54 protein-coding genes, 1 tRNA gene and 1 pseudogene (2 of these 56 running past the window's edge) are annotated in these 56065 nt (G+C 60.8%); 31 read left to right on the top strand and 25 right to left on the bottom strand.

Annotation, left to right across the window (positions count from 1 at the left end):
- Window positions 1-3: the start of a 4-oxalomesaconate tautomerase gene (locus B7Y89_RS14995; protein ID WP_292939305.1), read on the bottom strand. 1056 nt of this gene lie to the left of the window's left edge; only the first 3 of its 1059 coding nucleotides appear in the window; its start codon is at window positions 1-3; its stop codon lies beyond the left edge, outside the window.
- On the bottom strand, window positions 1-670 hold the 5' portion of the coding sequence (gene ligK / locus B7Y89_RS14990) for a 4-carboxy-4-hydroxy-2-oxoadipate aldolase/oxaloacetate decarboxylase (protein WP_292939304.1). It extends 5 nt beyond the left edge of the window; the window shows 670 of its 675 coding nt (coding positions 1-670); it begins with the start codon at window positions 668-670; its stop codon lies off the left edge, out of view. The genes B7Y89_RS14995 and ligK overlap by 8 nt, the downstream gene beginning before the upstream one ends.
- A 105-nt stretch (window positions 671-775) precedes the next feature.
- On the opposite strand from ligK, the gene B7Y89_RS14985 reads away from it, so the two are divergent.
- The 10 genes from B7Y89_RS14985 (at window position 776) to B7Y89_RS14940 (ending at window position 11367) form a co-directional block, all read left to right on the top strand.
- Window positions 776-1930, top strand: a complete 1155-nt coding sequence (locus tag B7Y89_RS14985) for a LysR family transcriptional regulator (RefSeq protein ID WP_292939303.1) — start codon at window positions 776-778, stop codon at window positions 1928-1930.
- Window positions 1931-2455: 525 nt separating this feature from the next.
- Window positions 2456-3367: an NAD(P)-dependent oxidoreductase gene (locus B7Y89_RS14980; RefSeq protein ID WP_292939302.1), complete on the top strand. Its 912-nt coding sequence runs from the start codon at window positions 2456-2458 to the stop codon at window positions 3365-3367.
- The gene (locus B7Y89_RS14975) at window positions 3364-4389 is read left to right on the top strand and encodes an amidohydrolase family protein (protein WP_292939301.1); all 1026 of its coding nucleotides are present in this window, start codon (window positions 3364-3366) and stop codon (window positions 4387-4389) included. Before B7Y89_RS14980 ends, B7Y89_RS14975 begins: the two co-directional genes overlap by 4 nt.
- Window positions 4386-4805, top strand: a complete 420-nt coding sequence (gene ligA / locus B7Y89_RS14970; RefSeq protein ID WP_292939300.1) for a protocatechuate 4,5-dioxygenase subunit alpha — start codon at window positions 4386-4388, stop codon at window positions 4803-4805. Before B7Y89_RS14975 ends, ligA begins: the two co-directional genes overlap by 4 nt.
- A gap of 1 nt (window position 4806) precedes the next feature.
- Window positions 4807-5649 carry a class III extradiol dioxygenase subunit beta gene (locus B7Y89_RS14965; RefSeq protein ID WP_292939299.1) on the top strand — a complete coding sequence of 281 codons (843 nt, stop codon included), beginning with the start codon at window positions 4807-4809 and terminating at the stop codon, window positions 5647-5649.
- 137 nt (window positions 5650-5786) lie between these two features.
- Entirely contained in the window at window positions 5787-6731 is a 945-nt protein-coding gene (locus B7Y89_RS14960) for a Gfo/Idh/MocA family oxidoreductase (protein WP_292939298.1), read from the top strand.
- Window positions 6732-6771: 40 nt separating this feature from the next.
- A complete protein-coding gene (locus tag B7Y89_RS14955; protein WP_292939297.1) occupies window positions 6772-7563 on the top strand; it encodes a CmcJ/NvfI family oxidoreductase in 792 nt (263 codons plus the stop codon).
- A 57-nt stretch (window positions 7564-7620) separates the two neighbouring features.
- Entirely contained in the window at window positions 7621-9099 is a 1479-nt protein-coding gene (locus B7Y89_RS14950) for a carotenoid oxygenase family protein (RefSeq protein ID WP_292939296.1), read from the top strand.
- 2 nt (window positions 9100-9101) lie between these two features.
- Entirely contained in the window at window positions 9102-10019 is a 918-nt protein-coding gene (locus B7Y89_RS14945) for an SDR family oxidoreductase (RefSeq protein WP_292939295.1), read from the top strand.
- Between the two features lie 937 nt (window positions 10020-10956).
- A complete protein-coding gene (locus B7Y89_RS14940) occupies window positions 10957-11367 on the top strand; it encodes a CZB domain-containing protein (RefSeq protein WP_292939294.1) in 411 nt (136 codons plus the stop codon).
- A gap of 481 nt (window positions 11368-11848) precedes the next feature.
- On the opposite strand, the gene B7Y89_RS14935 is transcribed toward B7Y89_RS14940, so the two are convergent.
- Both B7Y89_RS14935 and B7Y89_RS14930 read right to left on the bottom strand, forming a co-directional pair.
- Entirely contained in the window at window positions 11849-12733 is an 885-nt protein-coding gene (locus B7Y89_RS14935) for a dienelactone hydrolase family protein (RefSeq protein ID WP_292939293.1), read from the bottom strand.
- A gap of 82 nt (window positions 12734-12815) precedes the next feature.
- The gene (locus B7Y89_RS14930; RefSeq protein ID WP_292939292.1) at window positions 12816-13733 is read right to left on the bottom strand and encodes an SDR family oxidoreductase; all 918 of its coding nucleotides are present in this window, start codon (window positions 13731-13733) and stop codon (window positions 12816-12818) included.
- A gap of 72 nt (window positions 13734-13805) precedes the next feature.
- On the opposite strand from B7Y89_RS14930, the gene B7Y89_RS14925 reads away from it, so the two are divergent.
- Window positions 13806-14525, top strand: coding sequence for a nuclear transport factor 2 family protein (locus B7Y89_RS14925; RefSeq protein WP_292939291.1), 720 nt, complete (start codon window positions 13806-13808; stop codon window positions 14523-14525).
- A gap of 19 nt (window positions 14526-14544) precedes the next feature.
- Here the strand turns inward: B7Y89_RS14925 and B7Y89_RS14920 are convergent, their stop codons facing one another.
- On the bottom strand, window positions 14545-15051 hold the full coding sequence (locus B7Y89_RS14920) for a MarR family transcriptional regulator (RefSeq protein WP_292939290.1): 507 nt from the start codon (window positions 15049-15051) through the stop codon (window positions 14545-14547).
- Window positions 15052-15240: 189 nt separating this feature from the next.
- Here B7Y89_RS14920 and B7Y89_RS14915 point away from each other — a divergent pair, with 189 nt between their 5' ends.
- The 4 genes from B7Y89_RS14915 to B7Y89_RS14900 all read left to right on the top strand — a co-directional run bounded on the left by B7Y89_RS14915 (window position 15241) and on the right by B7Y89_RS14900 (window position 20499).
- Window positions 15241-17622: a TonB-dependent receptor gene (locus B7Y89_RS14915; RefSeq protein ID WP_292939289.1), complete on the top strand. Its 2382-nt coding sequence runs from the start codon at window positions 15241-15243 to the stop codon at window positions 17620-17622.
- 140 nt (window positions 17623-17762) lie between these two features.
- The gene (locus B7Y89_RS14910; protein WP_292939288.1) at window positions 17763-18164 is read left to right on the top strand and encodes a nuclear transport factor 2 family protein; all 402 of its coding nucleotides are present in this window, start codon (window positions 17763-17765) and stop codon (window positions 18162-18164) included.
- A 14-nt stretch (window positions 18165-18178) separates the two neighbouring features.
- Complete coding sequence (locus tag B7Y89_RS14905; protein WP_292939287.1) at window positions 18179-19648, top strand: aldehyde dehydrogenase; 1470 nt, start codon at window positions 18179-18181, stop codon at window positions 19646-19648.
- Window positions 19649-19662: 14 nt separating this feature from the next.
- A complete protein-coding gene (locus B7Y89_RS14900) occupies window positions 19663-20499 on the top strand; it encodes an SDR family NAD(P)-dependent oxidoreductase (RefSeq protein WP_292939286.1) in 837 nt (278 codons plus the stop codon).
- Window positions 20500-20523: 24 nt separating this feature from the next.
- On the opposite strand, the gene B7Y89_RS14895 is transcribed toward B7Y89_RS14900, so the two are convergent.
- The 5 genes from B7Y89_RS14895 to B7Y89_RS14875 form a co-directional block, all read right to left on the bottom strand.
- A complete protein-coding gene (locus B7Y89_RS14895) occupies window positions 20524-21681 on the bottom strand; it encodes an iron-containing alcohol dehydrogenase (RefSeq protein WP_292939285.1) in 1158 nt (385 codons plus the stop codon).
- A gap of 84 nt (window positions 21682-21765) precedes the next feature.
- Entirely contained in the window at window positions 21766-22938 is a 1173-nt protein-coding gene (locus B7Y89_RS14890; protein ID WP_292939284.1) for a mechanosensitive ion channel family protein, read from the bottom strand.
- A gap of 133 nt (window positions 22939-23071) precedes the next feature.
- A complete protein-coding gene (locus tag B7Y89_RS14885) occupies window positions 23072-23404 on the bottom strand; it encodes a 2Fe-2S iron-sulfur cluster-binding protein (RefSeq protein ID WP_292939283.1) in 333 nt (110 codons plus the stop codon).
- A 3-nt stretch (window positions 23405-23407) separates the two neighbouring features.
- Window positions 23408-24490: an aminotransferase class V-fold PLP-dependent enzyme gene (locus B7Y89_RS14880; RefSeq protein WP_292939282.1), complete on the bottom strand. Its 1083-nt coding sequence runs from the start codon at window positions 24488-24490 to the stop codon at window positions 23408-23410.
- Entirely contained in the window at window positions 24487-25539 is a 1053-nt protein-coding gene (locus tag B7Y89_RS14875; protein WP_292939326.1) for an aminotransferase class V-fold PLP-dependent enzyme, read from the bottom strand. Before B7Y89_RS14875 ends, B7Y89_RS14880 begins: the two co-directional genes overlap by 4 nt.
- A 110-nt stretch (window positions 25540-25649) precedes the next feature.
- On the opposite strand from B7Y89_RS14875, the gene B7Y89_RS14870 reads away from it, so the two are divergent.
- A complete protein-coding gene (locus tag B7Y89_RS14870) occupies window positions 25650-26306 on the top strand; it encodes an alpha/beta hydrolase (RefSeq protein WP_292939281.1) in 657 nt (218 codons plus the stop codon).
- A 114-nt stretch (window positions 26307-26420) separates the two neighbouring features.
- On the opposite strand, the gene B7Y89_RS14865 is transcribed toward B7Y89_RS14870, so the two are convergent.
- Window positions 26421-26945 carry a type 1 glutamine amidotransferase domain-containing protein gene (locus B7Y89_RS14865; RefSeq protein WP_292939280.1) on the bottom strand — a complete coding sequence of 175 codons (525 nt, stop codon included), beginning with the start codon at window positions 26943-26945 and terminating at the stop codon, window positions 26421-26423.
- A gap of 138 nt (window positions 26946-27083) precedes the next feature.
- Between B7Y89_RS14865 and parC the strand changes: the two genes are divergently transcribed.
- Window positions 27084-29372 carry a DNA topoisomerase IV subunit A gene (parC, locus tag B7Y89_RS14860; protein WP_292939279.1) on the top strand — a complete coding sequence of 763 codons (2289 nt, stop codon included), beginning with the start codon at window positions 27084-27086 and terminating at the stop codon, window positions 29370-29372.
- A 63-nt stretch (window positions 29373-29435) separates the two neighbouring features.
- Window positions 29436-30212, top strand: a complete 777-nt coding sequence (locus B7Y89_RS14855; RefSeq protein WP_366416288.1) for an SDR family NAD(P)-dependent oxidoreductase — start codon at window positions 29436-29438, stop codon at window positions 30210-30212.
- Window positions 30213-30502: 290 nt separating this feature from the next.
- Here B7Y89_RS14855 and B7Y89_RS14850 read toward each other — a convergent pair whose 3' ends face one another.
- Entirely contained in the window at window positions 30503-32536 is a 2034-nt protein-coding gene (locus B7Y89_RS14850; protein WP_292939278.1) for a protein-disulfide reductase DsbD domain-containing protein, read from the bottom strand.
- A gap of 140 nt (window positions 32537-32676) precedes the next feature.
- Between B7Y89_RS14850 and B7Y89_RS14845 the strand changes: the two genes are divergently transcribed.
- Together B7Y89_RS14845 and B7Y89_RS14840 are read left to right on the top strand one after the other, a co-directional pair.
- Window positions 32677-34347 carry an alkaline phosphatase family protein gene (locus B7Y89_RS14845; protein WP_292939324.1) on the top strand — a complete coding sequence of 557 codons (1671 nt, stop codon included), beginning with the start codon at window positions 32677-32679 and terminating at the stop codon, window positions 34345-34347.
- On the top strand, window positions 34344-35564 hold the full coding sequence (locus B7Y89_RS14840) for a UbiH/UbiF/VisC/COQ6 family ubiquinone biosynthesis hydroxylase (protein WP_292939277.1): 1221 nt from the start codon (window positions 34344-34346) through the stop codon (window positions 35562-35564). The genes B7Y89_RS14845 and B7Y89_RS14840 overlap by 4 nt, the downstream gene beginning before the upstream one ends.
- Before the next feature lie 339 nt (window positions 35565-35903).
- On the opposite strand, the gene B7Y89_RS14835 is transcribed toward B7Y89_RS14840, so the two are convergent.
- The 3 genes from B7Y89_RS14835 to hemC form a co-directional block, all read right to left on the bottom strand.
- Window positions 35904-36749: a hypothetical protein gene (locus tag B7Y89_RS14835; RefSeq protein ID WP_292939276.1), complete on the bottom strand. Its 846-nt coding sequence runs from the start codon at window positions 36747-36749 to the stop codon at window positions 35904-35906.
- 83 nt (window positions 36750-36832) lie between these two features.
- On the bottom strand, window positions 36833-37486 hold the full coding sequence (locus B7Y89_RS14830; RefSeq protein WP_366416306.1) for a uroporphyrinogen-III synthase: 654 nt from the start codon (window positions 37484-37486) through the stop codon (window positions 36833-36835).
- A gap of 17 nt (window positions 37487-37503) precedes the next feature.
- The gene (hemC, locus tag B7Y89_RS14825) at window positions 37504-38454 is read right to left on the bottom strand and encodes a hydroxymethylbilane synthase (RefSeq protein ID WP_292939275.1); all 951 of its coding nucleotides are present in this window, start codon (window positions 38452-38454) and stop codon (window positions 37504-37506) included.
- 45 nt (window positions 38455-38499) lie between these two features.
- On the opposite strand from hemC, the gene tsaD reads away from it, so the two are divergent.
- The 4 genes from tsaD to B7Y89_RS14805 are packed head-to-tail and all read left to right on the top strand — an operon-like array spanning window position 38500 to window position 42580.
- A complete protein-coding gene (tsaD, locus tag B7Y89_RS14820) occupies window positions 38500-39552 on the top strand; it encodes a tRNA (adenosine(37)-N6)-threonylcarbamoyltransferase complex transferase subunit TsaD (RefSeq protein ID WP_292939274.1) in 1053 nt (350 codons plus the stop codon).
- The gene (locus B7Y89_RS14815) at window positions 39549-40544 is read left to right on the top strand and encodes an NAD(P)H-dependent glycerol-3-phosphate dehydrogenase (protein ID WP_292939273.1); all 996 of its coding nucleotides are present in this window, start codon (window positions 39549-39551) and stop codon (window positions 40542-40544) included. Before tsaD ends, B7Y89_RS14815 begins: the two co-directional genes overlap by 4 nt.
- Window positions 40537-42021: a lipopolysaccharide biosynthesis protein gene (locus B7Y89_RS14810; protein WP_292939272.1), complete on the top strand. Its 1485-nt coding sequence runs from the start codon at window positions 40537-40539 to the stop codon at window positions 42019-42021. The genes B7Y89_RS14815 and B7Y89_RS14810 overlap by 8 nt, the downstream gene beginning before the upstream one ends.
- Before the next feature lie 19 nt (window positions 42022-42040).
- Window positions 42041-42580: a hypothetical protein gene (locus tag B7Y89_RS14805; RefSeq protein ID WP_292939271.1), complete on the top strand. Its 540-nt coding sequence runs from the start codon at window positions 42041-42043 to the stop codon at window positions 42578-42580.
- 45 nt (window positions 42581-42625) lie between these two features.
- On the opposite strand, the gene B7Y89_RS14800 is transcribed toward B7Y89_RS14805, so the two are convergent.
- From B7Y89_RS14800 to uvrB, 5 genes are all read right to left on the bottom strand, one after another.
- Window positions 42626-43189, bottom strand: a complete 564-nt coding sequence (locus tag B7Y89_RS14800; protein WP_292939270.1) for a hypothetical protein — start codon at window positions 43187-43189, stop codon at window positions 42626-42628.
- Window position 43190: 1 nt separating this feature from the next.
- Window positions 43191-43391: a hypothetical protein gene (locus B7Y89_RS14795; protein WP_292939269.1), complete on the bottom strand. Its 201-nt coding sequence runs from the start codon at window positions 43389-43391 to the stop codon at window positions 43191-43193.
- A gap of 44 nt (window positions 43392-43435) precedes the next feature.
- Window positions 43436-43660, bottom strand: a complete 225-nt coding sequence (locus tag B7Y89_RS14790) for a type II toxin-antitoxin system HicB family antitoxin (RefSeq protein WP_292939268.1) — start codon at window positions 43658-43660, stop codon at window positions 43436-43438.
- Window positions 43657-43911: a type II toxin-antitoxin system HicA family toxin gene (locus tag B7Y89_RS14785; RefSeq protein WP_292939267.1), complete on the bottom strand. Its 255-nt coding sequence runs from the start codon at window positions 43909-43911 to the stop codon at window positions 43657-43659. Before B7Y89_RS14785 ends, B7Y89_RS14790 begins: the two co-directional genes overlap by 4 nt.
- 150 nt (window positions 43912-44061) lie before the next feature.
- Window positions 44062-46263, bottom strand: a complete 2202-nt coding sequence (gene uvrB, locus B7Y89_RS14780; RefSeq protein WP_292939266.1) for an excinuclease ABC subunit UvrB — start codon at window positions 46261-46263, stop codon at window positions 44062-44064.
- A gap of 120 nt (window positions 46264-46383) precedes the next feature.
- Between uvrB and B7Y89_RS14775 the strand changes: the two genes are divergently transcribed.
- From B7Y89_RS14775 to B7Y89_RS14745, 7 genes are all read left to right on the top strand, one after another.
- Window positions 46384-46932 (top strand): DUF3617 domain-containing protein, encoded by a 549-nt coding sequence (locus B7Y89_RS14775; protein ID WP_292939265.1) that lies wholly within the window; start codon window positions 46384-46386, stop codon window positions 46930-46932.
- A gap of 264 nt (window positions 46933-47196) precedes the next feature.
- Entirely contained in the window at window positions 47197-47988 is a 792-nt protein-coding gene (locus B7Y89_RS14770) for an alpha/beta fold hydrolase (RefSeq protein WP_292939322.1), read from the top strand.
- A gap of 119 nt (window positions 47989-48107) precedes the next feature.
- Window positions 48108-49541, top strand: coding sequence for a circularly permuted type 2 ATP-grasp protein (locus B7Y89_RS14765; protein WP_292939264.1), 1434 nt, complete (start codon window positions 48108-48110; stop codon window positions 49539-49541).
- Window positions 49541-50488, top strand: coding sequence for an alpha-E domain-containing protein (locus tag B7Y89_RS14760; RefSeq protein ID WP_292939263.1), 948 nt, complete (start codon window positions 49541-49543; stop codon window positions 50486-50488). The genes B7Y89_RS14765 and B7Y89_RS14760 overlap by 1 nt, the downstream gene beginning before the upstream one ends.
- An 8-nt stretch (window positions 50489-50496) precedes the next feature.
- On the top strand, window positions 50497-51309 hold the full coding sequence (locus B7Y89_RS14755) for a transglutaminase family protein (RefSeq protein ID WP_292939262.1): 813 nt from the start codon (window positions 50497-50499) through the stop codon (window positions 51307-51309).
- Between the two features lie 79 nt (window positions 51310-51388).
- Window positions 51389-52153, top strand: a complete 765-nt coding sequence (locus tag B7Y89_RS14750; protein WP_292939261.1) for a proteasome-type protease — start codon at window positions 51389-51391, stop codon at window positions 52151-52153.
- Window positions 52154-52418: 265 nt separating this feature from the next.
- Window positions 52419-53039: a LuxR C-terminal-related transcriptional regulator gene (locus B7Y89_RS14745; protein WP_292939260.1), complete on the top strand. Its 621-nt coding sequence runs from the start codon at window positions 52419-52421 to the stop codon at window positions 53037-53039.
- A gap of 63 nt (window positions 53040-53102) precedes the next feature.
- Here the strand turns inward: B7Y89_RS14745 and B7Y89_RS14740 are convergent, their stop codons facing one another.
- The 5 genes and pseudogenes from B7Y89_RS14740 to B7Y89_RS14720 form a co-directional block, all read right to left on the bottom strand.
- Window positions 53103-53762: an extensin family protein gene (locus tag B7Y89_RS14740; protein WP_292939259.1), complete on the bottom strand. Its 660-nt coding sequence runs from the start codon at window positions 53760-53762 to the stop codon at window positions 53103-53105.
- Window positions 53763-53848: 86 nt separating this feature from the next.
- Window positions 53849-53924: transfer RNA gene (locus B7Y89_RS14735), tRNA-Val, on the bottom strand.
- Between the two features lie 279 nt (window positions 53925-54203).
- Window positions 54204-54986, bottom strand: a complete 783-nt coding sequence (locus B7Y89_RS14730; RefSeq protein ID WP_292939258.1) for a sulfite exporter TauE/SafE family protein — start codon at window positions 54984-54986, stop codon at window positions 54204-54206.
- A gap of 2 nt (window positions 54987-54988) precedes the next feature.
- On the bottom strand, window positions 54989-55741 hold the full coding sequence (locus B7Y89_RS14725) for a glutamine amidotransferase (protein WP_292939257.1): 753 nt from the start codon (window positions 55739-55741) through the stop codon (window positions 54989-54991).
- A 59-nt stretch (window positions 55742-55800) separates the two neighbouring features.
- A pseudogene (locus B7Y89_RS14720) lies at window positions 55801-56065 on the bottom strand (TonB-dependent receptor); the annotation flags it as partial.

Genomic DNA, 56065 nt, shown 5'->3' with positions numbered 1-56065 from the left:
CATACTTGAGGCCTTCCTTCTCAAGCCGTTCGCGCATCTTGTACATGTCGAGGCCCAATACGCCTGCGGCAAGTTTGGCGCGCTTTTCGCCTTCGTTGGCTTCGCGGGCCTGGGCGGCGGCGAGGACTTCGGCGGCCTTTTCACGCGGGACAACGCAGACGCCATCGTCATCGGCCACGATCACATCGCCGGGGTTTACCAGCGCATTGGCGCAGATGATGGGGACGTTGACGCTGCCGAGCGTGTTCTTGACGGTGCCTTGAGCGTAGACGGCCTTGGACCAGACGGGGAACTGCATTTCGGTAAGATCGCGGACATCGCGCACACCGGCGTCGATGACGAGGCCCCGGCATTCTCGGGCCTGGGCCGATGTGGCGAGCAGGTCGCCGAAGTAGCCGTCTTCGCATGGGGAGGTGGGGGCGAGGACGAGGATGTCGCTGGGCTTCAATTGTTCGATGGCGACGTGAACCATCCAGTTATCGCCCGGAGCCGCGCTGATTGTAACCGCGCTGCCGGCGATGCGGGCGCCGGTGTAGATCGGGCGCATGTAGCTGGCGAGGAGGCCGGTGCGGTTCTGCGCTTCGTGGACCGTGGCGACGCCGCAGGCGGCGAGGCCGTCGATCACGGCTTGATCGGCGCGTTCGATGTTTTGGACGACGATGCCTGACATGTTCGGTTCCTTGAGCTTTAGTTGATGAAACACATGCGGGGGGAGGTCTTTGCCAGCCAATGCAATGTTTGCACTTTCCCATAAGGAAATGCTAAGTCTTGGGCTATGGCTGAATCTGCGATCAACATCCGCCACATTGCCGCCTTTGCCGCGACGGTGCGCCACGGCAGCGTTACGCGGGCTTCGCGGGCGGTGAATCTGACGCAGCCTGCGCTGACGCAGGCGATTGCGCGGCTGGAGGCGGACCTTGGCTGTGCGCTGTTTGAGCGCGGGCCTGCGGGGATGACGCCGACCGAACCGGCGCTGCTGTTTGCACCGCGTGCCGAAGCTGCGATTGCGCAGGTGGGCAGCCCGCGTGTGACAGGCACGCAAGTGCGCGCGTTTCTGGCGCTGGCGCGGGCGGGATCTTATGCCGTTGCGGCAGAGGCGACGGGGCTTTCATCGGCATCATTGCACCGCGCGGTGGCGGATTTGTCAGTAGCGCTGGGGCAGCGGCTGGTGGACCGGCGAGGGCGATCGATCATGCTGACACCCGCCGGAGAGCGCCGCGCGCGCGGGTTTGGCCTGGCGATGGCCGAATTGCGCAGCGGTTTTGCCGAAGTGGCGGCGTGGCAGGGCAAGGCTGCGGGGCGGATTGTGGTGGGAGCAATGCCGCTGAGCCGCGCGCGCTGGCTGCCGGAGACAATCTTGCGCTTTGCAAAGGCGCATCCCGGTGTGGATGTGGCGGTGGTTGAGGGCAGCCATTCCGAACTGGCAGGGCCTTTGCGCGATGGCGAGATTGACCTGATGCTGGGCGCATTGCGCGAGGCGGCGGTGCTGGACGATTTGCAGCAGGAGGCGGTGTTCGAGGACCAGCCTGCCTTGGTGATGCGGGCGGGGCATCCGTTGCTGGAGGAGAGCGCGATCACGGGGGCGTTGCTGGCGCGGTATCCGTGGATTTTACCCGCGCGCGATACGCCGCTGCGGCAATATTGGGAGGACATGATGCGGGCGGCAGGGGCCGAGCCGCCGCATGTTTCGATTGAATGCGGATCGGTGCTGACCGTGCGGCAATTGCTGCTGGGGTCTGACGCTTTGACGCTGCTTTCGGCGGCGCAACTGGCGGTGGAGTTGCAGGCCGGGGTGCTGGCGGCGCGACCTACGCCTGTGCCGGTGAAGCGGACTATCGGCGTTACTTCGCGTGAGGGGTGGCGGCCTACGGGCCCGCAGGAGGCTTTTGTGGCATTGTTGCGGCAGGTCGCGGGGGAGGGGTTTGGTTGATTTTGCAGGCTTTGGATTAAGGAAGGGGTTTCGCGCAGAGGAGCGGAGAAGAAGTGCAGACGCGGAGGGAGTGTGTTTGGCGGTGGAGCCGCCTTTTGGTTCGGGTCGTTGCGGCTGGTGCGAGGTTGGATTTTTGGGAGGTCTTGCGGCCCGCGATACATCTCGGCGTCTCTCCTTCTTCTGCGCGCCTATGCGTGAAACCTGAAAGCGGTTGGCGTCTTTCCCGTTTGGATATGCTGTCCCAGTTCCGTCACCCCGGACTTGATCCGGGGTCTATCTCTCAACAAGCACTGTCGGTCTTGATGGCTAGATAGACCCCGGATCAAGTCCGGGGTGACGAGCTTAAGGATGTGCCTTGCCAAAGGGGATGGTTGCCAAACAAGTTCGAGGTGACGCAATCGGGGCAGCGGGTGCAAACAATAGAGATGAAAAGCTCGGCCCCCTTCCACCAAGCTTTGCAAAAAATTATGGCGTGGGCGGTGTTTGCATTTGCGGGGGCGGGGTTGGGGACGCAGGACGGGCTTTATGGAACGCACAATTGCCTTGATCGGGTTCGGTGAGGCCGGATCGACTTTTGCCAAAGCGGCGGGCTGGGAAGCGGCGGCTTTGGCGTTTGATATCAATCCTGCGCGGCGCTTGGGCATGGAAGAGGCAGGCGTGGTGGCTTGTGCCTCGGCGGAATGCGCGCTTTCCGATGCCGATCTGGTGCTGTGTCTGGTGACAGCTGATGCTGCCTTGCCCGCAGCGCAGGACTATGCCGAATTGCTGAAGCCGGGTGCGGTCTGGTGCGACATGAATTCGGTTGCGCCCGATACCAAGCGCGCGGCGGCGCGGGTGATTGCAGCGGCTGGCGGGCGCTATGTCGATGTGGCGGTGCTGGCGCCGGTCAATCCGGCGCGGATGAATGTGCCGCTGCTGGTTTCGGGCGAACATGCCGCTGTTGCCGAAGCGATGCTGCGCGCGGCGGGCTTTGCCAAAGTGCGTGTTGTTGGTGACGAGATTGGCCGCGCCAGTGCGATCAAGATGATCCGTTCGATCATGGTCAAAGGGGTAGAGGCGCTGACGGCGGAAATGATGCTGGCGGCGACGAAGGCCGGTGTGGTGGATGAGGTGCTGTCATCGCTGGATGCCAGCGAGAAGAACGATAGCTGGTTTGTGCGCGCCGAATATAATGTCGAGCGGATGACGACGCATGGGTTGCGGCGCGCGGCGGAGATGGAAGAATCGGTCAAGACATTGATCGGGCTTGGGATTGAGCCGGTGATGACCAGCGGGACTGTGCTGCGGCAGCGTGAGCAAGCGGGAAAAACCATTCCGTTCGGGGCGGGTAAAGTTGAGGTGGCGGCGCTTGGTGTCTCGACTTCGCTCGACACGAACGGCGGTGCGGCGGTTGGCGCGAACGGGATTCAGGTTGGGATTGGAGCTATGAGCGAATGACGATGATCATCGACTGCCACGGCCATTATACGGTGCTGCCAAAGGCGCATGATGAATGGCGCGAGAAGCAGAAGGCGGCGTTCAAGGCGGGGACCGAATGCCCGCCATATCCGGATATTTCGGACGACGAAATCCGCGAAACGATTGAGTCAAACCAGTTGCGGCTGTTGAAAGAGCGCGGCGCGGATATGACGATCTTTTCGCCACGCGCATCGGCGATGGCCCCGCATGTGGGCGACCAGACGGTTGCGGTAAAGTGGGCGCAAGTGTGCAATGATCTGATTGCGCGGGTTGTCGGGCTTTATCCTGATATTTTCGCAGGCGTTTGCATGCTGCCGCAATCGCCCGAAGCCGATATGGCAAGTTCCATCGTGGAGCTTGAGCGGTGCGTGAAGGAACTGGGCTTTATCGGGTGCAACCTGAACCCTGATCCGGGTGGCGGGCGTTTTACCCATCCGCCGCTGACGGACGAATACTGGTTCCCGTTCTATGAAAAGATGGTGGAACTCGACGTTCCGGCGATGATCCACGTTTCGGGATCGTGCAATCCGGCAATGCATGCGACCGGAGGCTATTATATTGCGGCCGATACGATTGCCTTCATGCAATTGCTGGAAGGCGATCTTTTCAGCAAGTTCCCGACACTGCGGTTCATCATTCCGCATGGCGGCGGCGCGGTGCCTTACCATTGGGGGCGTTATCGCGGCCTGGCCGATATGCTGAAAAAGCCCGATCTTTCAGGCCATTTGATGAACAACGTCTATTTCGATACGTGTGTTTATCATCAGCCGGGGATCAATTTGCTGGCCGATGTGATCGAGAACAAGAACATCCTGTTCGGCAGCGAAATGGTGGGTGCGGTGCGCGGGATCGATCCGACGACCGGCTTCTATTTCGATGATACCAAGCGGTATGTCGACGCGCTGGATATTTCTGACGCCGAACGCCACGCGATTTTCGAGGGCAATGCCCGCCGGGTGTTCCCGCGCCTTGATGCCAAGCTGAAGGAGAGGGGCCTGTGAGCGAAGCAACGCCAAAACAGAACATTCACGAATACCTTGCCGAACTGGACGATATTCCCGGAACGCGGATTTACACCGCTGCCCGCGCGCGCAAGGGATACTGGATCAACCAGTTTGCGATGAGCCTGATGAAGGCCGAGAACCGTGCGCGGTTCAAGGCTGATGAACGCGCTTATCTGGACGAGTGGAATATTTCCGAGGCGGCCAAGCAGGCCTTGATGGCGCGTGATTACAACACGCTGCTGGACCTTGGCGGGAATGTGTACTTCCTTTCAAAGCTGTTTTCATCCGACGGCATTCCCTTTGCCGAGGCGGTGAGCACGATGACCGACATGACATGGCCGGAATATCGGCAGATGATGCTGGATGGTGGCCGTACGCCCCAAGGCAATCGATCCATCAAAGGAGGCTATTGAGATGGCCAAGATTACCGCTGGCGTTGGTTCCAGCCACGTTCCGCTGCTGGGTGTTGCCGTGGATCAGGGCAAGAGCCGCGACGATTACTTCGGCCCGATCTTTGCAGGCTATGACTGGACCCGCGAATGGGAAAAGCAGCAGAAGCCCGATGTGGTGATTCTGGTCTATAACGACCATGCATCGGCATTTGATGCGAACATCATCCCGACTTTTGCGATCGGTTGTGGCGAGCGTTACAAATCTGCCGATGAAGGCTGGGGACCGCGCCCTGTGCCCGACGTGGAAGGCCATGCGGACCTTGCCTGGCACATCGCGCAGAGCCTGATCCTTGATGATTTCGACATGACGATCATCAACGAAATGGACGTGGACCACGGATTGACCGTGCCGCTTTCGATGATGTTCGGCCAGCCCGAAGCATGGCCGTGCAAGGTTGTGCCGCTGGCGGTTAACGTGGTGACTTATCCGGTGCCATCGGGCAACCGTTGCTGGGCGCTGGGCGAGGCGATTGCCCGCGCGGTGGAAAGCTTCCCCGAAGACCTGAACGTGCAGATCTGGGGTACTGGCGGCATGAGCCACCAGTTGCAGGGGCCGCGCGCCGGATTGCTGAACCGCGAGTGGGACAACAAGTTTTTGGATATGCTGGAATCCGATGACGATGCGGTGCGGTTTATCCCTCACATCGAATATCTGCGCGAAACCGGCAGTGAAGGCATCGAAATGGTGATGTGGCTGATCATGCGCGGGGCGCTGGGCCGCAAGGTGAAGCGGCTGAACCGGCATTACCATATTCCATGCAGCAACACCGCCATCGGGCACATTGTGCTGGAACCGGTGGATTGATTTTGTGAATTGCCCTTTCCCCTTGAGGGAAGAGGGTTGGGAGAGGGGAGCTCTCTTTATCGTTCCTCACGACATGGGCTGGTGCGAGACTCCCCCTCTCCCCGGCCCTCTCCCCTGAAGGGGAGAGGGAGTCACGTATGCGTATTGCTCTTGCCGGTGCTGGTGCCTTTGGCGAAAAGCATCTTGACGGTTTGAAGAACATCGACGGGGTCGAGATTACCTCGATCATCAGCCGCCGTGCGGAACAGGCCGCAGCCGTGGCCGAAAAATACGGCGCGAAGCATTCCGGCACAGAGCTGGAAGAGGCTTTGGCGCGCGATGATGTGGACGCGGTGATCCTGTGTACGCCAACGCAGATGCATGCAGCGCAAGCAATTGCCTGCATGAAGGCTGGCAAGCATGTGCAGGTGGAAATTCCGCTGGCCGATAGCTGGGCGGATTCAGAAGAAGTGCTGCGGGTGCAACAAGAGACCGGCAAGGTGTGCATGGTTGGCCACACGCGCCGCTTCAATCCTTCGCACCAATATGTGCACAACAAGATTACGGGCGGTGAGTTCAACATCCAGCAGATGGATGTGCAGACGTACTTTTTTCGCCGCAAGAACATGAACGCCAAGGGCGAGGCGCGGTCATGGACCGACCATCTGCTGTGGCACCATGCGGCGCATACGGTTGATCTGTTCGCCTATCAGGCGGGCAAGATCGTGAAGGCCAATGCGGTGGAAGGCCCGATTCATCCGGAACTGGGCATTGCGATGGACATGTCGATCCAGTTGAAGAGCGAGACGGGCGCGATTTGCACGCTGTCGCTTTCGTTCAACAACGACGGGCCGCTGGGCACGTTTTTCCGCTATATCGGCGATACGGCGACTTATATCGCGCGCTATGACGATCTGGTGAATGGCAAGGAAGAGCCGATCGACGTTTCCAAAGTGGACGTCAGCATGAATGGCATCGAATTGCAGGACCGCGAGTTCATCGCCGCGATCCGCGAAGGGCGTGAGCCGAACAGTTCGGTGGCGCAAGTGCTGGATTGCTATCGCGTGCTGGGCGAGCTGGAGAAGCAACTGGCGGCGGGGTGAATTTGCAGGACCTGCGCCAAGCAGGCCGCAACGGGAGAGGATGATGGAAGCCCTTATCGCCTATTCGGGCCGCATGTTTGCACGGCCCCGCTATTATGCCAATGCGCATGAGCGGGACGAGGTGGATATTGCGCCTGTTGCCATGCCGATGCACGATGCGCGTGCGGCAGGAGTGGAGATTGACCGCGAGGGCTTCCAGCTTGTCCGCCACACCAGCGCCGTTGCCGATTTTGCGGACCGCGAAGAGGTGGCGCGGGTGCATATGCGCGAGATCGAGGAACTGGTGCAGGCGGTGACGGGGGCGGATTTCGTCCATGTGGGTGCGCCGGGGCTGCTGCGCTTTTCCGAACGGTCGGGCAAGGCAGGGACGCTGAACAATTCGATGCCCGCACGGTTTGCGCATGTCGACATTTCGGACGGGACCGCTGCGCAGTTTTCGGGGCGCGGGGCGGGCGGGCGGGCCTATGCACGGTCGGCGCATTATAATGTGTGGCGCGCGATCTCTGCGCCTCCGCAGGATGTGCCGCTGGCGCTGTGCGATGCGCGTAGTGTGGTGGCCGATGATCTGATTGCCGCCGATGCGGTGTTTGACGAGGCGGGCAAGCCGGAGTGGTCGTTTGAAGGGCTGGTGGTGGCGCATAACCCTGCGCACCGCTGGCACTGGTTCCCCGACCTGGCGATTGACGAAGCGATCCTGTTCAAGACCAATGACAGCGATTTGGGCCGCGCGCACCATGTGCCGCATGTGGCATTTGACATGCCCGATTGCCCGGCCGACGCTCCGCCACGGGTGAGCATCGAAATGCGCGCGACGGCCTATTGGTGGGCTTGATCGCGGTTGGAAATGCGCTACAACAATCGTAACAATAGTTAGGGTGAGGGTTTGGTTATGGGCGCGTTTCCGCAGACGATCTATTTTCAGGGCCTGAACGAACCGGTCGGGCAAGAGGTGGAATTGCGCGGCTTGCGAGTCGAGGGTGATCTGCCCGCCGAGTTAAGCGGCAGTTTCTATCGCGCGGTGCCCGATCCCGCATTTGCACCGATGTTCGATAGCGATCATACGCTTTCGGGTGATGGGATGGTGAGCCGCCTTTCGTTCAACGCCGATGGCACCGCAGACTTTGCGCAGAAGTACGTCGAAACCGCGCGCTACAAGGCCGAGAAGGCTGCGGGCAAGGCGCTGTTCGGCAAGTACCGCAACCCGTTTACCGATGACGCCAGCGTGAGCGGTGTGGACCGCACCGTGGCGAATACGACGCCGGTTTGGCACGCGGGGCGGCTGTTGATGGCGAAGGAAGACGGGCGGCCTTATCAGGTGGACCCGATCACGCTGGAGACGATCGGATCGTATGACTTTGGCGGCGTGCTGAAGAGCGAGACGATGACGGCGCATGTGCGGATCGATGCCGCGACCGGAGAGCTGTTCTTCTATGGCTATGAGGCTGACGGGCAGGCTTCGGCCAAAGTGGCCTATTGCGTGGTGGCAGCCGATGGCACGCTGAAAAGCGAGCAGTGGTTCGATGCGCCCTATTGCGCGATGATGCACGACTTCACGATTAGCGAGAACTATGCGCTGTTCCCGATTTACCCGACGACGGCAGACCTTGACCGGCTGAAGGCCGGCGGGGAGCATTGGCACCATGAGCCGGAGCTGGATTCATGGCTGGGGGTAATGCCGCGCTATGGTGATGTGAGCGAGATCAAGTGGTTCAAGGGGCCGAAGGGCTGCCATTCGTACCACATGATGAATGCGTGGGAGGATGCAGAGGGCATGCTGCACTTCGATGCATGCCTGAACAACACCAACGCCTTTGCGTTCATCCGCGAACCTTCGGGCATCTTCATGGGGCCGCAGGACGTGGTGGGCGCGCTGACCCGCTGGACGGTGGACCCGCGCAGCGAGGGCGGCGAGGTGACCGAGACGATCATCGGCCCGCCCGGTGATTTTCCGGTTATTCCAGCCAAGTTTCAGGGCAGGCGTTATCCGTTCGGCTTCATGCTTTCGATGAACCCCGCGCTGCAAGGGCCGCCGCTGTTTGCAGGACCGGTAGGCGTGAGCTTCAACATGCTGCTGCGGCTGGACGGGATGGACACGCCCGGCCCCCAAGTGTCGGGCGCGTTGGCGCTGCCGCCGATGGCGGGGTATAACGAGCCGGTCCATGTGCCCGCTGCCGATCCTGCAAAAGACGGCTGGCTGGTGTTCATTGTGGATCAGCAGGTTGGCGATAACCAGTTTGTCCATGAGGCATGGGTGGTGGACGCGGGCAACATTGGCGCAGGGGCCGTGGCCAAAGTCCATATTCCCGCGCGGTTGCGCCCGCAAGTGCACGGTTGGTGGGTGCCGCAAGCGCAGCTTGACGCCCTTTGACCATGGGCAAGATCGTCATCACCGGCGCTTCGGGCAATTATGGTCGTGGCGTGACCGATGCGTTGATTGCGCAAGGACGTGCGGCTGACCTGATCCTGATCACGCGCAAGCCGGAAAAGCTGGCCGAGCGCGCGGCCCAAGGCTGCGATGTGCGCTATGGCGATTTCGACAAGCCCGAAACGCTGGCCGCGGCGGTGCAGGGCGCGGACAAAATGCTGCTGATTTCGGGCACTCGCGTGGGCGCGCGCGTGGTGCAGCATAAGGCGGCGATTGATGCTGCGGCAAGCGCGGGCGTGCAGCACATCGTCTATACCAGCTTTATCGGTATTGATGATCCGGCCAACCCTGCCGAAGTGCGCCACGACCACATTGAAACCGAAGCGCTGATGAAGGCCAGCGGCTGTGCGTGGACGATGCTGCGCGATGCGCACTATGCCGATGCGATGATCCTGATGGCGGGCATTGGCGTGATGCAGACCGGCAAGTGGTTTTCCAACGCGGGCGAGGGCCGCGAGGCGATGGTCTGGCGCGATGACTGCATTGCCAGCGCGGTCGCGGTGCTTTCAGGCGAGGGCCATGAGAACCGGACGTACAATATTACCGGCCCGCAATTGCAGACGTTCCGCGAGGTGACCGCGCTGATGGCGGAAATTACCGGAAAGCCGCTCGAATATGTCTCGCTGGATGATGATGGCCAATATGCGATGTTTGACGCAATGGGCATCCCGCGCCGTCCGGTGGATGATGCCGAGGTGAACGGCATTCCGTGGAACAGCGATGATATGGTGACGTTCGGTCAGGCGATCCGCGAGGGCTTTCTGGAGCTTTGCACCGATGATGTGGAGCGCCTGACAGGACGCACGGCGCGGTCTGTGCGGCAGATGATTGAAGAAAATGTCGAGATGCTGCGGGGGGCGTGACGCGTTCGTTTGCTTCTCAGCGGGAATTATAGCGTTTGAATGCACGACAGGTTTGCAAACCCTTCACGCTGCGACTGAAATCCCCTGACACAAAGTGGCAGGTATCCCATTTGCATAAGGTTTTTGCACTTTCGTCATGCTGAACTGGTTTGGCGAGTATCCCGTCCACATACGTTACCCCTGCTTCGTCACCCCGGACTTGATCCGGGGGCCATCCATCCAGTCACACGGCGGTTTGTGGGGAGAAATGGATGCTGAAACAAGTTCAGCATGACGGAATTTGGACTTTACGGTGCCGATGGGGGCGATGACCAAAGAGGCTCAGGGTCAAAAGTTTTGCTCTAAGGGGGGGCTTTCGGGTTCACGCAGAGACGCGGAGGCTTTTTGTTTTTGGGCGGCCTGGCGTGTTTATAGCGCCCTGCGAAGCAAAGCCTGACCCCGGGTCATGCCCGGGGCGACGAGAGGCGGGGTGGCTGGTTTAGGGATTTTCGCACTTGTCACTGTAATTGCTTTAGATTGTGATGATTTCACACTGATCCAAAACAAGTCCCGTTCGTGTCGAGCGAAGTCGAGACACCGCGCAAAGTGTCTCGACTTCGCTCGACACGAACGGAGATCTGAGTGAGTTTTACGTCATCCCGCTTTAACGCCCTCCGCGTCTCTGCTTCTTATCTGCGCCTCTGCGTGAAAACTTTGAACCTTTGAGATGCACACTGTGTGGCCGTGCGGGAGCAAGTTTTTGCAGGCCATCGTTCTTGAACTCCACCACCCCCAACCCCCTCTTCTGAAGAGTAGGGGGCTTTTTGTTGTGTAACGACACGCCTTATCCGCATTAGTTCGTATGGGGATTTTCGCATTTGCAAAGCATGATTGATGCGAATTTCAAAATCTGTGTTGGCTACTGGGGGCGCAGAAGAGAACGGTAAGGACCAGGCGGATGCGCACCCAGAACATGATCAAAGAAATCAACGATGCCATCGGTGCGCATGGAATGTGGAAAATGCGGCTGCGCACGGCCATCAGTTCGGGCGCTGGCGACGTCCATTCAAGCACCGCGCGCTGCGATGACAAGTGTGCGTTCGGCAAGTGGCTTTATGGCCAGACGATTGATGCAGATACGCGCCCCGGAAAGCCGTATCAGGTCATCCGCCGTCTTCATGCAGAGTTCCACCAGCTTGCAGGCGATGTTCTGGCAAATGTGGAAAAGGGCAATCAGCCCGGTGCCGAGCAGATCTTTACCGGCCCTTATGTCGAGAAATCGGAACGGCTGGTTATGGGTCTGACCAAGTGGAAGGGCGAGTTGTTGCGCGGCTCCGCTTTGGGCACGGGCACACCGCTAGCCGGGTGATTCCTGGCTAGTGCAATGTTGCAAAGAAGCGGGCCCCCGGGTCAAGCCCGGGGCGACGATAGGTCTGGCGGCTGGTTTAGGCGTTTTCGCACCGATCACTGTAATTTCATTAACGTCCCCCAGCGTCTCTGCTTCTTCTCTGCGTCTCTGCGTGAAATCTTTGACTGAGGGGATTTCACGCAGAGACGCGGGGAAGAGAGGGGAGGCGCGGGGGCTTTGTGTTTTGTGCGGGCTGGTGTTTTTATAATGCCCTGCAAAGCAAAGTGGGACCCCGGGTCAAGCCCGGGGAGACGCAATAGTGTCGTGATTTTCAGGCGCGGGAACTAGGGTCAGGACCTATTAATCCCGCCTTCGAGGTTTGAGGCAAAGTGCTTGGAAAGGCAACCAGCCTTCCCGGCGCACCTGTCCGTCCGATATGTTCGCCATTCCGGCGCCTCGAAGGCGGGATTAATAGGTCCTGACCCTAGATCTGCGGCAATTCTCACAAATTCGCCGCGAAGAGCGCCAGCATCCGGCCCCAGGCCTTTTCGGCCTGTTCGCGGTCGTAGACCGGGGCGTCTACGGTGCACCAGCCGTGCTGGGCGGGGTAGACTTCGATTTCGGCGGGGCGGCCTGCGGCATCGGCGGCGGCGCGAAGGGCGGTCTTTTCATCCGGCGCGCGTTCATCATCGTTTTTGGCGATGGCGATGAGGTAGGCGGCCTTGGTCTTTGCCATCAGCTTGCTGGGGGCGTCGGGGCTATCGCCTGCAAGGCCTGCGCCGTGGAACGATGCTGCGGCACCCACGCGGGCCGGATTGGCAAAAGCGGTGCGCACGGTGAACGGGCCACCCATGCAATAGCCGCATGAGCCGATGCGCTTTTTGGTATCGACTTCCTTTTGGCCATCGAGCCAGGCCACGAAAGCGCCAGCATCGGCGATGGTACCTGCAGGCGAGATTTTGGCGATCATCGGTTGCAGCTTTTCGCGGCCTTCGGGTGTGCGCCATTCCATGAGCGAACCCATGATCGGTGCAGGGCTTGACCGGTAATACTGGTTGACCACCAGCACGGCAAAGCCCGCTGTCGCCAGCCGCGTGCCCATGCGGATATAGGCATCACGCAAGCCAGCGATGTCGGGCCACATGATCACGGCGGGATGTTTGCCCTTTGAGGGATAGACGAAGAAGGCATCGGCTTTGCCATCGGGCGTGTCGATCGTCACCGTGCGGCTCATCGTGACAGGGCCGCTGGCCTCGCTGGCGGTGGTGCAGCCCGGAAGCATGGACAAGGCCGCTGCACTTGCGCCCATGGTGGCGAAATCCCGGCGGTTCAGGCCCTTGTTACGCGCCCACGCGGCATTTTCGGCTTCGGTCATCTCATCGCACATGGGCTTGGCGTTCCTTTGGTATCCGTCCGGCGCTCACGATAGCGGAGCAGCCAAAGCCTGCAAGCGCCTTGGTGCGTGCCTTTCAGGTCAGGTCGTCGAGCCGGACGATTTGCCCGGCCTCGGCAGCCTTCATCGCTTCGCGGCGGAGGCGTTCGATGTGCAAACGCGCAGGCGGTGCCTCTTCCTGCGGCAGCGCGGCGAGCGATGTTTCGTAGATTTCACGGAAGTCGTCGGCAAATTCGGGGTGTGTGAAGATCAGGCCATCGTTGCGGGCCATGCCGCGGAAAACCTTCTGGCCGACTTCATATGGGTCCATACCTGCTTCGAATGCGGTGCCGAATTGTTCCAGTTCAGTCCGGTCAGCAGGGGCGAAACCGCTATCGCCAAACGCGGCAGGCCGCTTGAGCGCTGAATCCCAGGCATTGGTGCGGGTGAGCGCCGGGCAGCAAAGGGAGCAGCCGATGCCATGCGGGGCAAGGTTGTAACGCAGTGATTCCGTCAACCCGCGCACGGCAAACTTGCTGGCGGTGTAAATGCCTGCTTGCGGTCCCGGCAGGAACGCCGCCATCGAGGCGACATTGACGACATGGCGCAGCCCGCTTGCCGCCTTGATCCGGGGCAGGAAGCTGACGAGGCCATTGACCACGCCGCCAAAGTTGACGCCCATGATCCAGTCATAATCGGCGTAGCTGGCCTCATCGCTGGGGCCGAACACGCTGACGCCGGCGTTGTTGACCAGTACGTGGACCGCACCGAAGCGGGATTCCACTTGCGCGGCAGCATCGGCAAATGCGGCGCGGTCAGTCACGTCAAGATTGACAAACAGCGGGGCTTCGCGCCCGTTTGCGGCGAACCATTCGGCCGTTTGCGCGCGGTGGTCTTCGTTGCGATAGCTGAGCGCGAGCCGCAGCCCGGCATCGCTTAACGCCTGCGCGATCCCAAGCCCGATGCCGGTTACGCCTCCGGTGACGAACGCCACTTGTCCCGTCCAGTTGCCCATGCTTTTTTCCTCTCGCAATCGCTCTCCAGATTGTTAGTATTACATACAAATAATGCGATTGGGAGAGTCGAAATGTCCGATACCGAAAGCCGCTTTGCCGCGCTTGAAGCGCGTGTGACAGAGCTGGAAGACCTTAACGCAATCCGGCGGTTGCAGTGGGCCTATGGCTATTACATCGATTACAACCGACCCGAGGAAGTGGCTGGTTTGTTTGCCAAAGATGGCGCGGTGGTTTTCCTCTCGGGCGAATATCGCGGTTATGCAGGGGTGATGCGGCTTTACGGGACGTGGTTCCAGAACCTGTTCACCGATGGGCGCAGAGGCCCGGTGCACGGATTGTTGCTGGATCACTTTCAATTGCAGGACGTCATCACGATTTCGCCTGACGGACAAAGCGCGCAAGGGCGGTTCCGGGGCATCCTGGCCGGTGGCTGGCACGACGACATTGTGAGCGCCAAGCCTGAAGGCGTGCCCCAGCAGTTTTGGGAATCCGGCATTTATGAAAACGACTACGTCAAGGAAGACGGCGTCTGGAAGATCAAGCGACTCGATTACATGATGCAGTGGCAGGCCGATTATGAAACGGGCTGGGCCAAGACCATTGCACATTTGCAGCCTGCGGCGGTTTGCTTCCCCGAAAATCCCATTGGCCCCGATGTGCTCCTACCGGAAAAGGAACTGCGCCAGACATGGCCGCACCGGCAAGAAGTGCCGATGAGCTTTGCGCACCCGGTTCTTGCCAAAGCTTTTGCCATTGGCGACTTTACCAGCCTGCAAAAGAAGTGGCCTTGAAGGTCAGGCGGACAGGCAGTCAGGGGGTGAGGCGCCCGATCCGGCCCAGCACCGTGGCTGCTGTCCGCCGGAAGGCTTCGCGATCACGCACAGGGACGCCCTTGAACAGGTCGGCGCTGACTTTGGCCATGATGGGCAGCGTGCGGGAAAAAAGCGCTTGCCCTTCATCGCTCAGGCGCACGGGTTTGCGGCGGCGGTTTGTCTGGTCAAGCCCCGGCTCAACCAGTCCGCGCTGGATGAGGCTGGTTACCGCACGGCTGACGTTCATGGGGGCCACGCCCATGATATCGGACAATTCGTGGCCGGCCAATTCGCCTTCGCCGCCCAATGCCAGCACAATGCGCAAGTCTGTGGGTGTGATACCCATAGGATCGGCCACGCCTTCGCGCATTGGCCCGCCGATGAATGTGCCAAGCTTCAGCAAATCGATCAGCAAAGCGACTTCGCTGTCGATTGCAAGATCGGCATGCGCGGGGCGGGGTATGGCTGGGTTGGGTGTCGCAAGGGATGGCGCGGTATTGGTCATGGCCAATTATCGCCTTGTTCACCGCTGTGGGCAAGAGGGCTGCTTGTGGCGCTGCGCTGTGTGGACTTTTTGCATCACCGACAGGCTTGCGTGAGCTTAGCAAATGTTAGGCTTGCAAAGCGTAAATTAGTATGCCTTACTAACAATCATTCAAGACAGTCTCGTAGAAGACTTTAAGGGAGAGGGGATATGGCAATAGCCACACGTACCGCATCGATTGTGCGCCTGTTTGGTGCAGCAAGCACCGCAGCATTGGCACTTGGTGCCACCACATCTGCGTTTGCGCAAGAAGCGCAGGCGGATCAGGCGCCGACTACCAACGAAATCGTCGTGACCGCGCAGTTCCGCGAGCAGCGTCTGCAAGATACTCCGCTTTCCATCACGGCGGTTGATGCAGCATTGCTGGCTTCGCGCAATCAGACCGATATCTCGCAGATTGCTGCGCAAGCGCCGAACGTGCAATTGACGCAAATGGGCGGCGCATTCGGTTCGTCGATGGCGGCCTATATCCGTGGCATCGGGCAGTACGATTTCAACCCCGCATATGAACCCGGCGTCGGCATCTACATTGATGACGTTTACTTCGCCACGCTCACTGGCAGCGTGATGGATCTGCTCGACCTTGACCGCGTCGAAGTGCTGCGCGGCCCTCAGGGTACGCTCACCGGACGTAACTCGATCGGTGGCGCCATCAAGCTGTTCTCGGCGAAACCATCTGCTGGCAACAGCGGTACGGTTGAGGCCACTTACGGTTCGCGCAACCGCGTTGACATGCGCGCTACGGCCAACTTTGAACTGACCGAAAACCTCTTCGCCCGCATTTCCGGCGTTTACAAGCGTCAGGAAGGCTATGTCGATCAGGTCGATTTCGGCTGTGCCAATCCGGGCAATCCACTGGGCATTGGCGGCATTGCTTCGACTGGCGCGGATTGTGTCGTCGATAAGCTGGGCGAAAAGAACTACTCCGGTATTCGCGGTTCGCTGCGTTACAATCCAAACGACAATGTCGACTGGATCGTGACTGGTGACTACACGTATGAAAACCGCACCAACGCCGCTGGCGTTATAGGCGCGACCAATCCTGCACTGACTGGCGGCGTTGATTTTTCGTGCGGCCGGTTCTGCACTTATGCCAGCTTCTACATGCCTGCTGGCGGCCAGGCGACGCAGGCGTATTATGCCCCGAACACCACGAAGTTCGAAGGCTGGGGCGTATCGAGCAACCTGACGGTTGGTCTTGGCGACAATCTGAACGTTCAGGCGATCACCGCGTACCGCAAATACAATCAGGTGTTCGGCACTGACGACGATTACACGCCCTACAGCCTGATTGCCGGCGCTGGCATCAATGATCTGGACTTCAAGTTCTTCAGTCAGGAACTGCGCCTGAATGGCCAGATCGGTGACACCATCGATTGGACCGTTGGCGGGTTCTATAACAGCCAGACGTCGGTCTACTTCACCCGTCAGGACATCCGTTATATTGTCCCAATTGGCGTGCCGTCGCTGTTCCTGCAATTCCAGGGCAACGATCCGGTCCGCGCGAACAGCAAGGCGGCATTCGGTACGGTGATTTTCCACCCGACCGAAGCGATGACCGTGACCGGCGGCATCCGCTATACCAAGGAGCACAAGGACTACACGTTCGTGCGCACGCAGTGGGATGGCGGCACTCTGAACGACATCTTCGGCGTTGGCGCGCTGAATGGCACCGTGGCCAATTACGATGGCGACAAAGTCGATTGGCGTCTTTCGGTTGACTACCGCTTCAGCCCAGAAGTGCTGGCTTATGCAACGGTCAGCACCGGCTTCAAGGGCGGTGGTGTTACGGCGCGTCCGTTCACCAAAACCCAGGCGGTAAACGGCACGTTTGATCCCGAAACGCTGCGTGCATATGAAGTGGGCTTGAAGACCGACTTGTTTGATCGCAAAGTTCGCCTGAACCTTTCGGCGTTCTACAACGATTACAAGAATATCCAGCTGCCGATTGGCGATTGTTCGGTGCTTGACGGATTTGCTCCGGGCACGGGTCCGTTCCCTTGCGCTGCCATCCAGAATGCTGGCGATGGCGAAATGTACGGACTTGAAGCCGAATTTGCGGCCTCGCCGATTACCGGCTTGGACATCGATGCTTCGCTGAGCTGGATCGATGGCAAGTGGAAGCGCATCGATGCTGCTGCACAAGGCGCGCTGCGTATTGAGGATCCGATCACGACGCCAGCATGGCGCGCCAGCTTCGGCATCCAGTACAAGGCCGATCTTGGCTCATCGGGTTCGATTACCCCGCGCTTCGATCTGTCTTACACAGGCAAGCAAACAATCGGCCGGTTGATCACTGCAGGCGTGTTTAGCCCGCTGCAATACAACCCTTCGATCACGCTGGGCAATGCGCGGGTAACGTGGCGGAATGCGGATGAAGATCTTGCGGTTTCGTTGGAAGTGCAGAACGTGTTCAACAAATACTACTTCCTGCCGCTGCGCTTCCAGGCTGTATATTCGTTCGTAGGCACGTCCTATTCGAACGTGGGCCGTCCGCGCGAATGGGGTGTCACCGTTCGCAAGACGTTCTGATGTTTAAACCGATGGGTTAAGGAAAAGGGGCGGTCGGCAACGGCTGCCCCTTTTTCGGTTCAGTTTGCGACTGGACATAATTTTAACAAATGTTAGCGTAATGGTGGCGAGCCGAAACCGGCCGTTGATGGGAGAGCCCGATGCTGACGCGCGCTGGCTATGATCGCTACGTCGCCGCCTTCAATGCGAAGGACTATGACGCGGTCGCCGACTTTTATGTTGATCCGCCGTTGATGAGCTTCTTTGGAGTCGAAATTCGCTCGCGGCAGGCGCTGAAGAACTTCTATGCGTTTCTCCATGACCATGTTCTGGAAAGCGTTCGCGTCCTGAACTTCGCCGCTTCCGAAACGCTCACTGCCATCGATGGCGTAATCCGGGTTGAAGGCATCAAAGACCTCACTCGCGAAGCATTGGATGCACAAGGGCTCTTTGGCTTCTTCCCCATCGCCAAGGGTGAAGTGCAGGAAATGCGGCAATTCATATTCTACACAATTGAAAACGGACGTATTGCCCGCGTCGAATGCGCGCTGGCACAGGCCTGAGAGGACACACCGACATGACCCCTGAAGGCGTCAACGTAGCCCACCCTGACAAGCTGTTCATTGGCGGGCGCTGGGTTCCGGCCCATTCTGGCCGGATGATTGAACTGGTCTGTCCCAATAGCGAACAGGCTGTGGGCCGTGTGGCCGAAGCGGATGAGGCAGATATGGATGCTGCCGTGGCCGCTGCGCGTGACGCGTTTGACAACGGGCCGTGGCCGACCACACCGCCAGCCGACCGCGTCGAAGCATTTCGCGCGATGGTGGCGCAGCTTGAAAGACGCGTGCCGGAACTGGCGAAGGCGTGGACTGCGCAGATGGGCGGGTTGGCATCATTTGCGGAGCCGATGCATGGCGGCGCGGTGATGGCGCTGGGCCAGATTGCAGGCTTTGCCGAGCAGTTCGAATTTGTGCAGACGCGGCCAAGCCAGGCTGCTGCCGCCGCGCTCATTGCCTATGAACCGGTGGGCGTTGTCGCGGCGATAGCGCCGTGGAACGGGCCGTTCGGGATTATGGCGAACAAGGTGGCCTATGCGCTGCTGACGGGCTGCACGGTGATTATGAAGCCATCGCCCGAAACGCCGCTGGAGGCCTATATCATTGCCGAGGCGGCAGAGGCGGCGGGCATTCCGGCTGGCGTCGTCAATCTGGTGACGGGCCACCGCGAGGCGAGCGATCATCTGGTGTGCAATGAGGGCGTGGACAAGGTTTCGTTCACCGGATCAACCGTTGCGGGCAAGCGCATCGCGTCTGTCTGTGGCGGGCGGATGGCGCGCTGCACGCTGGAACTGGGCGGAAAATCAGCCGCGATCATCCGCGACGATTTCCCGATAGAGGCCGCGGCCAAGATGCTGGCGGGCACGATCACGCTGATGAGTGGGCAAGTGTGCGCGATGTTGAGCCGAGTGATTGTGCCGCGTCACCGGCATGATGAATTGGCGCAGGCCATCGCCGCTGAACTGCGCCAGATCCGCATCGGTTATTCCGATGATCCGGCAACGCAGCTTGGCCCGGTGGCGATGAAGCGCCAGTTGGAACGCATTGAAATGTATATTGAAGAAGGCAAGCAGACGGCTGATCTGGTGACTGGTGGCAATCGCCCGGCGCATCTTGATCGCGGTTATTTCATTGAACCGACGCTGTTTGCCAACGTCAGCAATGACAGCCGCATTTCGCAAGAGGAAATCTTTGGTCCGGTGCTGAGCCTGATCCCGGTCGAGGACGAAGAGGACGCGATCCGCACGGCCAATGCCAGCGCTTACGGCTTGAACGGATCAGTGCTGACGACAGACGCCGATGCGGCCTATCGTATTGCGCGGCGCGTGCGCACCGGCGGCTTTGGCCAGAACGGGTTGCGGATGGATTTCGGCCTGCCATTTGGTGGTTTCAAGCAATCGGGCATCGGGCGTGAAGGTGGGCCTGAGGGCCTGCTGCCTTATCTTGAACTGAAGACGATCTTGATCGATTCAATGCCGTCGGCGCTATGATTTCAGGAGAGGGTATGACCAACCACGTTGCGGGAAAGTCCATCGTCATAACGGGTGCGGGCGGCGGTTTTGGCAGTCTTGTTTCGCGCAAAGCGGCGGCCATGGGCGCGTTTGTGACTTGCGGCGACATCGATTTGGCTGCTGCACAAGGCGTGGTGGACGCTATTGTTGCAGCAGGCGGCAAGGCGCAGGCGGTTGAGGTTGATGTGACCAGCCTTGCGGCGACCAAAGCGCTGGTGGCCCGCGCGGTTGCGGCGTTTGGCGCAGTTGATGTGATGATCAACAACGCCGGGATCATGCCGCTGGATTTCTTCGCCGATCACGAAGCGGCCTATGCTGCGTGGGAGCGTTGCATCGATATCAACATCAAGGGCGTGCTGAACGGCATGGTCGCAGCCTATGATCCGATGATGGCGGCAGGGCGCGGGCAGATGATCAACCTGTCATCGATTTACGGCAATTTTCCGGTGATCGGCGCGGCGGTTTATGGCGCTTCGAAAGCGGCGGTGAATTTCCTGTCAGAATCGCTCCGTGTGGAAAGCCGGGGGAAGATCAAGGTCACCACGGTCAAGCCAACCGGCGTGCCGACGACCGGCCTTTCGGGCACGGTGGTGAACCAGGCGGCGGGGATCGGGATCGTTGCGCATAATATGCCCGAATTCATGGAGATGGTGGGGCAAATGGGCGAGGGTACTTTTCCGGCAGAACGGCTGGACCCGGCATCGATGGACTATGCCAGCCTTGCGCCTGAACACATTGCCGATGCGATTATCCACGCCATCAACCAGCCATGGGGCGTTTCCATTGCCGACGTGACGGTGCGCGCGGCAGGCGATCATTTTGTGTTGTGATGCAGAGCTTTCGAGTGGCCGGGATCAGCCGAACACCGCGTGATAGAGCGCTTCAATTTCGGCCAGTTCTGCCACACGCGGATTGTTTGCAGGCGATCCTGAGGCCACTGCCTGCCGCGCCATTTCGGGCACCAGTCCGGTCCACTGTGTTTCGGAAATCCCGTGTGAGCGTGGTGTTGGCACGTTCAAATCCGCATTGAGCGCGGTCAATTCCGCAATCAACCGCGCGACCGCTGCCTGATCGCCCTCATCCTCACGCGCGACGCCCATTGCACGGGCACATGCGGCATAGCGGCCCAGCGCAGATGGCGCGGAAAAGGCGGTTATCGCAGGCAAGAGCATCGCATTGGAAAGCCCGTGCGGGACATGGAAAAACGCGCCGATGGGCCGGCTCATCCCATGCACCAGCGCCACGCTGGCATTGGAGAATGCAACCCCGGCATGGTGCGCGCCGACCATCATCGCCTCACGCGCTGTGCGATTTTCAGGCTGTGCGCAAGCGGTGCGGATATTGGGCGCAATCAGCCGCATCGCCGATAGCGCCATCGCATCGGAGAACGCATTGGCGCGGCGCGAGACATAGGCCTCTATCGCATGGGTCAGCGAATCAATCCCCGTATCTGCGGTCAGCCGCGCGGGTTTGCCCATGGTCAGTTCAAAATCGACAATGGCGATGGTCGGCAAAAACGCGAGGCCCGCGCAGAGCATTTTCTCCTGGCTTGCCTCGTCGGTCAGGATCGTAAAGCGCGTTGCTTCAGACCCGGTTCCCGCCGTGGTTGGCACCGCGATGATCGGCAGGCCCGGCACGTCGGTTGTTGCAGGGGCTTTCATCGTCGGGATCGGGCGCGGATCAAGCGCCAGCGCGGCAATCGCTTTGGCCGTGTCAATCGGGCTGCCGCCGCCAAAGCCGATCACGCAATCACAACCGCTCCAGCGCAAGCTATCCAGCGCCTGTTCTACTACTGCCACGGTGGGATCAGGCACTGTTTCGGCAAAGACTTGCGCCGTCATCCCCGCAGCTTCGAGCACGGCCACCATTCGGGCGACCATCCCCGATTGTACCAGAAACGCATCGGTCACCACGAAGGGACGGCCAAGCCCGCATTGGGCCATCGCTTCCGGCAGTTCTGCCAAAGTCCCGCCGCCAACGCGGATGATACGCGGTAAATTGATCGCAGCCATGTGAAGCCTTTCTGGTCCTGCAGCCATCCGACCGCAATTTGTGCGATGCTGCAAGGGGTGAAAAGCGGGGGGCGGGGCGAAGACCTAGTCTTTCGTGTCTTTTTGCCCGGCAAGCTTGCCTGAAAGTCTGGTCACATCGGGGTAGGGCATGATCAACGTGCCATCTGGCGCGGCGGTGTAGGACGTTTGCGTGGGATAGGCGAGGCTGATGCCCTCGGCGGCAAAGCGCTGCACAATGGTTACCAGCAAGCGGTCCCGCACCGGATGGGCAATCGCCCAATCAGCGCCGGGCACGTCAACAATGAACGCAAAATCAAGCGAACTGGCTGAAAATGCTTCAAAGCCCGCGCGCGCCACGGTGGAATTCTCGGCCTCGCCCATTTCGCGCAGCATGGCGGGGATGCGTGCCAGGGTGTCGGGATCAGTTTCGTATGTCACGCCCAGTGTGAACGAAAGGCGGATGTGGTGGCGGGCAGAGACGTTGCGGATTTCCTTGTCGAGCAGGTTCTTGTTTGAAACGATCAGCATTTCGCCCGAAACCAGACGGATGCGGGTGGTGCGCATGCCGATTTGCACCACCGTGCCCAGATGTTCGCCAAAGCCGATTGTCTGCCCCACTTTAAAGGGCCGGTCGAACAGGATGGAAATCCCTGCGAACAGATCCGAAAAGATGCCCTGCGCGGCAAGGCCGATGGCAATGCCGCCCACGCCCAGCCCGGCAACAAGGCCCGCGACATTAACCCCCAGATTGCCAAGGATCAGCACAATCGCAATGGCGAAGACCAGAAACGTCACCATCACGCGGATGATGCCCATGGCAGACACCAGCGCGCCGTGGTCTTGATCAGTGCCGCCCGCGCGATGTTCAACAAAGCCCAGCACCAGTTCACGCACCCAGATTGCTGCCTGAACGGTCATGCCGATGGTGAAGAAAAAGCCGATGGTCTGATCAAGGAACTGCGGCGTCTGGGCATAGCCGCTGACGATCCGCGCGGCCAGGATCACCAGAAACCAGAACCGCGTCCGCGCCGCCATTCTTCCGACAATCGTGCGCCAGCCAACCAGCGCCTGTTCATCGTGGCATAACCGCTGCGCCAGTTTCTGCACTGCCAGCAACAGAACCACGATCGCTGCTGCAAACCCTGCGGCGATGGCGATTTTCAGCCAGTTGTCGGAAATCCAGCCAGAGGTTTCAGCGATGAACATCTGTATTTGGGCGGGCACATCAGGCGCGGGATTGCTGCGGGGAATTGGCATGAAGCGGCGCTGGTCCTTCGCGGGCTGTTGCTCACAGGGGTTGGGCAGAGGGGCAAAGACCCGGGCGCGAAGCGTTCACGGCCACCCGTACGTGCCTATTTCAAATCACCAATGTCCAGACGGTTCCCGAAAATTACCGGCCCTGCATATCGCGCGCTTCTGCCGGAATGTGTACCACCAAGCCGTCGAGCGCCTCGGTCAGTTCAATCTGGCAGGACAGGCGGCTGGTGCGCGTGACGCCGGCGGCAAGATCGAGCATGTCCTCTTCATCGTCGATGGCGGCGGGCAGTTTGTCGAACCATTCGGCGTCGATCACCACGTGACAGGTCGAGCAGGCCATCTGCCCTTCACACGTGCCTTCCAATGGCATGCCTTTGGCCTGGCCCAGTTCCAGCAGGCGCGTTCCGGCCTCACCTTGCGCGGCGATCTTTTCGCCCTGCGGCGTTACGAAGGTGACGCAAACCATGGCTTATAAGACTCCCTGCAGCTTCGCCGCGGCATGGATTGCCGCTGCGGCCTCAACCAGATCATCTTCCCGAGTATAGCGTCCGAACCCTAGCCGGATCGCGGTTTTGCTAATCCTGTCCGAAAGTTGCAGCGCGCGCAAGACATGGCTTGGCCTGCCGGACCCGCTGGAACATGCTGATCCTGCAGAAAATGCCACAGTGCGGCATTCTGACAACAGCCGCGCCACATCCAGCCCGTCGAGCCGCAGGTTCAGATTGCCGTGCCACCGCTGTGTCGCGCTGCCGTTCAGCGTCCAACCGGCGAACAGGGATTGGGCCAGCGTCCACAGCTTTTCCACATGGTTTCCATCGCTTTCCCGCAAGGTTGCACACAGCGCCGCCGCTGCACCGAACCCGGCACACAGCGCGGGGCTAAGCGTGCCGGACCGCAAGCCGCCTTCCTGCCCGCCGCCGTGGATCAAGGGCGCAAGGGCGACGCCATCACGCACCCACAAGGCGCCGATCCCTTTGGGGCCGTATAGTTTGTGCGAGGATACGGCGATCATGTCTGCCCCGTCAGGCGCGGCCAGTTTTCCGGCGCCTTGCACGGCATCGCACACAAATAGCGCGCCTATCGCGCGCGCGCGCGCTGCCAGTGCATCGACCGGCTGCACCGTGCCGATTTCATTGTTCACCTGCATCACCGCGACCAAGCCGGTGCCATCGGGGATGGGGACATCAGGGGCGACAAGGCCCGCCGCATCCACGGGCAGAACCGCCACATCGGGATCAACAAACCGCGCGGTATCCAGCACCGCTGCGTGTTCAATGGCCGATACCGCCAGCTGCTTTCGGCCCGATCCGATAATTGCCAGATTCAATGCCTCGGTCGCGCCCGAGGTGAAGATCACCCGCCCGCCAGCGGGAAACAGCGACGCCACTTGCGCGCGCGCGACCTCGACCGCCGCCGCTGCTGCGCGCCCGTATTTGTGGGGGCTGTGCGGGTTGGCAAAGCCCGGCGCTTCCGGCCCTGCCAGCCAAGGCATCATCGCCGCGCGCGCTTCGGGGGCAAGCGGCGTTGTCGCCTGATAGTCGAGGTAAATCATCCCCGGATTTCCCGCCACACCGCCACAAAACGCGCGATGTCATCCGCCGTCGTCTCACGACCGATCGACACGCGGATCACCTCGCTCAACCCCTCAACGCCCATTGCGGTCAGCACATGGCTGGCCTTCAATGACCCAGACGAGCAGGCGCTGCCCGCCGAAACGGCGATGCCTGCGCCATCAAACCGGATCAATTGGGCCGCGCTGGATTTGCCGGGCATGCGATAAGCGCCGATGGTCGGGCTGCGCGGCGCGTTTGCCGCGATCACCACTGCGCCCATTTCAAGCAACTGCTTCTCCAGCGATTCGCGTAAGGTCGCAGCGGACGCAAGCCAATCATGCCCCGCCTCAAGCGCGGCTGCCATGGCCAGGACTTGCGGCAAGGGTTCGGTCCCTGCGCGATAGCCGCGTTCCTGGCCGCCGGTGGGGACAAGCAGGCCATATTCGCGCACGAGCAATGCGCCAATGCCCACCGGCCCGCCAAACTTGTGCGCCGATAACGCGATCATGTCAGCTTCTGGAAGCGCAAGCTTCCCGGCGCTTTGTGCCGCGTCCACCAGTAGCCTTGCGTTGCGGGATCGGACCAGTTCCGCAATGGCCGCCAAATCCTGCACAACACCGGTTTCGCTGTTGACGTGCTGGATTGCCACCAGCGCTGGCTCTGATCCCATAAGGGCTTGTTCTAATTTGGAAAAGTTGACCTTCCCATCGGGCGAGACGCCAATCCGCACGGCATCGGGCGTCAACCGCAGCACGGCTTCATGTTCAACCGCGCTGGTGATGGTGCGCAAAGTCTTGGCCCGCGAAGCTTTGCTGATCCCGATGTCCAGCGCCTCGCTTGCGCCGCTGGTGAAGATCACTTCACCAGTCCAGCCGAGCGCTGCCTTGATCCGCGCGCGCGCATCTTCCAATGCCGCCCGCGCCGCACGGCCCGCTTTGTGCGGGCTGGAAGGGTTGGCCCAGATGCGAAAACCCTCCTCCATCGCGGCCAAAGCGGCTGGCAGGAGCGGGGTTGTTGCAGCGTGGTCAAGATAGATCGGCAAAGGAATATCCGGAAAAGTTGCTTTTAGGACGTTGCTTTCTATATAGCCAGCAACACATTTCCCAGCCCCGGCAGCTTCTGCCGTCGCGGCCAGAACACAGGCAACCAAAACAGGCAATGCCCTCAGTCATTTTTCCCGGTCCAGAAGGCCGCCTCGAAGGCCGTTTCCAACCCGCTTCGCGTCCACGCGCGCCCGTGGCGATGATCCTGCATCCGCACCCGCAAGCGGGCGGCACGATGAATGATCGCATCACGCAGGCCATGTACAAGACATTCGTCGCGCGCGGATTTGCCACATTGCGGTTCAATTTCCGCGGCGTTGGCCGCAGCCAGGGTTCGTTCGACAATGGCATCGGTGAATTGTCCGATGCGGCATCGGCGCTGGATTGGGTGCAGTCCATCCACCCCGAAGCCAGCACGACATGGATTGCGGGCTATTCGTTCGGCGCGCTGATCGGCATGCAATTGCTGATGCGCCGTCCGGAAATCCGTGGCTTCATCTCGGTCGCGCCGCCTGCGAACATGTATGATTTCAGCTTTCTGGCACCGTGCCCCGCTTCGGGCATCATCGTGCAGGGTACTGCCGATACGGTGGTGACGCCCAACGCGGTGCAAAAGCTGGTCGACAAACTGCGCACGCAAAAGCACATCACCATCCACCACGATGAAATCCCGCGGGCCAACCATTTCTTCGAAAACGAAATGGATGACATGATGCGCGCCGTCGACAATTACCTCGACTTCCGCCTCTCACCAGAATGCCCCATCCGCTAAACCGGTTCTCCCGGCTTTAGCCATTCATCCGGCAAAGGGGGTGCAGACCGGTAAAGGTGCAGAACGATTGTTCGCCTTTTGCCCGGTCTGTACCCTCTTTGTTGTCATCTGACCTTAGTCCGCGAGGGCTCCGATCAGTGCGGCTGAGAAGGCAGGGATATCGTCTGGCATGCGGCTGGTGATGAAGTTGCCGTCGATGGCGACTTCCTGATCCACCACATTGGCGCCTGCATTGGCAAGATCGGTGTGGATCGATTGCCAGCCGGTGATGGTGCGGCCATCAACAATGTCGGCCTCAACCAGCAACCACGGGCCGTGGCAGATTGCGGCGATGGGTTTGCCCGCATCGTCAAAATCAATCACGAGATCGACCGCGTCTTCGTTCATGCGCAGAATATCGGGGTTCATCTGGCCACCGGGCAGCAGCAGGGCGTCAAAATCCGCTGCAGAAACCTGATCAAGCGTGGCGTCAACGCGGACGCTATCGCCCCAGTTCTTGTCTTTCCAGCCCTTGATCGAACCGGGATTCGGGCTGACGACGACGGTTTCAAATCCAGCGTCTTCAAGCGCTTTTTTGGGCCCCAACAGTTCGGATTGTTCAAAACCATCGGTCGCGAGGATCAGGACGCGTTTGCTCATGGGTGTTCTCCGGGGAAAAGGGTGGCCGCCAAACAGGGACGGGCCGTGCCTCTACAATTGACGGGCGATGGGGTTGTTCCCCAGCTTTCCTTCAGCGCCCTTTTGTTTAGGGGGCCAGCTTGCTAAGCCCCGCAGGCCATGGCGATCACCACAGACAACGAACCCGATCCGTTTGACGCTATTGTCGACGCGCCTTTCGATTCCGCGCTTTCGCAGCGGTATCTGGTCTATGCGATGTCGACCATTACCGCGCGATCCTTGCCGGATTTGCGCGATGGGCTGAAGCCGGTCCACCGCCGCCTGTTGTGGGCGATGCGCCAGTTGAAGCTGGACGCGACCGGCGCATACAAAAAGTCGGCGCGCGTGGTGGGCGATGTGATCGGCAAATATCACCCGCACGGCGATGCCAGCGTTTATGATGCGATGGTGCGTTTGGCGCAGGATTTTGCGCTGCGCTATCCGCTGGTCGAAGGCCAGGGCAACTTCGGCAATATCGATGGCGATAACGCGGCAGCATACCGCTATACTGAAGCGCGCCTGACCAAGACCGCGATGCGGCTGATGGCGGGGCTGGAAGACGGCACGGTTGATTTCCAGCCGACGTATAATGGCGAAGAGGAAGAGCCGGAGATTTTTCCGGGCTTGTTCCCGAACCTTCTGGCCAACGGTTCCAGCGGCATTGCCGTGGGCATGGCGACCAATATCCCGAGCCACAATGTGGCCGAAATTGTCGATGCGACGCTGCTGCTGATTGATAATCCGGCGGTAGAACACGAACAATTGATGCAGGTGTTCCACGGGCCTGATTTGCCGACTGGCGGCATCGTGGTGGACAGTCCCGCGACGATTTCAGCGGCCTATGCCAGCGGGCGCGGGGCGATCCGCGTGCGCGGGCGCTTTTCCACAGGGCGCGACGAGGCGGGCAATTGGGAAGAAACGGGGATTGAGAAGCTGGGCAGTGGCCAGTGGCAACTGGTCATTTCCGAAATTCCCTATCAGGTGCAGAAGAGCAAGCTGATCGAGCAGATTGCGCAGCTTATCGCCGATAAAAAGCTGCCGATCCTTGAAGACGTGCGCGATGAATCTGACGAGCAGATCCGGCTGGTGCTGGTGCCCAAAAGCCGCAACATCGATCCTGAACTGCTCAAGGAATCGCTGTTCCGGCTGACCGATCTGGAAAACCGGTTCGGGTTGAACCTCAACGTGCTGGATGCGCGGCGCACGCCCGGCGTGATGGGCCTGAAGCTGCTGTTGCAGGAATGGGTGATTTCCCAGATCGACATTCTGCTGCGCCGTTCGCGGCACCGGCTGGACAAGATCGCCAGCAGGCTGGAACTGGTCGGCGGCTATATCATTGCTTACCTCAACCTTGACCGGATCATCGAGATTATCCGCACCGAGGATGAGCCAAAGCCGATCATGATGGCCGAGTTTGACCTGACCGACCGGCAGGCCGAAGCCATCCTGAATATGCGGCTACGGTCTTTGCGCAAGCTTGAGGAAATGGAGCTACGCAAGGAGCAGGCCGATCTGCTGGCCGAGCAGGAAGAACTGCTCACACTGCTGGACAGCCCTGCGTTGCAGAAAAAGCGGTTGAAGGCCGATCTGAAGGCACTGCGCAAGGAATACGGGCCGGAAACGCTACTGGGCCGCCGCCGCACGACGATTGCCGAAGCTGCGCCGACGCGCGAATTCAGCATGGACGCGATGATCGAGAAGGAGCCGGTGACGGTGATCCTTTCGGCCAAAGGCTGGATCAGGGCGGCCAAGGGGCATTTGCCTTTGGACGGCGATTTCAAGTTCAAGGAAGGCGATGGCCCTGCCTTTGCGTTCCACTGCCAGACGACGGACAAGCTGCTGGTGGCGGTGGACAACGGGCGGTTCTATACGCTGGGCGCGGACAAACTGCCCGGCGCGCGCGGCTTTGGCGAGCCGATCCGCACGATGGTGGACATCGATCCCGAAGCGCACATCGTGGATGTGGTGATTTACAAGCCCAAGGGGCAGTTGCTGCTGGCGGCCAACACCGGGCGCGGCTTTGCGGCTGAAATGGACGAACTGCTGGCCGAAACGCGCAAAGGGCGGGGCGTGGTTTCAACCAAGCCCGGCGTGAAACTGGTGGCCGTGCGCGAAATTGCGGCAGAGCACGATCATGTTGCGGTGATCGGCGACAACCGCAAGCTGGTGGTGTTCGGCCTTTCTGAAGTGCCGATCCTCGCCAAGGGCCAAGGCGTGACGCTGCAGCGCTATAAGGACGGCGGCATGGCCGATGTGATCACGCTGAAGCTGGAAGACGGCCTGTCGTGGGCAATGGGCGGCGATTCTGGCCGCACGCGGATGGAGAAGGACTTGCTGCCGTGGAAGGTTGCGCGGGGTGCAGCGGGGCGCTTGCCGCCGAACGGTTTCCCGAGGGACAACAAGTTCTGAAGGGGTGTTCGAGCTTGGATGAGAGCGCGGCCTCGGTAGACGGTCGCTCTTCAAAAGGAGAGCATGATGGAACGCCCACGTTATTCGCTTGAGGGCCGCATTGCTTTGATTACCGGCGCATCTTCCGGCCTTGGGGCGCATTTTGCGCGGCTCTATGCGGCGGCAGGGGCAGCAGTTGTGGTCGGCGCGCGGCGGGTGGAGCGCGTGAACGCGCTGGTGGACGAGATCAACGGCGCCGGCGGCAAGGCGCTGGCTGTGGTGCTGGACGTGACGGATGAGGCATCGATCATCGCGGCGTTTGATGCAGCAGAAGCGGCGATTGGTGTGCCCGATGTGGTTCTGGCCAATGCAGGGGTCGTGGGGGCCGGACGGGCTATTGACGTAGAGGCAGTTACGGTGCGCCGCGTAGTCGATACCAATTTCAACGGGGTCTATCTAACGGCGCGTGAAGGCGCGCGGCGGATGATTGCGGCGGGATCAAAGCAGAGCGAGCGGGGGCGGATCATCCTGACCGGATCCATTACTGCGCAGATGACCGGCATTGGTGATGCTGCCTATGCCGCGACCAAGCTGGCCGTGCAGCATCTGGGCCGCCAGTTTGCGCGTGAATGGGCGCGGTTGGGGATCAACGTGAACGTGATCCAGCCCGGCTATATCCTGACGGAAATTGATGACGGATGGTTCGAAACCGAGGGCGGCAAGGCGCAGATTGCTTCATGGCCGCGCAAGCGCCTTACCGATATTTCGGCGCTGGATGATATGGTGCTGTTCTTCGGATCGGATGCTTCGCGGCAGGTGACGGGGACGTTCATATCGCTGGATGACGGGCAATCATTGTAGGGGTTTTAAGGAGTTTAAGGGGTTTCGCGCAGAGGCGCAGAGGAAAAAGAGGGCACGGGGGTTAAGTGATAGTCCCTTTTGTACGCAACCTTTGACGTCGCTCCCCCAACTTCGTCATTGCGAGCCCCGCGCAGCGGGGAGAAGCAATCCAGGGCTGTGCGCAAGACGCTCTGGATTGCTGCGCTGCGCTCGCAAAGACGATAGTGAGTTATAGTCGAAAAAGGGTTACGCGGATTGGCGCAGAAAACTTCCAGCGGTCTCTTTTTCCTCTGCGCTTCTGCGCGAAACACTTACTGCTTGGGCAATCCCGCCAACATGTCGGGCGTTAAAACTTGCGGCAATTGGCGCGCATTTCCGCCCGCGGGATACCACAAGTAGAGCGGGACGCCTGCTGCGCCCTGGGTGGTGAGGAATTTGGTTATGGCGGGGTCGCGGCGCGTCCAATCGCCCACCAGCACCACGACGCCTGCTTTTTCAAAGGCTTCACGGGTGGATTCGCGTTCGATCGAGGTGCCTTCGTTGACTTTGCACGAGAGGCACCAGTCGGCGGTGAAATAGGCGAAGACGGGCTTTCCGCTTTGGCGGGCCTGTGCCAGCGCGGCCTCGGTGAACGGCTTGGCGGCGAGGAGGCCGCCGGTTTCGCCCGCGCCAGCAGTGGCGAGGCGGGGCGCTGCGGCGAAGGCCACGGCGGCAAGCGCGAGGGTTGCTGGCGCGACCCAGCGGGCGACCGCGCGGCCTTGGCGTTGGCCCTTTCCGGCAAAGGCCAGCACGACGATGAAGGCGGCGGACAGCGCGATGGCGGCGGCGGCGAAAGTTTCACCGCCCAAACGCCATGCCAGCCAGCCGAGCGCCAGCGCGGTGAGCGCCATGGGCACGGCCATGATCCGGCGGAAGCGGTCCATCCATGCGCCGGGTTTGGGCAGCAGGCCGCGCAGTTTCGGGATATATCCCAAAAGCAGGAACGGCAAAGCAAGGCCGAGGCCGAGCGCGGCAAAGACGCCAAGCGCAGCCCACCACGGCAGGACCAGCGCCGCGCCCATGGCGGCGGCCATGAACGGGCCAGTGCAGGGCGTGGCGACGAAGGCGGCAAGCAGGCCGGTGGCAAATGCGCCCGATGATCCCGCGCCGCGTTCAATCGAAAGGCCGGGAAGTTCGAACAGGCCTGCAAAGTTGGCGGTGATGGCGACGGCGAGCAGCAGGAGCACTGCGACAACGCCGGGTTCCTGCAACTGGAATGCCCAGCCCACTTGCTCTCCGCCAGCGCGCAGGGCTAGCATGATGCCGCCCAGCGCAAGGCAGGCGAGGATCACGCCGCCGGTATAGGCAAGGCCTTCAGCCTTGGCGTTGTGCGAATTGCCGCGCGCAAGGGCCAAAGCTTTAAGGCTGAGGATCGGGAACACGCAGGGCATGACGTTGAGGACCAACCCGCCGAGGAACGCGCCGATCAGCGCAAGGCCAAGGGCATAGGCAGAAAAGGCAGTGCCGCCCACTTCATCGCCGCCGGTGGGCACGGTGCCAGGGTCGGCAGCGAAAGCTATGCCGCCTGCGTCCTTGCCCATGGACAGGACGCCTTCGACTTTGGCCGGGGTGGCAGAGCCTTGGCCCAAGGGCACTTCGACCACCAGCACATCACCATTGCGGAAGAAGCGCTGCGGGGCGGCGTAATCGGCCAGACGTTCGGTCGAAAGGAACAGGTGCGGGGCATCGAGCGGTGCGCTGGCCGGGAAGGGCAAGGCCACACGCACGGATTTGGGGCCGAGCGCGAAAGTGCCAGCGCGGTCCAGCGGAGCGGGCAGGGCCGCGCGCCAGCCTTCGAAACGCCCGTCCTTTGCGCCAGTGCCGATGGTTATCGTGCCAGACAAATCGGCGCGTTCAGGCACACAGATAGTATCGGTGCAGACCAGCCATTGCGCCTTGACCTTTATCGGCAGCAGCGTGCCGGGGCGGGCCGTGGCGGGGATTTTGAGGGGGACGAGCACCGCATAATCGTGTTCGTAAATGTGGTTCATCAGCCCCTGAATCAGCAGGGTTTGCGGCACGGGGAACTGCATGGGCCCGGCGGTGGTGCCTGCGGGCAGGGTCCAATCGAGGGTGAGGCCATAGCCCGCATCGCCGGGGTTGGACCAATAGCCGTGCCAACCCGCTTCGGGTTGCATCAGCAGCGCCAGCGTGACGGTTTCACCCGGAGCAACCGGGCCTTCTGCCAGAAGCGAGGCGCGCATGTGATTGGGCGCGGCGCGGGCGGGTGCAATTGCCAAGCCGAGCGAAAGCCACAAGGCCGTCACAAACATCGCTATAGTGCGCAGTGTCAGCGTGATGGTCATAGTGTTTCAAACAGCCTTTGGGCCACGAAATCCCCTTGAACCAGAACGCCCCCGGGGCCATGCGTAACGCTCTTGGGGCGTCCTACGATTGGCCTTGGCCCAAGTCCAGTCTGCGTGCCCAATGGAGTATGTTCTGCGTGATGACCTTTGCCCGCAAAGCCGCCGTGTTGCTTGCCGCTATGGCCCTGCCAATCGTGCCTGTGATGGCGCAGGACGTTGTTCCTGCTGTGTCACAAAAGGTGCCTGCCAATGCACCCAGGCTTGTGGTTGCCATCGCCATCGACCAGCTTTCGTCTGATATCTTTGCGCAATACCGTCAGCGGTTTACCGGCGGCTTTGCGCGATTGACGAGCGGGGCGGTATTTCCGGCGGGCTATCAAAGCCATGCGGCGACAGAAACCTGCCCCGGCCATTCCACCATCCTGACCGGCAACCGTCCGGCGCACACCGGAATCATCGCCAATTCATGGATCGACCAATCGGTCATGGTCGGGCCGAAGCTGGTATATTGTGCCGAGGACGTTTCAAAGCGCAAGGCGGGGTCGTCTGAATATGTGGCATCGGTCAACCATATGCTGGTGCCGACGCTGGGCGATTTGCTGAAGCAGATCAATCCGGCGGCGCGCAATATTGCGGTTTCGGGCAAGGATCGCGGCGCTTTGATGATGGGCGGGCGTGATCTTGATCAGGTCTATTGGTGGAAGGGCAAGGCCTTTGCCACGCTTGAAGGCCGGGCGTTGGGCACATCGGCTGTGGCGCAAAATGCCGAGACTTCCACAGTTTTGGCCAAGGGTGCGCCGGCATTTGCGTTACCGGCATGGTGCGGGCGCAATGATCGTGCGGTGCAGGCCGGTGCGTCGACGGTGGGCACGGACCGGTTCGCGCTGAAGGCCGGGAACGCCGATGCTTTCCGCGTTTCGCCACGGCTGGACCGCGCCACGCTTGATCTGGCGGTAAAGCTGGTGGACGAGGAGAAGCTGGGCAAAGATGCTGTGCCCGACGTGCTTTCGATTAGCCTTTCGGCCACGGACTATGTTGGCCACGCCACCGGCACTGAAGGCACGGAAATGTGCATCCAGTTGACGCAGTTGGATATTGCGCTGGGCGATTTCTTTGCGAGCCTTGATAAACGCGGGATCGATTATGCGGTGGTGCTGACCGCCGATCACGGCGGGTTTGATTTGCCCGAGCGTTTGCAGGAGCAGGCGCTGGAAGCATCGGCGCGGGTTTCAACCGAGGTTTCGTCCGAAGCGCTATCGGCCACTTTGGGCAAGCGTTACGGGGTTGAAGCCAAGGGCCTGATCCTGTCGGATGGTCCATCGGGCGATTATTGGGTGCGCACCGATGTGGCCCCCGGCCTTAAAGGCAAGATCGTGGATGATGCCAAGACGATCCTTGAAGCCCAGCCCCAAGTTGAAGTGGTGCTGACCGCTGCCGAGATTGCTGCCACGCCCATGCCAACGCGTTCGCCCGAAGCGTGGACATTGGCGCAGCGCGCGCGCGCTTCGTATAACCCGCTGCATTCGGGCGATTTTGTGGTGTTTTTGAAGCGCGGCGTGGTGCCGATTCCGGCCCCGCGTGCGGGCTATGTGGCGACGCATGGCAGCCCGTGGGATTATGACCGCCGTGTGCCGATGCTGTTCTGGCGCAAGGGGATGACCGGGTTTGAACAGCCCAGCGCGGTTGAAACAGTGGACATTGCGCCCACCCTTGCCGCATTGGTGGGGTTGAAAGTGCCCGAAGGTTCGTTTGACGGACGATGCCTTGATCTGGATGGTGGCACGGGCAATACGTGTGGAGCCGCAAAATGAATGAAGCGCATGCCGATGTCGTAATCCTTGGCGGTGGCCTCGTCGGCATGACTTTGGCGATTGGTCTGGCAAAAGCCGGGATCACGTCGCATGTGGTGGATAATTCGGACCCTGCGGTGCAGACCGCCGAAGGCTTTGATGGCCGCGCTTCGGCAATTTCAACCGCAAGCTGGAACCTGTACCAGCATCTTGGCATGGCCGAGGCACTGGCTCCGCTGGGCTGCCCGATTGCGTCGATTGCGGTGACCGACGGGATGAAGCCGGGGCGGATCGATTTCCAGCCGGGTGAAAGTGACGGGTCGCTTGGGCGGATGTATGCCAATCGCGATTTGCGCGTTGCGATGTATGATGCGGCCGCGCGTGAAGAGGCGATTACCTTTCACCCCAATGCGCATGTGATTACGCGCGAACGCGGTGAGCATGGCGTGAGCGTGACGCTGGCCGATGGTCGCGTGTTGAAGGGGCGGTTGCTGGTGGGGGCCGAGGGCCGCAAATCACCCACGCGCGATGAAGCAGGGTTCACGCCCGCGCGCTGGGATTATGGCCACCGCGCGATCATAGCCGGACTGACGCACGAAAAGCCGCACGGTAATGTGGCGTGGGAAGTGTTCTATCCGGCAGGGCCGTTCGCTTTGCTGCCATTGCTGGATGGCGCGGATGGAGTGCACCGGTCTGCGCTGGTGTGGACGGTGGCGGAAAAGGATGCCGCCGCCGTGCTGGCCATGCCCGATGCGATGTTCCTTGGCGAAGTGGCCACGCGGATGCACAGCATTTTCGGCAAGATCGAACTGGCGAGCCCGCGCACATCATATCCGCTGAATTTCCACCATACCGTGCGGGTCGTGGATGAACGGCTGGCGTTGGTGGGTGATGCGGCGCATGGCATGCACCCGATTGCGGGGCAGGGCCTGAACCTGGGTCTTCGCGATGTGGCGGCGCTGGTCGAAGTGCTGGCAGACGGCGCGCGGCTGGGGCTGGACGTGGGCGATGCGCAGTTGCTGGCGCGTTATGAACGCTGGCGCGCGGCAGATACGTTCATGGTGGCGACGGCAACCGATGTGCTGACGCGTCTGTTTGGCCTGCCGGGACGCGTACCATCGGCCATTCGCCGCTTCGGCATGGCTGGCGTGCAGCGCATGGGGCCGCTGAAGCGCTGGTTCATGGATGAGGCGCGCGGGATGAGCGGCGATTTGCCGAAGTTGCTGAGGGCGGCTTGAGGGGGTCTTGGCCCTCGCCCCTTTAGGGGAGAGGGTTGGGAGAGGGGCCTTTTCACCACACCTTCGCCACGGCATTTCATCCGGGGCGCGCGCTTCTTTTCTTTTTCGCGCAGAGACCGCCAAGAGCGCAGAGATGGGGAGGAGTCTGAAGCCTGCCACCGATCAGCGATCCCCTGTGCCTCCCAACGAAATGTCTCTGCGGCCTTTGCGCTCTGTGCGCGAACCGTTTTTCTTGCCGTCCGCCGCGGAAACAAGCCTAACCCCGGATCAGGTCCGGGGCGATGATAATGGGGATGGCAGCTTTTAATCGCCAACGCAGAATAGCGGACAACCCGACCCTCAAAACGCCCCGTCAGATGCTTCCGGCATCGGGGTAACCTCACCCGTCGGCACGGCACTTGGCGCGGCAACCGGCTGTGCGCCCATAAGCGCTGCGGCCTCGATCTGGTCCAGCGCGCGTTGGGCGGCCATGTAGTCGCGGGCGTGGGCTAGCCAGTCGGTGGCGGTGGTTTGGCCGGGGAGGCGTTCCACTTCGGCGATGGCGGCTTCGACTTTGCCACCGGCGAGGAAGGCGCGGGTGCGTACGATGCGGCTTTCGGGGGCGGGAGAAGGGGCATCGTCGTGACGAATGACGAAAAGGCCGGAGACCTGGCGCGAGAGCCAGGTCCACGTGCCTTCGTCGGGTGAGGCGCCCGCCAGTTGCGGGGCCAGCAGTTCGAATTGTTCGCCAAGTTGGGCAAGGGTGACCGGCGCGGTGCTGGCAGCGATCAGGCGATCAACCGCAGCCCCTTGGCTGGTGCCAAAGCGGGCGCGCAAGGGGGTTTCGATCCAGCCGAGCGGTTGACCGCGTTCCAGCGCGCGGCGCGCGGCAAAGGCGAGCAGCAGCGATTCAGCGCGGGTGGCGTTGCCCGATGCGGCGATGGCTTGCTGGTTCAGTTCTGCCAGCCGTTGTTCCAGCATGGCGACTTTGGTGGAGGCGTCTGCCAGTTGCACTTGCGCGGCGGTTTGGGCAGCAGGAACGGATGGGGCCGGAGGTGCGGCGGTGGTGGGTCCGGTGACGAGTTGGGGCACGCCTTCCGACATATCCACATCGACAAAGCCGTTGCGCCAGCCGAGCCAGGCCATGCCTGCAGCGCCTGCGAGCACGCAGCCTGCGATCAGCGCTGCGATGGTTCGCGTACGCATTCCGCTGCGCCGGGTTTCCCCGTGCGGATTTTGGCCGATGTCCTGCATCCGTTTTTACTTGTCCTGTCGCCCCGAAGTCACACTTACTGGCACATTCGTACGGCCAGTGCCAGCAAGTCCGCATCGGTTCTTTGCGTTGCAACCCTAATGTCTGCCCAGCCATGGCCAGCAAGGCTGGCGATGCGCGGGGCAAGGCACGCAAGATAGACACGATTGCGAGCAATTCCAAGGCGTTCGCACTCATCCGCGAAATGGCGGGCCGCTTCGCCCGAGTGCAACAGGACGACGCAGGTTTGTTCAAGCAGCGCCGCCAGTTGTGATGAAATCGGGCGGGAAAGTGCGGCGTAGACCACTTCTGTGGCGATTCGCACGCCTGCTGGCGGGGTGAGGGTTACGCGATCTTCGCCTGCCAATCGCAAATAATGGCCGGGGGGCAGGGTTTCGACTGTGGGCTGTAATCCGCCCTCGCCGATATGGCTTACGGCAAAGCCTGCCGCGCGCGCGGCCTCAGCCGTTGTGGCACCAACGGCCATGACGGGGACAGATTTGAAGGCCGACAACTGTGGGCCGCCGTGGCGGAAGATATTGGCGCTGCCTGCAAGGATCGCGTCGAACGGGCCTTGGGGTGCTTGCCATGGGACTGCCGCGATTTCGAACAACGGGAAGCTGTGCGCAGCAAGGCCGAGCCGGTTTGCAGCTTCCCGCGTGGCAGCGTTGCCGGGTTCGGGCCGTAAAATGATGAGCGGCAGGGGGATCAGCCCGCTCCGTGGAAGTGCACGCGAATCGTGTCGGGCGCTTGCTCCAGCAGATGATGCGCAAGGCGGGCGGGGGCTTCGAAATCGGCGGGACCAAAGGTTTCGCTGGCTTCGACCCGTTCCACACCATCGGGGCTGAAGATGGCGGCGCGCATGGTGAGAGATGCATCGTTATGCGTGGTGAGCACCGCGATGGGGCTATGGCAATTGCCGCCAAGGGCCAGCAGAAGCGCGCGCTCGGCGCGGATGGCATCGTGGCTGGGCTTGTCGTCAATGGCGGCAAGCCATGCGCGCACGTCGGTGCGGCCTTCAAGGCATTCTATGCCTATGGCGCCTTGCGCAGGGGCGGGCATCCATTCGCTTTCCGAAAGCGGCTGGCCAACGCCGGTTTCGCCAAGGCGTTGCAGACCAGCAGCGGCGAGCAGGGTGACATCGGCTTCCCCTGCTTCCAGCTTGGCGAGGCGTGTGGCGACATTGCCGCGAAAGCCGACAACGGTAAGGTCAGGTCTGGCGTGGAGCATGAGCGCGGCACGGCGCGGCGCGCTGGTGCCGACGCGCGCGCCGGGTGGGATGGCTTGGATGGAGGCCGCACCCACCAGAACGTCGCGCACGTCGGCACGCGGAAGAACGGCGGCGATCACGAATTCTTCAGGGCGGACGGTTTCAACGTCTTTCATCGAATGGACGGCAAAATCGATTTCGCCGGTAAACAGCCATGCGTCGAGTTCCTTGGTCCACAGCGCCTTGCCGCCGATATCGGCCAAAGGGCGATCGAGGATCTTGTCGCCGCTGGCGGTGACGGGGACCAGTTCCACCATCGATTCGGGCCAGCCATGCGCGGCGCAAAGGCGTGCGCGCGTCTCATAAGCTTGTGCCATGGCAAGGGGAGAGCGGCGTGTGCCGAGCTTAAGCGGCTGCGCGGGCAGGCCGGGGGTTGAAGAACTGTTCATGCACCGCTTGCTGTAAACGGGATTATCTTTAGAGGAAAGCGCCTGATGGCCCTGATCCTTGGCATAGAATCCAGTTGCGATGAAACCGCCGCCGCGGTGATCGACAGCAATGGCACGACGCTTGAGAAGCGGATCGTGGCGCAGCGCATTGCTTCGCAAGACGATGTGCACCGGCCCTATGGTGGGGTTGTGCCTGAAATTGCGGCGCGGGCGCATGTCGAAGTTTTGGCGCCGATGATCGCGGCGGTGCTGGCCGATGCGGGGCTGGGGCTGGCGGACATGGACGCGATTGCGGCGACGGCAGGGCCGGGGCTGATTGGCGGGGTGATGGTGGGGCTGGTGACCGGCAAAGCGCTGGCGATGGCAGCAGGCAAGCCCTTGATTGCGGTCAATCATCTGGAAGGGCACGCCTTATCGCCAAGGCTGGCTGATCCCGATTTGCAATATCCCTATTTGCTGCTGCTGGTTTCTGGCGGGCATTGCCAGATTCTGGAAGTGGCGGGCGTGGGCCAGTATCGACGCCTTGCCACGACGATTGACGATGCGCTGGGCGAGGCATTTGACAAGACCGCCAAGATCCTCGGCCTTGGCTATCCCGGCGGGCCTGCGGTGGAGCGGATGGCGCGCGAGGGCGATGCCAAGGCGTTGCGCCTGCCGCGTCCGCTGGTGGGCAGCGGGGAGGTACACTTTTCGTTCGCGGGGCTGAAAAGCGCGGTGATGCGGGCCAAGGACGCGGGGCTTTATGCCGATGCGGATATTGCAGCCTCGTTTCAACAGGCGGCGATTGATTGTGTGATCGATCGCACGCGAATCGCGCTGGGGGCGGCTTCTGCGGGGATGACCGCGTTGGTGGTGGCAGGCGGCGTGGCGGCCAATGCGGCGCTGCGCGGGAGCCTTGAGGCTTTGGCAGGAGCGCACGGGCTGGCGCTGGTTGCGCCGCCGCCGAAGCTGTGCACAGACAATGCTGCGATGATCGGCTGGGCGGGCGCAGAGCGGTTTGCTTTGGGATATGTCGATGCGCTGGACGTGGCGGCGCGTCCGCGCTGGCCGCTGGATGACAATGCCGCGCCGGTGCGCGGGGCAGGGGTGAAGGCATGAGCGTGGAAGTGGGCGTCGTCGGTGCGGGAGCCTGGGGCACGGCGCTGGCGCAAATGCTGGCGAGCGACGGGCGCGAGGTGCTGTTGTGGGCGCGCGAGCCGGAGTTGGTGAGCGAGATTAATGCGGACCGGCGTAACAGTCTGTTCCTGCCATCAGCCACGCTGCATGCTTCGATCCGGGCAACGGGCGATTTGGCCGAAATGGCCGATGTGCCGGTGCTGTTGCTGGTGACGCCTGCGCAACATCTGGCGCGTGTGCTGGGCGGGATTGGCCATCGCGGCGGTGACGTGGTGCTGTGTTCCAAAGGGATCGAGGCGGGGACGGGCCGGTTGATGGCCGATGTGGCGCGCGATGCTGCGCCGGACGCCAGCCTTGCGGTACTGTCTGGCCCTACGTTCGCGCATGAAGTGGCGGCGGGATTGCCGACGGCAGTGACGCTGGCCTGTGCGGGCGGGGAAGCGCAGTGGCAGCGGCTGTCGCCCGCCATCGCACGGCCAGCATTCCGGCCCTATTATTCCGATGACGTGACGGGTGCGGAAATTGGCGGCGCAGTGAAAAACGTGCTGGCGATTGCCTGCGGCGTTGTGGACGGGCTGCACCTCGGCCAAAATGCGCGGGCGGCGCTGATCAGCCGTGGCTTTGCCGAAATGCAGCGGTTCGGCTTTGCTTTGGGGGCCAAGCCGGAAACGCTTTCGGGGCTTTCGGGATTGGGCGATCTGGTGCTGACATGTTCATCCACTTCCAGCCGCAATTTCTCGCTGGGCAAAGCGCTGGGCGAAGGGGCTATTGCGGCTGACGTGTTGGGCCAGCAAACGACCGTGGCCGAAGGCGCATTTACTGCACCGGTATTGGCGGAACTGGCCAATGAGCGCGGGATTTCGATGCCGATTGTGGATGCTGTGGTGAGCCTGCTGAAAGGCACTGCGCCTGCGCGCGAAGTGGTTGCTGGGTTGCTGTCGCGTCCGTTGAAGGCGGAAAATCCGCTTGTCTGATACTGCGCCTCCTTCCGGTCAGCAGGATATCGCCGCGCTTGCCAAGGGCGGGCGGACGAATTTTCTGGGCTTTTTGCTCCGCTTGCTGGCGCGCATTCCGTTCCTGATCATTGCCAGCCGCCTCTATGGCGCGCCTGCAATGGGGCGTTTTGCATCGGCGCTGGTGATGGTCGAATTTGCGGGAATGCTGGCAACGCTGGGGCAAAAGCGGGGGTTGGCGCAGCGTCTGGCCGAAGGCGACCAGCATCCGGCCAATACGGTGGGCGATGCGATCCTGCTGGCGATGGGGCTTTCATTGGGCATGGGCGCATTGATCTATGCTTTCCCGGAATCGATGTACCCAACCGGCAACTTCACGATGGCAGACCGGTTGCTGGTGCTTTCGATTCCCGGCCTTGCGTTGGGCGATCTGGCGCTGGCGGCGCTGGCCTATCGCTTTGATGTGGCAACGACGGTGCGCGCGCGTTCGGTGGTGGAACCGTGGACGATTTCCATCGCGGCGGGCGTGTTCTTTCTGGTGTGGCCCGCTTCAGGCTTGAGCCTTGCCTTTCTGCTTTCGGTATGGGCGGCGACCGGCGTGGCGCTGTTTGCCTTGGTGCGGTCCTATGGTTTGCCCAAGGCGTGGCAGCCGCGTCCGGGATTGCTGTGGCAGATTGCCAAACGCAACATTCCGCTCGCAGGGGCCGATGCGGTGGAATGGGGTACGCGCAAGCTCGACGTATTTATCCTGCGCTTCTTCGTGGGTGAGGCTCCGCTGGGGATTTACTATTTCGCACAACAGTTTGCGTCACTGCCTCAGAAGCTGAAAACCAGTTTCGAGCCGGTGCTGGGGCCGGTGATCACGCGCAGTGTGAAGGACAAGGATTACGCCGCGATTGCCAAGCAGGTGTGCCAGGTTGGCTTCTGGATCACCGCAGCGCAAGTTGGCATCGCAATGGCGCTGGGTATTCCCGGTGAAGGATTGATGGGGCTTGGCGGGCCGGAGTTTGTGGCGGGCACGGCGGCGCTGGTGTTCCTGCTGGTGGCCGAAGTCGTGGCTTCGAAGGCGGTCGTCAGTGAGGCGGCGCTGGTCTACCTCGCGCGCATCCGCAACTTGTGGGTCAGCCTAGCGACGATTGCTTTTCAGGCCGTGCTGACCATCGGTTTGATCATTCTGGCGCGCAATGCAGGGCTGGGGCCGATGTATGTGGCGGCGGCGGCGGCATTGGCGCTGGCGCTGTCGCTGGGGCTGGCCTCGATGGTGAAATCACGCATGCTGGCGCGCATTCTGGGGCAGAGCATCAGCAACTGGCGCTGGGGTTTGGCGTGGGCTGTCATCCCCGCAGCCGCGCTGGGCGTTGGCGTGACATGGCTGCCGGAATGGGCCGAAATGGCGCTGGGCATTCCTGCCATTCTGGGAATTTATTGCTATATGTTGTGGGTCCGATCATTCGGGCCGGAAGACCGCGTGCTGTTCCGTAAACAGCAGGCTGTGTAATACGCATCAGGGGTTTGCCATGCTCGCATTAATCGAAGCCAATCAACTGGTTCTGGGCGGGATCGTTCTGCTGATCGCGCTGGTGGTGTGGTGGGTGTGGGGCCGTTCGAAAGCGGCTCCGGCCAAGCGCGAATATACCGATGTCCTTTCGGAAGGCGCAGCGCCTGCGCAACGCAACAACGCGCTGATTGACGCGCCTAGTGCTGCGGCGCTGGTAACGCCGCCGCCCGGTGTGGGCACAATGGCCGGGATTGGCGAGATTGTGGCGCATGCTGCGGCAGAGGAAGTGGCCGATGTTGTGCCCGTGGCGACAGCTTCGGCAGGCGATGATCTGGGCCGGATCAAGGGCGTGGGGCCGAAGCTGAAGGCTTTGCTGACGTCGCTGGGCGTGACCAGCTATGCCCAGATTGCGGCTTGGGGGGATGAGGACATTGCGCGGATTGATGCGCAATTGGGATCGTTCGCGGGCCGTGCTGTGCGGGATAACTGGGTGGAGCAGGCAAAGCTTTTGGCCAGCGGCGATGCTGCGGCCTATGAGGCGAAGTTCGGCAAGATTTGATTTTTTGGCCACCCAACCCCGTTCGCTCGACACGAACAGATGGGGTTAGTCGGCGGTAGAGGCAGGGGTTATCGGCTCTGCGGCGCTTGTTGGCGCAGCACCTCTGCATCGTGTGACCACGTCTTGCGCCGCGCCTCCTGCGGAAACCTTGATCATGCCTGCGCCCGGAAGCGTGCCGGTAAAGGCCCCGCCAAGGACGTCAGCGCGCGCATCGTCTGCGGCCAGACGGCCCTGCCACAAATAGCCGCGCTGGCCGGGAATGGCGGTGGCATCGACCGGCAGCCGCAAGATGCCTTCGCTGCCGACAAGCGCAAACAGCGCCTGCGCGCCAATGGGCGCAAAGGCGTGGCGGGTGACGACCAGCACGCCGGCGCGGCAGGCGACGGACACCAGCGGCGTTTCACCCGGATGGCCGAACCGCGCGGATTGGCCATCTGCCGAAGCAGCCCAGACCGGCGTGGAAGCAGCGTCCTTCACCCCCGGCAAAGCCTCGCCTTCCGGCATAGCCATCCGAACCGCGTTATCCGGCGCACCTTCGCGGATGGGTGGAGCGGGGGATTTGGAACAGGCGGCAAGGGTGAGTGCGAGGGCGGCGGTGATCAGGCGCATGTTATTTCCGCCAATATTGCGGGGTGGGATTGCGCCACCATGATTTTCCGTCCTTGTTTGACGTCCACGGGTCGACCAGATCCCAGCGTTTTCCGGCAAAGCGCAAGAGGTCTTGTCCTGATTGGAGGGTCTGCTTGACCCGACGACGCAACTTGCGGGCAGATTTCGCTTTCCACCAAGCGTCGCTTTCAGCACCGGTCATTCCGGAAATGGGAGTGTGGCGTCGGCTGCGGGCCATAGTGGGCCTCAACGGGCGGCGTAAATCGCGGGGCGATAACGGGGTTCGGGGATCGCCAGATTGCATTCGCGGGCCGTTTCCAGCCAGAGTTCAATCGCAACTTCAGCTTCGGCTAGCGCTTCTGACGGCGTTTCGCCATGGGCCGAACAGGGGCGAAGGTCTGGAACGTCGGCGATCCAGCAATCGTCGTCGGCAGACCAGAACACATTGATATGATAGTGGTGCGCGTTCATTCGTCCAGCTTCAAGCCCAATTCCTCGATCATATCAAGAAACTGCTGAACTTGATAGGGCTTCGCTTCCTTGCCGCGCGGCTGGATGATCAAGGGGCGCGGAGCGGCGGGGTGATGCCATGATTGGTGGCTGCCCTTGGTGCGCACATGGGTGAACCCGAAGGCGGTTAGCAACCGTTCGAATTCGCGGAAGGCGATGGACTGTCGCGGGTTGGCGAGGAGCCGTGTGAAGAGTTTGTCGAGTTGGGTCATGGCTGCGGTTCCTTGGACACACAGACCTTAACTGGTGGAGTAGGGGTGGCGCGAGTCACGAGGCGGCATTTCCCACAACCCGAAGTCTAAGATGATAAACTCAATGGTTTAAAGTTTCTGATAGGGCCTGCACGACCTTATCGACTCCATTCACTTCCCCCACTTCTTCTGGCTCTTGCCGTAGCGCGTCTTGCGCGTCCCCGGTTTGCCCTCGTTGCTTCGGCCCACAATAGGGGCTTTGTATTCACCTGCTGGCAGGCCGAGCTCCGTCGCTTCCATCCGCCTGATCTCATCGCGCAAACGTCCGGCTTCCTCGAACTCCAAGTCAGCTGCCGCCGCGCGCATGCGTTTTTCGAGGTCTTCGATGTAGCCGCGCAGGTTGTGGCCGACGAGGTTGTTGACGCCGTCATCAGCGATATCGACCAGCACACCGTCGCGGCTGGCGGTGTCTGCCATGATGTTGTGGATGTCGCGGATGATCGATTGCGGCGTGATGCCGTGGAGTTCGTTGTACGCCTGTTGGCGGGTGCGGCGGCGGTCGGTCTCGGCGATGGCGCGTTCCATGGAGCCGGTCATCCGGTCAGCATAGAGGATGACGCGGCCATCGACGTTGCGGGCGGCGCGGCCGATGGTCTGGATGAGTGAGGTTTCAGAGCGGAGGAAGCCTTCCTTGTCGGCGTCCAGGATGCAGACGAGGCCGCATTCGGGGATGTCGAGGCCTTCGCGCAGGAGGTTGATGCCGACGAGCACATCATAGACGCCAAGGCGCAGATCGCGGATCAGTTCGATGCGTTCGAGTGTTTCGACGTCTGAGTGCATGTAGCGCACGCGCAGGCCCGCTTCGTGCATGAATTCGGTGAGGTCTTCGGCCATGCGCTTGGTTAGCGTGGTGACGAGTGTGCGGTAGCCGTTGGCGGCGACCTTTTTGCATTCGGTGATGCAGTCCTGCACTTGATCTTCGACCGGGCGGATTTCGACCGGCGGATCGATCAATCCGGTGGGGCGGATGACCTGTTCGGCAAAGACGCCGCCCGATTGCTCCATCTCCCATGCGGCGGGCGTGGCCGAGACTGCGATGGTCTGCGGGCGCATTGCGTCCCATTCGTTGAAGCGCAAGGGGCGGTTATCAATGCAACTGGGCAGGCGGAAGCCGTATTCGGCCAGCGTCATCTTGCGGCGGTGGTCCCCGCGCGCCATCGCGCCGATTTGCGGCACGGTCTGGTGGCTTTCATCGAGGAACAGCAGGGCGTTTTCGGGCAGGTATTCGAACAGGGTTGGCGGCGGTTCGCCGGGCAGGCGTCCGGTAAGGAAGCGGCTGTAGTTTTCAATGCCTGCGCAGGAGCCGGTGGCGGCGATCATTTCGAGGTCGAAATTGGTGCGCTGTTCGAGGCGCTGGGCTTCGAGCAGTTTGCCTTCGATTTCGAGTTCCTTGAGCCGTTCGGTGAGTTCGAAGCGGATTGCGCTGGCGGCCTGTTGCATGGTGGGGCCGGGGGTGACGTAGTGCGAATTGGCGTAGACGCGCACGCTTTCGAGCTTGTTGCCGCTCTTGCCCGTAAGTGGATCAAATTCGGCGATGGATTCTACCTCGTCGCCGAAGAAGCTGATGCGCCATGCGGTGTCATCATAGTGCGAGGGGAAGATTTCGAGGTTATCGCCGCGCACACGGAAGTTGCCACGACCAAAGCCGAGATCGTTGCGCTTGTATTGCAGGGCGACGAGTTTGCGGATGATTTCGCCGCTGTCGACGGTGCTGCCGACTTTCAGATCGAAGATCATGGCAGAATAGGTTTCGACCGAGCCGATGCCGTAAATGCACGAGACCGAGGCGACGATGATCACGTCATCGCGTTCAAGCAACGAGCGGGTGGCCGAATGCCGCATCCGGTCAATCGCTTCGTTGGTAGAGCTTTCTTTCTCGATGTAAGTATCCGAGCGGGGGACGTAGGCTTCGGGCTGGTAGTAATCGTAGTACGAGACGAAATATTCCACCGCGTTTTCGGGGAAAAAGCTTTTCATTTCGCCATAGAGTTGTGCGGCGAGGATCTTGTTGGGGGCAAGGATCAGGGCGGGGCGCTGTACCTCTTCGATGACTTTGGCCATCGTGAAGGTCTTGCCCGAACCGGTGACGCCGAGCAGGACTTGCGTCATATCGCCTTCGCCGCCGTTCTGCCCGCGAATCCCTGCGACGAGTTCGGCGATGGCGGTGGGCTGATCGCCTGCGGGCTGGTATTCCGAGACGACCTTGAAGGGCCTGCCGCCTTCGACCTTGTCAGGGCGGGCGGGGCGGTGCGGCACGAAAGTGCCCGATGTGTCGGGCTCTTCGAGTCCCCTGCGGATAACGAGTTCGGCCATGAGTGCGATATGGGGAACAAACCACGCCCGTGCAACCTGCATACAAGCGCGTGAAGAAGACCCACTGGCGCTTTGTTTCGAGACTGCTAGCTTGGGCTCGAACCAGTGGAGGAGAGTCCGATGCGTGCTGCCTATGCCCTGTTGCTTGCCGCTGCCTTGTCTGCCTGCGGGGATGACAAGGTCGTTGAAAAGAAGGACGCCTCAACCGCTGAAGTGGCCAAGTCTGTCGCTGATGCCGGGATGAAGTTGAAGCCCGGCCGGTGGGAACTGACGATGAATTTCGCCAAGTTCGAAGTGGAAGGCATGCCGCTTGAAGCCCAGAAGGCGATGGAACAGATGATGGGGAAAGGCCGCACGTACGCCAGCTGCCTGACCAAGGAAGAGGCCGAAAAGCCCGACGGTTCGTTCTTTGGTCAGGAAGGTACGGACTGCCGGTACGATACGTTCACGATGGGCGGCGGCAAAGTTGACGCGACCATGACGTGCAAGGGCCAAGGAGCTGATGGTACGGCAGAGGCCAAGATGAAGCTGGCGGGGACGTACAGCCCGGATAGCTATGACATGACAATGGACATGCAAGGCGCCGCGCCCAATGGCAAAACCATGAACATGACAATGGCGATTGCGTCCAAGCACGTGGGCGATTGCAAGGGGGATGAGCAATCTTGATGTGTGTGCCCTGATAAGGTCCGGGCCGATGGGGAGACTGGCAGCGCTGCATACTCCTCTCAACTACGGCTAGGCAGCAAGCTGCCAAGCCTGCGTATCTCTCCCCTTGAGGGGAGAGAGCAGGGATTTGGCATATTGGAACCGGTTGGATTTTGCCTACGCAGCTTGAAGACATTTTTAAGAACCTTGACGATTATGTGAAACATTTCTGAAATGCTGGCGTTCATCGGGAGTTAGGCCGAAAGAGTGCACACAATGGAAATGATGATCGGACAACAGCAAGCTGCGGGCAGCAAAGGGCAATGGATTGCCCGGGCCGCCGTGCTGCGCGATGAAATCGTGCGGCGGCGTGCGCTGGCGTTTGAGACGCGTCCTGCCGGGTCACGCGGTCCGGCTTGGGAACGCTTCGTTGGCGAATTGCGCACACCGATTGAGCATTGGCAAGCCACGCGGCGTCCGCGCTTGGCGCAAGTGCCAAGCGGCCCGTCGCGCGCGGTGATGCTGCTGCCCGGATTCGGCACGCATCCGGCGCGGATGAAGCCACTGGCGCGAGTGCTGCAAGATGCAGGGCACCGGGTGAGCGATTGGGGTCTCGGCTTCAATTTCGGGCCGAGCGAAGAACGGTTCGAGCGACTGTGCCAACGTGTGGTGGCCATGGCGCGCAAAGAAGGCGAGCCGTTGGTGTTGGTCGGCTGGAGCCTTGGCGGCATCTTTGCCCGCGAAGTGGCGCGTAAGCACCCCGAGTCGGTGCGGCTGGTCATCACGATGGGCACCCCGTTTTCGGGTGACCGCCGCGCCAACAATGCCTGGCGGGCTTATCAACTGATCGCTGGCCATTCCGTGGACGAACCGCCGATCGGTCGCGAGATGGCGGTCAAGCCACCGGTGCCGACTGTGGCGCTGTGGAGCGCGCGCGATGGCATTGTTTCGCCACGTTCTGCTTGTGGACGCAAGGATGAGCGTGATCTGGCTGTGCCAATGCGCTGTACGCACTTGGGCTTTGCCGCACATCCCGATGTGGCAGCGATGGTCAATCGGCTGATCAACGCATACTGAACTGGCATCGCCAGACCATCATTACAATTTGACGCCAAATTTATTTCGCAAGTGCAACATGCATGCGCTTGGCAAACCCGATTCGTTGTGCAAGCTTGAGCACCAGACGGGATGTGCCTATGAAAAAAACCTTGCCCTTGTCATATGACGAGATGCTCGATGCCGATGGATCGGTGCGCTCTGCCTATGCCGGTTACTGCCAATGGCATGATGAACAACCAGCCGACTTGTTGCGGCGCAAAGGCAGTGAGGCTGAGGCCTTCTTTCGCCGCACCGGAATTACCTTTAATGTCTATGGGAACGAGGATGCCGAAGAGCGGCTGATCCCGTTCGATATGGTCCCCCGGATCATCACCGCACAGCAATGGCGCAAATTGTCGCGCGGGATTGAACAGCGGGTGCGGGCGCTCAACGCCTTTTTGCACGATCTGTATCACCGTCAGGAAATTGTGCGGTCGGGCCGCCTGCCTGCGCGCTTGTTGAAAAACAACGTGGCGTTCCTGCCTGAAATGGTTGGCTTCACGCCGCCGGGCGGGGTTTACACGCATATTGTCGGGATCGACCTTGTCCGCACGGGCGAGGATGATTTCATGGTGCTGGAGGACAACGCCCGCACTCCGTCCGGTGTCTCCTATATGTTGGAGAACCGCGAGACGATGATGGCGATGTTCCCGGAATTGTTCACGCGGGTGCGTGTGCGTGAAGTTTCGGATTATCCGCGTCGCTTGGCCCGCAGCCTTGCCGCCTGCGCGCCGCCTGCGTGTGACCGCAAAAAGCCACTCGTTGCGGTGCTGACGCCGGGGATTTATAACTCGGCCTATTTCGAGCATGCGTTTCTGGCCGACCAGATGGGCGCAGAACTGGTTGAAGGCAGCGATTTGCGGGTGGAGAACGGCCGCATCGCGATGCGCACCACGCGCGGGTATGAGCCGATTGACGTCCTGTACCGCCGGGTTGACGATGAATATCTTGATCCACTTACGTTCAACCCGAACAGCGTGCTGGGTGTCACGGGGATAATGGACGTTTACCGGGCGGGCGGGATTACCATCGCCAATGCGCCCGGAACGGGAATTGCCGATGACAAGGCGATCTACTCGTTCATGCCCGAAATCGTCGAGTTCTATACTGGTGAAAAGCCGATATTGCAGAACGTGCCGACATGGCGCTGCTCTGAACCCGAAGCGCTGAAGTACGTGCTGGATAACCTGGCCGAGCTGGTGGTGAAGGAAGTCCACGGATCGGGCGGCTATGGCATGTTGATCGGGCCGACATCGTCCAAGCGGGAACTGGTGGCGTTTGAGGCAAAGCTGCGGGCGCGGCCCGAGAATTACATCGCGCAGCCAACGCTGGCGCTTTCTACCGTGCCGATTCTGACCAAGGCAGGGCTTGCGCCGCGCCATGTGGATTTGCGGCCGTTCGTGCTGGTCAGCCCCAACGGCATAGACATTACGCCGGGCGGGCTGACGCGGGTCGCGCTGAAAAAGGGATCGCTGGTGGTGAACTCGTCGCAAGGTGGTGGCACCAAAGACAGCTGGGTACTGGACGACTGATGTTAGGTAGATCGGCAAACGGCATCTTCTGGTTGTTCCGCTATCTTGAACGGGCGGAAAACATTTCGCGCCTGATCGAGGCGGGCTTTCGCATGGCATTGACGCGGTCTGCGTCTGACGCGACGGACGAATGGCGCTCGCTCATCGTTACGCTGGGGCTGCGCCAAGCGTTCGAGGCGCGGCACGGGACCGAATATACCGGCCCGCATGTGTTCAACTTTATCCTGCGCGACAAGGATAACCCCGGCAGCATCATGGCGATTACCGAAGGCGCACGGACCAATGCGCGCATGGTGCGCGGCGGGATCACGCGCGAGGTGTGGGAATCAGTCAACGACGGCTGGATGCAATTGCGCGATGCGCTGGCGCGGCCCGTAACCGAAACGCGGCTGGGCGCGGTGCTGGATCTGGTCCGCCGCCAGTCAACGCAAGTGCGCGGGGCCATGGAAGGTACCATGCTGCGCAACGAAATTTACAACTTTGCGCGGATGGGCAGTTTTATCGAACGCGCTGATAATACCGCGCGTATTCTTGACGTGAAGTATTACGTGCTGCTGCCATCGGTGTCCTATGTCGGATCAAGCCTTGATAACGTGCAGTGGGAAAATGTGCTGCGATCAGTGGCCGGGGAGCGCGCCTATCGTTGGTTGAATGCCGGACGTATGGACCCGCGCGGCATTGCCGAGTTCCTGATCCTTGACGGACGGTTCCCGCGCAGTCTGGCGTTTTGCTATTCAAAGCTGCGGTCAAACCTTGCCAGCCTTGCGCGCGAATATGGCAATGAAATGCACAGCCATGAAATCTTGCGCGATGCCGATTGCCAATTTCACACTGCGACAATCGAAGGTATTTTCGAACAAGGCTTGCACGAATTTATCGGCAAGTTCATCCGCGCCAATACCGCGCTAGCGCTGCAAATTCAGCGCGATTACCGCTTTACAGAATAAGGCCGCCAATGCGCATCGCCGTTGACCATACCACGCATTACGTGTTTTCCGGACCCGTCAGCCGCGGGCTACAGCGCTTGCGCCTCATGCCCAAGACGTCATCCGGGCAGCGCGTGATCCAATGGAACATGTCGTTCGAAGGTGCGCATCTTCAGGTGGAATACGAAGACCCCAACTGCAATCACGTTTCGCTGATCTCGTTCGATCCGGGTGCCAGCGAAGTGACGATCCGCTGCGAAGGCTTGATCGATACCAACGATGAATCAGGCATTATAGGTCGCCATTCTGGCTTTATGCCGATGTGGCAGTTCCTGGAACAGACCGATTTGACAAGGGTCGGGCCACGCGCGCGCAGCCTGCTGACAGGGTTGCCGTCCGAGGCCAATACGCTGACATCATTGCACAACCTTTCGGCCTTGATCCGCGATCGCGTGGAATATGCCGCCGGTCATACCGATTCTGCCACGACGGCGGAGGGCGTTCTGGCCGCAGGGCGCGGGGTGTGTCAGGACCACGCGCATGTCTTTATAGGCGCGGCGCGTGCGCTGGGCATTCCGGCGCGCTATGTCAGCGGTTATCTTATGATGGACGACCGGATTGAACAGGATGCCGGCCATGCCTGGGCCGAAGCGCATGTCGAAGGGCTGGGCTGGGTCGGTTTCGACATCTCGAACGGGATTAGTCCTGATGCGCGGTATGTCCGCGTGGCGACCGGGCGGGATTACAAGGACGCAGCCCCCATCACCGGCATACGATATGGCGCGCGGGACGAGGCCATGCATGTAAAGCTTGCAGTAGAACAACACCACGTTCAGCAATAAATCTGCTATACCAAATTAACGCCGGATTCGGCCAAAAGCTGTAAACAGCACCACGGACAGGGAAAATCGGGGCAAGGCAATGACGTACTGCGTGGGAATGGTGCTCGACAAGGGACTTGTCCTGATGAGCGATACCCGCACCAATTCGGGCGTCGACAATATTTCGGTGTTCCGCAAGATGTTTCACTGGTCTGTGCCGGGTGAGCGGCAGATAACGATCATGACCGCTGGCAACCTCGCCACGACCCAGGCCGTGATCTCCCAGCTTGAAGAGCGCAACAAGGCACCTTGCGACCGTCGCCCGTCCATTCTTGATGCACCGACGATGTTTCAGGTTGCCACCCAGGTGGGCGGCTTGTTGCGCAGCGTGATCGCGGGGCGCCAGGAAGGTGGCATGGAATCCGAAGGGCCGCGCTTTACCGCGTCGATGATTGTGGCAGGCCAGATCAAGGACATGGAACCGCGCTTGTTCATGATCTATCCCGAAGGCAACTTCATCGAGGCCAGCTTTGACACGCCGTTTTTCCAGATAGGCGAAACCAAGTACGGCCGCCCGATCCTGTTGCGCGGGTATGACCGGACGATGAGCTTTGAAGATGCGGTCAAGCTGCTGATGGTATCTTTCGATTCAACGCTGGCCGCCAATCTTTCGGTCGGTTTGCCGTTCGACCTTATGGTTATCGAACGCGACCGGTTTGAGCCTCTGCACCACCGTCGCATCCTTGCCAGCGACCCTTACTTCAAGGCAATCTCATCAAGTTGGAGCGAAGCGTTAAGGCAGGCCTTCCACTCCTTGCCCGGTTACAACTTCACACAAGATGGTGAAGAGGCAGACAAAGTCTGAAGCGGTGCTATCGGGTTTCCGGCGCGCTTGGGGCGGTGTTTGTGGTTAACATCGCCTTTCCAAAAATTGCTGCAATGCCATGCGCTTAGCTAAAATTTGATGCAGACGGTTGCTGGGAATGCGCAACGCATAAGGGAATGATCCGTTCCCGAAGCGATACTCCTAAGCAAAAACCTGTATGTTTGTCTGAATCTCCCCGATAATCGGTTCATTCCGAAACAAACATTTGTGGCTTTATTTTGCAGACCAGTGACTTAGTCTGTCCATGGCTGAACGCGTAACACTCCACATCCTTGATGGTCACACCGCCCGCAGGGCCCAGTTGGCACGCCTTGCGTTCGCCGCTGGGCATCATGCCGAGATTTATGCAAACGCCGATGAGCTTCTGGCGCATGCGCCATCAGGCGGTCTGGTGCTTGCCCAGGACGATCCGGTGGGGGAAGGTATCCCCAACCTGATTGCGGCCATGATGCGCGCCGGGCACTGGTTGCCGGTCATCGCGATTGCGGAAACACCCGAAACATCGGCTGTGGTTCGCGCCATCAAAGCAGGCGCGCTGGATTATCTGGCAATGCCATCGCAGATCGCGCCTTTGAATGAAGCGGTATCGCAAGCCGCACGTGAAGCGGATTCATTCCGTGCCCAGCGTGCCCGCGCAGCAGAAGCCCGCCAGCGTATTTCGCGGCTCAGCTCACGCGAACGCGAAGTGCTTGATCGCCTTGCCGAAGGTTGCAGCAACAAGGCGATTGCGCGGGAACTTGATATCAGCCCGCGGACTGTGGAAATCCATCGCATGAAGATGATGGGCAAACTTGGCGCGCGCCACGCCGCCGAAGCCGTCCGCTTGCGGATCGAGGCTACCGGCCTGGATGATATCGCGGCTTAAGCCTTCAAGCGACAAGCATAATGTGAAAAGGCGGGGCAAATGCTCCGCCTTTTTCGTTTGAACTTACCGGCAAAGCGGACGCATCGCGCTTGATTCCAGATGCAAATGATCGCGGTGCGCGGCGTTGTATTCCGGCGAAAGCACCGTGCCGAAACGCTTGCAGCCGCTATCGCGGATGGTCCGCAGAAATGCGCGGACTTGAGGCGAGGGTGAATTCCAATCGTTCAGGACACTAATCCGGCGCCCGTCGGCAAGGCGGAAGGCGGCGACATCAACAGCATTGGCCGTGGCGTGCGCCGAAAGCCTGCCCGTTCCGGCCACATTGCGGCAAGAATAGCTGCCCATCGTCTCGATCCGGGCGAGTGGGCTGCCAAGGATTTGCCGTGCCGCGCGGTCAACCCCGAAGCGCGCCCAATTCTGCATCGCATTGGCCAGGGGGCACGATACCGGACCCAGATTGGTCACATCCAGCCGCCCTGCATCTCCGCTGAGCCAGCCCAGCTTGACCGTGCCGAGTGTTGCGCAGCCCGCCCCGAAAAAGCGGTCTGCCAGAGGGGTAAAGTTCGCTTGCGTCGCACCCAGACTGGCAAGGCAGGCACGTCCCTGCGGCGTCTGGGTAATCGACGCGCCGGTGTCGCGCGATGGAGGCTGGCGGGCGCTATCAGGCGAACCGGCACAGCCGGCCACCAGCGCAGCCCCGATGATTGCGGTAAGAACCCTCATGCTCATTGGCAAAACCTGCCACAACACGGTTAGCGACGCGTTAACAACGCGTTAGACTGTGCCCGATGAGAGGTGGAATCCGGCAATGGTGGGCGCTGACGGGCTCGAACCGCCGACCCTCTCGGTGTAAACGAGATGCTCTACCAACTGAGCTAAGCGCCCGCTCTCGCGGAAGTGGCGCTATTGCTGCATTTTTCGCGTTCGTCAATGCCTGATTAGCGGAATGGTGAGGCAGCGATGGGCGTCTGTTTGCATCCAGAGTCCCGAAATAGTCCCGAAGGAGATTTGACCCGAGACAGTTGGTTTGAAAACCATTAGGCAGAGGCTCGCCATAAAACAATCGTGGCGATGATCTAGCAGAGGAGGCTCTCACGCAGTCACTCGCTAATCGGAAGTGCAGCATTCAAAACGCCAGTTGATCGTCAGGCTTTCCAAGTGGCTTTAAGCCAAAACCCTATATAAACTGAACAGGCTTGTTGCGGTCAATAGAACGCCGACCATCGCCATGAGCCGCTTTGCCGAAATCCTTTTTGCAATAACGGCTCCGAGCGGTGCTGCCAAAAGACCACCTATGATCAGACCGACAGCGGCGATTGTGAACGCCTGCAGGCCAAGCGTCAGGATGAAGGTGATCGAGATTGTTGTGGTGAGAAAGAACTCGGCCGTGTTGACGGTGCCGATGGTTGTGCGTGGCTCGGTCCCCTGAACCAGTAAGTTTGAAGTTACCACCGGCCCCCAACCGCCGCCGCCCACAGCATCCAGAAATCCGCCAACAAGCCCCAAGGGTTCGACAACTTTGGCAGCCTTGTGTTCGTGGCCATGGTCCATTTCCCAAGCACGCCACAACAGATAGAACCCGATGCCCGACAAATAGGCCATGATGAACGGCTTGATCACGTCGCCGTCAATATTTGTGAGGAGGTAGGCGCCGCCGATACCACCAATCATTCCGGGAATGGCGAGGCGGGCAAAAAGCCGCCAGTTCACGTTTTTGTGTAGCACGTGACTGATTGCGGAGGCTGCGGTGGTAAAGCTCTCAACCAGATGCACACTGGCTGAAGCGCGCGCGGGGGCAAGCCCCATCACACTCACGAGCAGCGTATTCGTCAGCACGCCAAACGCCATGCCTAATGCACCATCGATCAGTTGCGCAAAGAATCCTACGGCGATGAAGGGAAGGATTGCCTGAATATGTTCAACAGTCAGCTCTGGAAGCGGAAACATAGTTAGGCTTTCTGGAATAGGGGCAGTGTGGAGGGCTCGGCACGATTTGCCTGATCTATGCCTTCAAGCCAATCGGCAATCATTGATTGACCAGCTGCCACGACAATGGGGCCGAATTGTTCATGAGCTGCGCGCAGATCGCTTTCGGTGCCTCCTGCTTCGACAACGGATTCCGGCCACTCTTCAATCCATGCGTTGAACCGCTCATCGCGGCCCATTTCAGCGTGGAACTGGAGCGCAAGAAGGTTCGCGCCGCGACGGAAAGCTTGATGATCATACACATGGCTGGAGGCCAGCAATTCAACCCCATTCGGCAAATCAAACGTGTCGCCATGCCAATGCAACACCGGAACCTCGACCAAGTGCCGCAATGGTCCATCAATGGCGTTGTCGTGGATACGCACCGGGTGGAAGCCGACTTCCTTGGCAGGGCCGGGATAGACACGAGCACCCAAAGCTGCGGCTATCATTTGCGCGCCGAAGCATACGCCAAGCGTTGGCCGGTCCGCTTCAAGGCGTTTGGCCAGGCGGCGCAGCTGGCATGAGATCCAGGGGTGTTGGTCCTGTTCGTAGAAGCCCATCGGACCGCCCATCATGATCAACAGATCATGATGGCAAAGATCGATTTGCGAAAAGCCGGGATCGCTGACGTCGACGCGATCCACCTGATAGCCTGCTGCTTCAATCGGATCGCGGAACCCGGCAACCCCTTCGTAGGGAACGTGCCGGATGATCAGGGCAGTCTTCTGTTTCATTGGGTCTTTCGTCAAAGCAGCGGACCGGATCGACATGCACAATCCGGCCCGCTGTCGGCTTAGAACGAGTACTTGATCGTTCCGCCGAAGGTGCGTGGATCGCCGACTTGGCCCGCGACAAGGCCGGTGTTGCCGCCGGTGCCAGCCAGCAGGAGTTCGATGTAGTTCTGGTCAAATGCGTTGCGCACCCAGCCGAACACATCGAAACGGTCGGTGCGGAAGCCCGCGCGGAAGTTGTGGATCGAATAGCCATCGACGTTGGTATAGATCGACGGCGACGGGTTGGATGACCAGCTTGAACGGTAGCTGGCATCATAGCCGAGG

The organism is Novosphingobium sp. 32-60-15 (assembly GCF_002280675.1).
Lineage (GTDB): Bacteria > Pseudomonadota > Alphaproteobacteria > Sphingomonadales > Sphingomonadaceae > Novosphingobium.
Note: the sequence above shows the minus strand (reverse complement) of the source record. Positions and strands in the feature narration are given on the sequence as shown.

Coding starts and splice junctions, on each gene's coding strand:
- B7Y89_RS14840 (WP_292939277.1), top strand. CDS start 34,344: ATGAATGAAGCGCATGCCGATGTCGTAATCCTTGGCGGTGGCCTCGTC.
- B7Y89_RS14865 (WP_292939280.1), bottom strand. CDS start 26,945: ATGAGCAAACGCGTCCTGATCCTCGCGACCGATGGTTTTGAACAATCC.
- B7Y89_RS14785 (WP_292939267.1), bottom strand. CDS start 43,911: ATGACCCAACTCGACAAACTCTTCACACGGCTCCTCGCCAACCCGCGA.
- B7Y89_RS14910 (WP_292939288.1), top strand. CDS start 17,763: ATGCTGACGCGCGCTGGCTATGATCGCTACGTCGCCGCCTTCAATGCG.
- B7Y89_RS14765 (WP_292939264.1), top strand. CDS start 48,108: ATGAAAAAAACCTTGCCCTTGTCATATGACGAGATGCTCGATGCCGAT.
- B7Y89_RS14960 (WP_292939298.1), top strand. CDS start 5,787: ATGCGTATTGCTCTTGCCGGTGCTGGTGCCTTTGGCGAAAAGCATCTT.
- B7Y89_RS14740 (WP_292939259.1), bottom strand. CDS start 53,762: ATGAGGGTTCTTACCGCAATCATCGGGGCTGCGCTGGTGGCCGGCTGT.
- B7Y89_RS14870 (WP_292939281.1), top strand. CDS start 25,650: ATGCCCTCAGTCATTTTTCCCGGTCCAGAAGGCCGCCTCGAAGGCCGT.
- B7Y89_RS14795 (WP_292939269.1), bottom strand. CDS start 43,391: ATGACCGGTGCTGAAAGCGACGCTTGGTGGAAAGCGAAATCTGCCCGC.
- B7Y89_RS14915 (WP_292939289.1), top strand. CDS start 15,241: ATGGCAATAGCCACACGTACCGCATCGATTGTGCGCCTGTTTGGTGCA.
- B7Y89_RS14750 (WP_292939261.1), top strand. CDS start 51,389: ATGACGTACTGCGTGGGAATGGTGCTCGACAAGGGACTTGTCCTGATG.
- B7Y89_RS14930 (WP_292939292.1), bottom strand. CDS start 13,733: ATGGGCAACTGGACGGGACAAGTGGCGTTCGTCACCGGAGGCGTAACC.
- B7Y89_RS14925 (WP_292939291.1), top strand. CDS start 13,806: ATGTCCGATACCGAAAGCCGCTTTGCCGCGCTTGAAGCGCGTGTGACA.
- B7Y89_RS14940 (WP_292939294.1), top strand. CDS start 10,957: ATGCGCACCCAGAACATGATCAAAGAAATCAACGATGCCATCGGTGCG.
- B7Y89_RS14730 (WP_292939258.1), bottom strand. CDS start 54,986: ATGTTTCCGCTTCCAGAGCTGACTGTTGAACATATTCAGGCAATCCTT.
- B7Y89_RS14775 (WP_292939265.1), top strand. CDS start 46,384: ATGCGTGCTGCCTATGCCCTGTTGCTTGCCGCTGCCTTGTCTGCCTGC.
- B7Y89_RS14745 (WP_292939260.1), top strand. CDS start 52,419: ATGGCTGAACGCGTAACACTCCACATCCTTGATGGTCACACCGCCCGC.
- B7Y89_RS14770 (WP_292939322.1), top strand. CDS start 47,197: ATGATCGGACAACAGCAAGCTGCGGGCAGCAAAGGGCAATGGATTGCC.
- B7Y89_RS14895 (WP_292939285.1), bottom strand. CDS start 21,681: ATGGCTGCGATCAATTTACCGCGTATCATCCGCGTTGGCGGCGGGACT.
- B7Y89_RS14880 (WP_292939282.1), bottom strand. CDS start 24,490: ATGATTTACCTCGACTATCAGGCGACAACGCCGCTTGCCCCCGAAGCG.
- B7Y89_RS14935 (WP_292939293.1), bottom strand. CDS start 12,733: ATGTGCGATGAGATGACCGAAGCCGAAAATGCCGCGTGGGCGCGTAAC.
- tsaD (WP_292939274.1), top strand. CDS start 38,500: ATGGCCCTGATCCTTGGCATAGAATCCAGTTGCGATGAAACCGCCGCC.
- B7Y89_RS14815 (WP_292939273.1), top strand. CDS start 39,549: ATGAGCGTGGAAGTGGGCGTCGTCGGTGCGGGAGCCTGGGGCACGGCG.
- B7Y89_RS14890 (WP_292939284.1), bottom strand. CDS start 22,938: ATGCCAATTCCCCGCAGCAATCCCGCGCCTGATGTGCCCGCCCAAATA.
- B7Y89_RS14885 (WP_292939283.1), bottom strand. CDS start 23,404: ATGGTTTGCGTCACCTTCGTAACGCCGCAGGGCGAAAAGATCGCCGCG.
- B7Y89_RS14845 (WP_292939324.1), top strand. CDS start 32,677: ATGACCTTTGCCCGCAAAGCCGCCGTGTTGCTTGCCGCTATGGCCCTG.
- parC (WP_292939279.1), top strand. CDS start 27,084: ATGGCGATCACCACAGACAACGAACCCGATCCGTTTGACGCTATTGTC.
- uvrB (WP_292939266.1), bottom strand. CDS start 46,263: ATGGCCGAACTCGTTATCCGCAGGGGACTCGAAGAGCCCGACACATCG.
- B7Y89_RS14800 (WP_292939270.1), bottom strand. CDS start 43,189: ATGCGCCTGATCACCGCCGCCCTCGCACTCACCCTTGCCGCCTGTTCC.
- B7Y89_RS14965 (WP_292939299.1), top strand. CDS start 4,807: ATGGCCAAGATTACCGCTGGCGTTGGTTCCAGCCACGTTCCGCTGCTG.
- B7Y89_RS14950 (WP_292939296.1), top strand. CDS start 7,621: ATGGGCGCGTTTCCGCAGACGATCTATTTTCAGGGCCTGAACGAACCG.
- B7Y89_RS14985 (WP_292939303.1), top strand. CDS start 776: ATGGCTGAATCTGCGATCAACATCCGCCACATTGCCGCCTTTGCCGCG.
- B7Y89_RS14975 (WP_292939301.1), top strand. CDS start 3,364: ATGACGATGATCATCGACTGCCACGGCCATTATACGGTGCTGCCAAAG.
- B7Y89_RS14725 (WP_292939257.1), bottom strand. CDS start 55,741: ATGAAACAGAAGACTGCCCTGATCATCCGGCACGTTCCCTACGAAGGG.
- B7Y89_RS14855 (WP_366416288.1), top strand. CDS start 29,436: ATGATGGAACGCCCACGTTATTCGCTTGAGGGCCGCATTGCTTTGATT.
- B7Y89_RS14835 (WP_292939276.1), bottom strand. CDS start 36,749: ATGCGTACGCGAACCATCGCAGCGCTGATCGCAGGCTGCGTGCTCGCA.
- B7Y89_RS14760 (WP_292939263.1), top strand. CDS start 49,541: ATGTTAGGTAGATCGGCAAACGGCATCTTCTGGTTGTTCCGCTATCTT.
- B7Y89_RS14980 (WP_292939302.1), top strand. CDS start 2,456: ATGGAACGCACAATTGCCTTGATCGGGTTCGGTGAGGCCGGATCGACT.
- B7Y89_RS14920 (WP_292939290.1), bottom strand. CDS start 15,051: ATGACCAATACCGCGCCATCCCTTGCGACACCCAACCCAGCCATACCC.
- B7Y89_RS14945 (WP_292939295.1), top strand. CDS start 9,102: ATGGGCAAGATCGTCATCACCGGCGCTTCGGGCAATTATGGTCGTGGC.
- hemC (WP_292939275.1), bottom strand. CDS start 38,454: ATGAACAGTTCTTCAACCCCCGGCCTGCCCGCGCAGCCGCTTAAGCTC.
- B7Y89_RS14850 (WP_292939278.1), bottom strand. CDS start 32,536: ATGACCATCACGCTGACACTGCGCACTATAGCGATGTTTGTGACGGCC.
- B7Y89_RS14790 (WP_292939268.1), bottom strand. CDS start 43,660: ATGAACGCGCACCACTATCATATCAATGTGTTCTGGTCTGCCGACGAC.
- B7Y89_RS14755 (WP_292939262.1), top strand. CDS start 50,497: ATGCGCATCGCCGTTGACCATACCACGCATTACGTGTTTTCCGGACCC.
- B7Y89_RS14900 (WP_292939286.1), top strand. CDS start 19,663: ATGACCAACCACGTTGCGGGAAAGTCCATCGTCATAACGGGTGCGGGC.
- B7Y89_RS14905 (WP_292939287.1), top strand. CDS start 18,179: ATGACCCCTGAAGGCGTCAACGTAGCCCACCCTGACAAGCTGTTCATT.
- B7Y89_RS14955 (WP_292939297.1), top strand. CDS start 6,772: ATGATGGAAGCCCTTATCGCCTATTCGGGCCGCATGTTTGCACGGCCC.
- B7Y89_RS14805 (WP_292939271.1), top strand. CDS start 42,041: ATGCTCGCATTAATCGAAGCCAATCAACTGGTTCTGGGCGGGATCGTT.